Below are 57,671 nucleotides of genomic sequence, written 5' to 3'. Positions count from 1 at the left end.
AATGAAGAGAACTTATCTGCTCTAGCGCAGTCTGTCCCACATATTCACCATAAACAGCATAATACCAGCCGCGAGCAACACCCACCCTGTGACGACCCAAACTCCAGCCTCTGCAACCTCGTAATTTTTACCTATAATCGCCAATACCAACACGGGCAGACCGATATTATGCATCCAAAAATGGATACGTGCCAGAATAGTAACTGAAAGTGCAGGAAAGGCCACATAGATCAGACCTATGATTCCAAGAGTCGTCCAACCCAGCAAATGGATATGAGACTGAACATTGGACAGGCTGTAATCACCCGACACGCCAATGATTACATTAAGCAGCGCACCGAGGGCAAAATATACAGCAGCTATTTTTAGAAATTGCTTTCCCATATATGAAATCCTCCTTCTGTTGCGCATGGGTATTTTGTAACATATTCTCCATCATATCGAGTATGGAGGTCAGGGGTGTGGGTGTTGTGACTGGTCCATTTGACAAAAGCTTCAAATACACATAAAATCTTATTGCATCAATACTTACCGTATTACTGTGCTTTCTCGGAGATGATAGCGAACTTCTCCGACAATGGGCGTTAATTTTTGACCATTGGTTTATTTTGGATTCGCCATTAAAAGGAGCTTGAAATTATGAATGTATATCACAATACCCTTGAACTCATCGGACGCACGCCATTAGTAGAGCTGAACAGCTATTCTCTACCAAGAGGAATTCGTCTGTTTGCCAAGCTGGAGTTTATGAATCCCGGCGGCAGCGTGAAGGACCGGGTGGGTAAGGCTCTAATTGAAAAAGCATTAAAAACAGGTCAGCTGAAGCCAGGCGGGACTTTAATTGAAGCAACAGCAGGCAACGCAGGTATTGGTCTTGCAATGGCAGCGCTTCATTATAATATCTCGGTTATTTTTGCTGTGCCTGAGAAGTTCAGCCAAGAGAAACAGGACCTGATGAAGGCATTGGGAGCACACATCGTTCATACCCCGACAAGTGAGGGGATGAAGGGAGCCATCGAAAAAACAAAGCAATTGGCTGCTGAAATAAAAGATGCATACTTGCCACGGCAATTCAGCAATCCGGATAATCCAGAGGCATATTACACAACAATGGGGCCTGAAATATGGAACGATCTAGACGGCAAAGTGGACGTATTTGTGGCAGGAGCAGGTTCGGGGGGAACGTTTATGGGAACCTCGCGTTATCTTAAGGAACAAAATGCAGCCCTTAAAACGGTAATCGTGGAGCCGGAAGGGTCCATTTTGAATGGCGGCGAGTCAGGTCCACATAAAACGGAAGGAATTGGCATGGAATTAATCCCTGAGTTTGTGGATAAAGAATATTTTAATGCCATTCACACCATTAGCGATGTCGATGCATTTGACCGTGTCAAGGAACTGGCTGCACGTGAAGGTCTTCTCGTTGGCAGTTCTTCAGGCTCTGCTTTACATGCCGCTTTACTGGAAGCAGAGAACGCACCGGATGGCGCACACATTGTTACCATTTTCCCGGATAGCAGCGAACGTTATCTGAGCAAAAAAATATATGAAGGCGGGATATAAAATGAAACGCAAAACAAAACTGATTCACGGTGGGCTTCCTACCGATCCCCATACAGGTGCGGTTAACGTCCCTATCTACCAGGTAAGTACTTATGAGCAAGAGGAAATTGGCGTTCATAAGGGTTATGAGTATTCGCGCACAGGCAATCCGACCCGGTTTGCACTGGAGGAGCTGATTAAGGAGCTGGAGGAAGGAAAGCGTGGTTTTGCGTTCGGTTCGGGTATGGCAGCGATTCATGCGGTATTTTCACTGTTTAACGCAGGGGATCATATTTTGCTGACTGATGATGTATACGGAGGCACTTATCGCATTGTAAGCAAAGTGCTCAGTCGGATCGGAATTGAGTCCACATTCGTGGATACGACTGACCTGGAAGCTATCTCCAAAGCAATCCGTCCAAATACGAAGGCGTTGTATGTGGAAACGCCAACAAACCCGCTTTTGAAGGTTACTGATATCCGCGCAGTTTCGGAACTGGTAAAAAAACACGATCTTTTACTGATCGTCGACAATACATTTGCTACCCCTTATTGGCAGACGCCACTTACACTCGGGGCCGATATCGTCATTCACTCTGCTACCAAATATTTGGGCGGGCATAGCGATGTTGTTGCCGGTCTGGCTGTTGTGAACAGCGACGAGCTGGGAGAGCAACTTCATTTTCTGCAAAACGCCATTGGTGCTATTCTCGGCCCGCATGATTCCTGGTTACTGATCCGCGGTATTAAAACATTGGGTCTGCGTATGGAAGCGATTGAGCAAAATGCGAAGGAAATTTCAGCCTTTTTGGAAAAACATCCGAAGGTTAGCAAAGTGTACTATCCTGGACTGGAAAGCCATGCGCAGCACGAACTGTCCAAAACTCAGGCCGAAGGCTTTGGCGGCATAATTTCCTTTGATGTAGGTAGCGATGCCAACGCGGTTGCCCTCCTGAAAAAGGTGAAATATTTTACACTGGCTGAGAGCCTGGGAGCAGTTGAAAGTCTGATTAGCGTTCCGGCACGTATGACGCACGCCTCCATTCCAGTAGAACGTCGTGCAGAGCTAGGCATAACCGAAGGTTTGGTGCGGATTTCGGTTGGGATTGAAGATCTGGAAGATTTGATCGAAGACTTGCAGGCAGCATTGTAAGAAAATAAGCGTAATGATCAAGAGAGGTGGCTGAGGCTGCCTCTTTTTGTGTAATTTTAGAAGAAAGTATTGCTTTTCCTTAATAACCGAGTATAATGCTTGGTAATAGAGCGTGCCATAAGGAGAGAGGCCCTATGAAACAGATAAAAACATACAGTTACCTGCAGGTAGATGACTATCTGGATCTTCTTAATTATGCGAAACAATTGAACGATATAGAGTGGCAAGAGGAACTCAAAGAAGCCCTGCAGCATCAATTACTGGAGAATGGCAAGGAGACTATTCTGAAATTAATACGCTATGGCGGCATTTTGATCAGATTAACGATAAATTGCTGAGGTTGTTTGATCTTTTACGGAATAGTAATAACGCGGCGGATCGAAACTCGTGGAGTGAACAGATTTGGGAGCTGAAGTTGGAACGCATTAAGTTGGAAAAGCAAATCCAAGCGAGTTATACACATTTTTAAAACAACGGCATAGAAATGTAGTTAGCAATAATCAGGGCAGCTTTAAATAGATTTTTAAATATAGTAATTTTTAATAACGAAGTGAAGCACTCTGCTTTCTTCGTTTTTTGTTTTTATAATAGCTTCTTTTTTTGGAAGAACAGAGGAGTACGCAGAGGTGATACCGAATAGTTTTATATAGTTAAATTGAATGTTAAACGGAATATAACCGCGACTACGTCTCTGAGGAAACAAAAACCTGGAGGGGGAATGTTATGAGGTTCACACATCTGGAAAAAGCAACAACTGTGCTGTCGGATCATCCGGTACGTCTGAGATCTGCTTATGCAGTCGGTCCGGTCAATCTCCCGGAAAATTGCGGTGTGGGCAGGGAATGGTCAAGTTATTTTGCCCATGAGGATTGGAATTTGGAAAAGGCTTGTGGTGAAGAAGGAGTAGAGCTTTCAGCCGGAGGAAAGGCAGCGTGCCGATTATTGACCGAACTGGACCCTCGGACTGCGGAACTGAATCTAGGTGTTTTTCCGCCTTTGGCCGAACAAGAAAGGCTTTTGCTGGTTTCAAATCTTCGTTGTATGGCAGCACAAGAAGTGATTTTCAGACCGTTTGAAGGAACGGGACAAATTTGGATAGATGGCACACTGGTATATGCGGAATCCGGTCCTTTTCGCTTGTATCTGGAGGAAGGCGATCACACGGTAGTTATCATTGCTGCGTTTATTCCCGAGGAGGCCCGCTCTATTCGTATCAGTGGAAATCAGGTATGCGACGAACCAGATGTGACAGAACTGCATCGTGAATTTGTAGAGCGTAATATACGTTTTCAAATGGCATGGCTAGAGGTTGAGAAAAGTGCTGGCAGGGAGGGTGAAGACAGCCCGATCTTATTTTATTTACTGCGTAAGGATCGGATAGATCTTCCCTTAGATCAAACGTTATGGGTCGAGGTAACGAATGATGAGGGCATGAAGCTGGATCGCTTTCCAGCACATTGGGAGCAGGAGCAAAGCTATGACTGGGATGAGGAAAAGGCCGGGAATACGGGAATGCTGCACTTCACCGTTACATATCGGGATCATGAGGCTGTGGAGCATCATTTTGTGTATTCGGTACTTGTGCGGCCTTTGTCAGTCGTCGTGGAGGGCTTGCAGGAAGAGTATGACCGGTACATTCAAGCCCGCGCTATAGATATTCTTCATTCTGCACAGAAAATACAAATAGAGGGCCTGCTTGAGGAATTAAAAAGGTTAACGGATTTGCCGGAGGATCCTTTTGAAATCTGGGATTATCGGGTTGTGCGTGAATATATCAAGCTATTAAAACGGATTTTCACATATGGACATACCGAACAGTCACAGCACCCGTCCTTACTTCGGGAAGAACATATCTTTTTGTCTAATGACGGAATTGGAGAAGGATTTTTTGTCTCCCGTTTGGACAATAGTTTGCAACGCTATACAATCCAGCTTCCCAGAAACTACTCGGCTGAGCGACAGTATCCTCTGATCGTCCTGATGCCGGGCAAGCGCTATGAACTGGGCTTGCCGGATTTTCAGAATCGAGGTTTTGGACAAGGCTGGGAAGAGGAAGCTATATTCGTTACTTTTTCGTGCCGTGGTGTAACGTTGGGCAGTTATATTGGAGAAGCTGCTTTTTTGGAGGGGCTGGATGTCATACTGCAAGCGTATCGAGTGGACGAAGATCGGGTCTATCTGACGGGTTATTCGAACGGAGCATATGCGGCTTGGGCGATGGCACAGGCTTATCCTTCTCGTTTTGCGGCTATTGCGGTTATCTCTGGAGCGCCACATCCCAAGCATCTGATAAATCTGTTGAATATGCCAATATTGAATGTATGCGGAGATCAGGATTACTTATTTGCACAAGCATATACAGCCCCTGTAACAACGCTTCCATCTGATCATTTTAAAGGTGTCGTAGAACGTCATTCTAATCACTGGGACACGCATGAGCTGAGACTTCTGGACGGCGTACTGGGTTGGCTTTTGCAATGGAAAAGAGATATCGTACCTCAGCGTATTGCCTATCGGACGGAACGGGGCAGACATAACCGGGCTTACTGGCTGGAACTGACGCAAATAGATGAAAACGAGGAATATGCCGAGTTGTACGGTGAAATGAGTACCACAGGTGAACTCGATATCGAGGCTGTTCACGCCGAAGAATTTATCATTCATATTTCTCAAGAGGTCATGTCCTTGGAACTGGCCCAGGTTCGTATCGGAGCCCGTATTTTCGTGTTGGATTTACGGGAATACAGCCGCTTTCGCTTTGTTAAAACAGAGTCGCATAAACGCCCCTCACCTGAATACCGTTTGATTGCTGAACGAGAGGGAGGAAGCAGTGGAAGCTCTACAAAACAAGCGGATGCCGAAAAGAAAATTATGGGTTTGAAAAGCGTGGGAAGAAATGTTTTGAGCCATGGTATGGGTGTGCTTGATGTTTATATGGATCGTCTTCACATTGTCCTTCCATCCAGCTATGCTACACTGGAGGAAGAGCAGGCGGTGAAACGGACGGCGAACGCCTTGGCTAGCCCCCGGACAGCGACTTGGAATCCGTATATCGGTGTTCATTATCCCGTGGTGTCTTCTAATGACATTTCAGAGGAAGCACTGGCTGACAGTAACGTGATTTGTATCACTTCGGGCTTGACCAGACATGAGCTGCTTCAGAAGCACCAAGCTAATCTGCAAATTGCATGTACGCAGGAAGGGTATACATTGGGCGATGATTTTACGGCAGGCGAGTATTGTCTGTCATATATTCAACCTAGCCCGTGGTCTGCAACCCAGCAAATGCTTGTCGTAGCGACCAATTCACCCCGTATGCTGGGTAAAAACCTGTTTATGCGCAGACTGATTATGCCCGGATATTTTAATGGTCTACACCCGTATTTGAATAAAGAGGTTATTGTGTATGATAGCAAGGGAGTGCGTGCATTTAACTTTACTTCCATTAGACATGCACAGCAAAAACTGCAAGGCCAATAAAAAAGTCAACAATGTTATAATAAGCCATAATTAAAAAAACCGTCTGGAGGCACGTTGGCGATCCTGACGGTTTTTTGCTGGTTCATTGCAGTGATTTGTGATTGGGATGACGTCATATATAGAAGGGCGTTGTGGTAGCTCAGCTTTTATACTGCTCCATCAGGTACATGATCTTCACTTCATCGGCCAAATCTCCAAAAGGTTCTAACGGATTCTCATGAATGATATGATATAAACGCTGGACGCGTTCCTTTGGCAGTTTGCGTACATATCTGGAAATGAAAGCGGCATGGGTGACCACGTAGCGCTTTTTACGGACAGCGGCACTGGCTACGCGGACGAGAATATCTTCGCCCCCTGCCATTTCCAGAATACGGCGCTCATAGAAGACCACGTATCGGAATGTCCGGTCCTTGATCAGCTCGCGATTAAGTCTGGCAATCTCTCCAATATATCTGACCACAAGCGGCTCAAAGCTTTTGATCAGGAGAGGATCGAGTGTCAACTCCATGTCTTTGCGGAGAACAAAAGATTGCAGCAGGGCGACCTGCTGGAGCCTTATCCGATCATTGTGAATGAGTACAGCAATCTCACGCAGCATCTCATAGGACACACGCTCACTGAGCTGCCGCAGGGCAACCGCGTTTTTATGATTAACGTTTAGTCCTTCCTGGATCTGTGCTATACGGTCTCTGAACAGGCGTATAAGCTGCCTACGCTGTTCATAAGGATAAATACGCTGCTGTAGAAGCACCAAGGGTAGTAGGAGAAGCGCGCCGACGATACCGCACAGAAGCATTTGTTGCGGCGAGTGGCCGAAAAAGACAGCAGCGGCCAGCAGCACGATGCCGACGGCAAGGTCTTTACGAAAATAACGTTTGGCTCTGAGTCTGGCATATTGCTCTACAGGAACTAGTGTATCCCGACCACATGATGTACATTTTTCTTCCCAAAGGGCGGTGAATTGTCCGCAACGCTTGCAGACTCTCAGCTTTTGGAAGGCATGCTCTGTGCGGGTAAATGGGCGAAATTGTACGGCCTGTTTAGAACTATTCATTGCGCTCACTTCTCCGGTTCAGCAGTGCCAGAAGCTCGGTGTCGATTTGTGTAATCGACGGGGCGCGTTTTTTATGTATATAGTAAATCAGTGATTTGATGGCGACAAAAAGAAACATAATCGCCAGACATCCGTATGAGATCATAGTGTACTTCCTCTTTCTGCTTAGATTTTCACTTCAATATTTTACATGGGCGGGGTTTCGCTACTGTCATTTTTGTCGTATAAAAGAGAAGGCTGGTGCCCGAAAGCCCTTGTTGGGGTATAATTATATCATTACTGCAGGATATTGGTAAAATCTCGCGGTATAATAGGCTTTTGGGTTGCATTCAGACCATTCGGGTAGTGATTTTCAGCTGGCGCTCATGTAAAACTCATTATAATTTAATAGTAGGGGAGTACAACTGTAATTTAGAATGAGAATTAATCGGCAAAGGGGTACAAGCGATGTTTAGTAGAGACAGAAAATGGTTTTTGGTCATCGGAATCATATGTATAATGATCATGACCTCGATTTCGGCATGGCAGCCACAGACGGCGAATGCCGCTTCACCCTCTGCTTCCAAGGTGGATGCGGTGCTGGTCGTCGATGTAAGTAATTCAATGAACACCAGTGACCCTGGGAAAATTGGCAATGAAGCCATGAAAATGTTCGTTGATATGCTGTCGACGCAAAATGACAAGGTCGGGATTGTAGCGTATACGGATGTCGTACAGCGCGAGAAAGCCTTGCTTAATATTACATCCGATGCGGATAAGCAGGAACTGAAGACGTTTATTGACGGGCTGAACCGAGGGGCGTATACTGACTCCTCCGTAGGCGTCAAGGAAGCGATCCGCATTTTGCAGGATGGTAAAACAGCCGGACATGCGCCTATGATCGTCATGCTGGCCGATGGTAACAACGATTTTAATAAGACGACAGGTAGAACCGAAAGCCAATCCGCTCAGGATATGGCACAGGCTGTAGCCGAGGCTAAAAATAACGGCGTTCCGATCTACACTATCGGTTTGAATGCAGATGGGAAGCTGAATAAAAACAAGCTCGCCGACATAGCGCAGCAAACGGGCGGCAAGTCCTTTATTACAAGCTCGGCGGATGACCTGCCGAACATTTTGAGTGAAATTTTCGCCAGCAATTTGAAGTTGAAAGTTGTGCCCTTGCAGTCCATTACCGCAAACGGCGACTATCAGGACGTTACGGTAACCGTACCGAACGATAGTGTGCTGGAGGCTAACATTTCGATCATGTCCTCGAAACCGGTGGACGCGAGACTGATAGATCCGTCGGGCAACACCAAGCCGATTCCTTCGAGCGATGTACTGCTGTCCAAGTCGAAAAGCTACTCGCTGATTAAACTGCTCAAGCCTGTGGCTGGCGACTGGAAGCTCCAAGTCAAGGGAGTTCAGCAGGATCAGATTGATATTAATCTGGTGTTTAACTATGATCTGGAGCTGAAAATGGACGCACCGCCCGCCAAATCATACAAAAAAGGTGACGCGGTCCAAATTCGTTCCTACCTGACGAGCAATAGCCAGCAACTTCAGGATCAGGAATTGTATGCGAATATGAATGCTGTTCTGAAGGTCAAGGATCTTGATTCCGGTACAACCAATGAGGTGCCCTTAACCAATGCAGGGGATTCTTTTACCGGTTCCTATACGATTCCAGATGAGCATGACTACGAACTAACCGTCAGAGCAGAGGAGAAGAGCTTCTACCGTGAAACACAGCCTGTAACCATCAGTGCTAAAGCTGGGGCGACGAGTGGTACGAATACGGGCACGACTCAGCCAACAACACCTGCTGAAAAGTCCAAACTGCTACCACTTATTCTTTTAGGGCTGGGACTGCTCGTTCTGCTGGTTGCCGCATATTTCATCTGGAAGGCTGTCAAAAAGGCTAACCGCGGCTTTGTCGGTCAAATTGTACTGGAAATCCGGGATGAGAACACCGGCGAAAAAACGTATCCGCAATACAAGAAGCTGAACACCTTCCGGGGCAAATTTAATCTGCACCAGTTGCTGCAACTTGCACCGGAATTTGCTGGAACCGACAAGGTCGTGTTCACGCCAGCCAATCAGGATCGTATCATTGTCCGCAGCACCCCCGAGATTACGATTGAAAAATCCGGAAGGGCTGTAGACACAGGCAACGGTCTTGAACTCAAAAACGGTGATCGTCTGACCATCCCGTTAGCCAGTGTGGACAAAACCATTTTACTGGAATTTATTTCAGTAAACAGCTAAACGAACCCTTAGGAGGTCATATCTATGAAACCAGTAGTTAGAGAGCATATCCAACAATTAGACGTATCACTCGGCGGGGGGATCGTAAGCGATAAAATCAGAGTTGATACCATTGATAATCCTATTTTAATTATCGGACTCGGAGGAACGGGTATTGATGCCCTTCTCCGCTTGAAATATCAAATTAACCGCAGATTCAAGCTTCCAGCAGATCCGATTTCCAAGAAAAAGAGCGAGAAACCGGACAATGTGGAGTTTCTCGCTTTTGAAACGAATGAACAGGACCGCAACAAAAAATACAAGGGGATTGGTTTGGACCCAATCAATGAGTTTGTACTGCTGTCCAATGCGGAAATCGGCGGATTGCTGCAAAACCGCAGCATTTTAGAGCCGTACATTACTGATTGGTTGTCTCCCGAGCTGAGCATTACCGATGGTATGAACGGGGCCGCAGGGGTTCGTCAGGCAGGACGGTTGCTGCTGTTCACTAAAATCAATCAGGTCGTACAAAGCATTGACAAAAAAATCAAAACCCTGTCTGAAGGCACCAACAAAAAGCTCATGGTGTTCCTGCTGTCCGGTTTGTCCGGCGGTACAGGAAGCGGTACTTTCCTCGATATCTCATATATCGTCAGAGGAATTATTGAGCGCGACTATGGCTCTGCTGGTGTAGATCGTGTAAATACTCTGGGCTATCTGTTTACGCCGGATATTAATTTGGCGAACAAAAGCCTGAGCGAGCATACACGTGAATATATTAAAAAGAACGGCTATGCCGCACTGAAAGAGCTGGACTACTGGATGAATGTAGACAGCCGTGGTGAACGCTTTAAGCAGCAGTACGGCAATATTTTGACCGTGAACTCGCCGCTTCCGCCGTTTAATCTGTGCCATCTTATTTCCGCCACGAATACGGAAGGCAAGCTGTTGGAAAATGCTTATGATTACTGCATGAATGTCACCGCCGAGAATATCACTAACTTTATGGCGAGTGAGGAAAAACAGTCGGGTGAAGAGTTTGCCATTCATGACTATATCAGCAACATTCGTACCAACATCGCACAAATGAATAAGGCGTATCCGGCAAACTACGATTACAATATTATCGGGGCCTCCTCGGCAGTGTTGCCAATGGAGGAAATGACGACATATCTGGCCTACCGGATGTTTGGCAAAATGTCCAAAATGTTCGAGCAATCGCCAAATCAAGAGGATGTAGAGAAGTTTGCCCGCAAGCTGGGCGTGGATCTGGATAGCATGATCAAAAACTTTGAATCCCGCGTACCTGAGCCGCTTCCGGGCTTTGAAAACAGTGAACGGTTAAGTTATAGCAATGTCGTTAAAATGCAAGTTGTCAATATGGACACCGAGCTGGAACAAACGTTCCTGACGCGTGCCCGCGAAGAGTATATCAAAGCGAAGAAACAGCTTCCTGGCGAAATTACAGGACAGTTTACGGACCAAATCCGCCGGATGTTTCTGCATCCTGAGCAAGGGCCGTTTTATGTATCCCGCATGATTTATACTGAAAAAGGATTTAGCTTGCTGAAAATGCTGCTTTCATATGTTGAGACGTTGCGGGAATCACTGCACCGTATTCCAACGGACATTGAATGGGCGCGTGAGCAGGCGAACGAGAAGCTGGGCGATGCCAAGAGCGCGTTTGTATCCAAGGATAAAAAGAAAAATGCGTACATTGAAGCGAAAATTAACGAATATTGGCTCCGGGCAGATGTGGAACGCACAGAGCAGCTCATTGAATTTTATGAAGACCTGTATGATCTGTTGAATAAGGAAAACAGCCGCATTTATAATGTATTTACTGAAATTTTGAACGCACTGAGCGCAATTTTCGAGAAAAATGGCGATCTGCTGATTAACGGCGAGGAACAGTCCGATCACAAAGGTAACAAAACGTACTATTGGAATCTGGTAAGTGTACCGGATATTTCTGAAGTTGTGACCAAGCTTCTAGATAACCGCAACGGTGACGATTTGATTCGTGATTTTGCCCAAGAATTGCTGGAAAATTCAGATCAATGGGTGAAGGATCAGGATATGGACATCATTAGCTCAATCTCCAATTTCTTGACTGATAAGTTCGGTGATCTCATTACCCGTTCCATGGAGGATTTTCTCGTCATGAAATACGGGCAAGATGAAGCCATTGAAAAATTTGTGGAGCGCTACATTGCGAGCAAGCTGGATGAGGAAGCTGTACCTGTTTTCCATCTGAGTAATAGCTCTGGTAATTTGTACTTCCCGTCATGGGGATTCGTTTCGGTACCTGTGCAGTCGCCTAATATTCTGAAAGGCGTTCGCAATTATCAAAATAATGCAATTGGCAAATCACACTTTACCATCAAAGAGAGTGAAGTTCGTAACCGGATTTTCTGGCTCAATACGCGTAATGGCGTTCCTCTGTTTGTATACACGCCGCTCAAAGTGTATGAAGAAAGCTATGAAAAAACGATTCTTGACCGCGAAGGTATTGGCCGCCATCTGGTGCAGACAGGTCAGAACAACTGGACTAATCTGCCGTCGCCGATTCCTGAAAAGTCATGGGGAGAAACTTACGTCAATTCGCGTGTGCAAGCCTACAATGCCCGCATTCGTAATGATTTCGACCGTGCCAAGTCACTTGGTGTAATTCGGGAGAAGGATGTCGATCAGAATACGAGCAGCCGCTTTACTGTAATTCGTTCACATGCGCTAGATCTGAATGCGCTGCTGGCAGGCTACGATATGCGCTTGCAGGAATCCAAGCCGAATTTGGGTGAGGTGAAAAGAGCATGGTCTGAGCTGAAACGTCTGCTGGCTGAAGGGCTGGAGCAAGCCGGAAACAAGGACATCTTTGGCAGCATCAATGAAGAGATGGCGAAGGAAAACCTGATCCGTTCACCGGAGTTAACGCAGGTGGTTCGTGAAGAACTGGCGAAATATACACAAATCGAAGCGAAAGCCGCCGAACTGGAAGCTTTACTGGGCAAATATCAGGATGAAGAAAAATGGCTGGATCAGTTCATTCAGGCACTCTATACGGACACGATTACGAAAAAAGGCGCTTTGTACGTCTATGATCGTGACGAAGAGGAAGAGGCTTGGGAACCGTTTGCCAACGTCATGAAGAGCCGTAATTATGTGGAGTTTGAAGTGTTTACAAACTTCCGTGGTTTGGAAGAGAAAAAATTTGCAGTTCTGATGCGCAAGGCGGATCGTCGTGATGCTGTATTGACTTCATCCGAGGATATTACACCATTGCTGGCGAAACTGGATGAACTTGCTGCAACTTACACAGAGGCCCGTAATCAATTGGAATATGAAAAGGTGGAGCTGGCTAACGGAGCGGAACTTTATGCATTCTATGCTCAAATGGCTGGAAAATTAAACGACATCCGCAGAAAGTTGAAGTAAAGTATGAGAGAGCAGCTGTTACGTTATGCGGCTGACTATGCAGCCGCAGAGGACCAATTAATCGGAAGCGGGGATGGACGCAGCAGCATCCATTTCCCGTCCGTGTTTCTTTTTATCGGTGATCGCATGAGCCCGGTGATGAACACAATTGCAGATATCAACCGGACCAAGTGGGATAACAGCACGGGGGTAACGTATATTCAGATCCGCTCGCAGGAAGAGCATGCGGCTGTAGACCGTTCTGTGGATGCTATTGTTCATACAATAGCGGTACCGGAGGAAAGTGGCCACCAAACGATACGCCGTGATTTGCACCAGGCTTTTTATACACATGAATCGCAGCTAATTGAGCTTAACACCGCGTTGCGCCGGGCTAGTGGACATTTGGCAGATTACGGTCGGTTATATTCCTCGTTCGAGCGTGTCCATTTGTCGATCTTGACGACAGCGGATGATCCGATGAACGTATTAATTCCTGAAATTACGCTGTTGGCAGAGTATATTTTTGCACAGTCTTTTAAATCGGTACAAATGGATCTGTATGTGTTGGTGAATGAAAGCGATCAGGCTGCCCAATTTGGCTACAGTAGTGCAACGTCCGTTGCTTTTATGCGGGAGCTGGACTATATCCAGAGCCCACAGTATACGTTTACGGCACCGCTTCATATGACCGAGGACAAATTGACCATTCCGGTATCCCATGCTCCATCACCGTTGTTCGATCTTGTCTATGTGCTGTCCGACAAGAACGAGCGCGGCGTAACGGTGCCGAATAGCCTGCGCGAGAGCTGTGACATTATTTGTCACATTCAACTTCTTAAAAACCGTTATCAGGCAGGAGATTCCTATCGGTCACAAGATGGGGGCTACAACAATACATCGTTTAAGAACAACATCATGACGGAATCCGGGCGGCAGGGTTATGTGTCGGCTGGATTTTCCCGGGTCAACCGTCCTAACCAGTCAATCGCGCTTACGGTGCTGTATCACTTTTATGTAAAGCTGTTAGGGCGTATGAGAACAGAGCAGGAGTGGGACATACGAGATAAGCTGAATTATTTTGGCTTAGATGCTGCCGAGCGCGGCCGCACGCGAAATGATATTGTTCCTGGCAATGAAGCGATCACGGACATGAGCGCACTGATGACCAGCGGAGCCAGCTACGGCTCGTTGAAGCGAATGACATTACGTGAGGCAGAGGAAGCCTTGTTTGGGCAGGGCTGCGAAGCCTTTTTCCGCGATAACTGTGAACGGATCGCACACAAACATTTGGGGGATTTTCAGGCGGAATTACGTCTGCAGACGGCTGTGAACGCAGCTGCCAAGGAACATCCTGAAATCGGCTTATTCGAGCTGACAGATTGGACGGATGAAAATAAAACAGGGAATGTGCTTACGGCCATTCGGGGGCTGATTCGTGATACGTCCAATGACTTGCAGATCAGTGCCGCCGAACTGGATACCCTGTATACCGGGCGAGTGGAGGACCAGCCTTTTCAACGACTACCACTCATGGATAAGCATAATGTGCGTAGCTTGATCCGCTACCTGACCGAGACCGTCTATGGGCACAAGCTGCACATGCTAAGGATTCAGGCGGATTTGGAGCTACTTCGCCGCTATGAGCTGGCACTTGAAAAATGGCATGCACAGGCGAAGCATATTACAGTACAGCTTGCCAACCTGGAACGTGAACTGCATCAAGCTGCAACGGACAGTATTCGGCAGGCCGACAGTTACACAGGTCAAAACCTGTTCGAGTATTACGAGCGTGTGACGGAGGATGTCATGCGTGAGCTGGAAAGCAAGCGGGGGAAATCTGTATTCTTTGACACCCGGCATATGGGGCCTGTATCTGGATTGCTGGACGGAGGTATGTCCGCATTGGTGGAACGACTTACGGAGACCTGCCGCACCTTGATCCTCAGCTCACAGCCGTTCAATCAGACATTCGAAGAAGAATTATTGCGGCGTGCCAATGTAGCTGCTGCATATGAAAATCGGCTGGTTGTTCCGAAGGATGAGCTGTTTAAAAAACTGTATCAAACGTTAGAGGAGCATGGCGGAATTAACGTACGTTTGCTCGACTATACCCATGAGCATCGTTATGAAGAAAAGTACTTCTTTGGTGACTACGAAGGCGAATTTCTTCCTTATGCGATGGACGTGGATATTACTTCGCGTATTTACAAGCTGGGTTTTGTACATGAGCGTCGCAGTAGCGGGGTGGAAAAGCTGCATTTGATGGGCGGCTTCCATCTGGAGGATCTGATGGTTTACCGCAACGGCAAAACGTATTATGAGACATATACTGCGAATGGTTTCGTGTTTCACGGAATCGACGTGGACCGGTTGCCGGAATTGCGGTAGCCACATATTAATCCTACTTTAATGATGGAAGGAAGCAACGATTCTTATGAAGCAGCGTAAATTCAACGTTCTCCTATTGCTGTTCGGCTTACTGGGAGCTGTAGTAGGCTTCATCTTGGGAGAGCTTATTCTACACAAATTGATAGGGCACTGGCCGCATATCGTCGTGATCGGGCTGTATTTTGGCATCATGGCGCTGTGCATTGGCCTAGGCTGTCTTATTGGCGAATTGATTTCGCCACAGTTAAATGGACATTCATGGCGGCAGCGCTACTCCGGATTATCCTGGAAGTTACTGGTGCCTGCTACGCTGGTGATGTTGTTCGTGGCAGGCCTGCTATTGGAGTTGGGCTATCAGGTTAACCCAGAAGGGCGCAAGAGCGTACAGGACCTCGTGCTTGTCATTGATAATTCCGGGAGTATGCAGCAAACAGATCCCGATAATGAGCGCCTAACGGCTGCCAAGAGTCTGATTGGCCAAATGGATGGAGACAAGCGGGTAGCCATTGTTTCATTTGATTCTACTGCGCAGTTGGTTCAGCCGTTTACTCCAATTCGCACAGATGCAGAGAAGCAAGCGGTTTATTCCAAAATCGATAGTATGCAAACTATCATGTCAGGCGGTACGGAGATCGGACTTGCTTTGGACGAGACGATCAAGGAGATTGAAACCCAAGGCAATGCAGAAAAAGGTTCTCTCGTTATTATGCTCTCTGACGGCTTTAGCGAGCTGGATACCCAGACAGCATTGGCTCCTTACATCGCCCGCCAGATTCCGATTAATACGATCGGGCTGAAATTGGCAGAATCGGAAGGTATAGCCTTATTGCAAAATATCGCCCAACTGACGGGAGGAACTTATTCTAACGTAGCCAATGCCCAAGGACTTACTCAGGCGTTCGGTAAAATATATAACAAAATCGGTGATCGCACACTGGTAACGGAGCGGACAGGTGAGTATGCCGACAGTCTGTATTTTGCCATTTATCGCGTAACGGCTCTGGTCATTATCGGAGTTCTGTTGGGATTGGCTCTTGGACTGATGTTCGATAACCGTTTTCTGGCGCGGAATTTCGCGATTGGTGGAGTCCCGGCAGGATTGCTTGCTGGTTTTATTTTGGAAAAAGGACTATCCGGCTCGCCCATAGGTGACTTGATGATTCGTTTGGTGGCAGCGCTCGTACTGGCCGCCCTTATTGCTGTCTTTTCGCTTGTTCTGCCGATTGCGGAAAATACTCGCCGATCTTCCGGTGGAGGAAGTCAGGGTGCGCCGTCAGGACGCCGGAGAGGGGCACCGGAAGGCCCGACGCGCAATCGACGCAGCAGTGGATTTTAGAACAGGAGGCTGGAACTTATGCAGTATAAGGATGCACAGCCCGGTGATCCTGTTATTTCGGAGCTGAGCCACAAAATTGACGACAACCGGGTTGTGTTACGCTGGCAGTGGCCTGAAGGGGCAGCCGTGGTATATATTGCGAAACAATCAGCCGATGCAGAGGTGAATGGGCAGAACGAAGCCGAAGTTTTACCGCCTTTTTCAAGCCTGAAACTTTTTACACGCGAGGAATATAAGGCTGCTGGCAGCTATCGTGACCGAATTGAAGGCATTGGACGTGTGCGGTATACCGTGTATCCGGCTGTTCGGGAGGATGGGGATACTTTTGTAATCCGTCAGCAAGACGGAGCCAACCAACTGGAGCTGAGCACGGGTAGGGCTAAAATCAGATATGCGGTTCACCATAAAAAAAGCTGGTTTCGCAGCCGCAAAACAGTCCAGATTCAGGTGACAGCTGAAGTTCCTGTCCCGCAGGAGGCGCTTTGTTACGTGAAGAAGCGCGGGGGCTATCCGGCAGACCGGGACGATGGAACTTTGTATCCGTTCACGGCACCTTTTGCCGCGGGACGGAACGTTTTACCCGCTGTAGAAGTGGGGGGAGATGAATATGTGCGGCTGTTTTTTACGGACGGCCAGAAATATGGCACGGTATATGAATTAGTCCCTGAATGAAAGGAGGCCGCAACCGATGAGTTTTCTTAGCAATTTATTCAGAAGAAAGCCACAGGCAGCGCCAAGGCCGTTATTTTATGATATTGTGTGCCCTTATTGCTTTAGCAAGTTTTCCCCGGAGGAAGTGGTATTCCGTGCTTCTCATCACCGTGAAGATGACGAGGATTACGCTTTGGGTGAAGATGAGCTGTTGAACAAATATCGGGAGCGTTTTGGCTTGGACAGTGTGCATGATATGGAGGCGATTTTGCATCCCCATGATGTTCCTGAGGAACATCGATTGTATTCTGATCATGTACTGACAGGTCTGACGGACCGTTATGGCGAGCTGACGCGTCACCGACTGTGCCCGCACTGTCATAACGAGTTGCCCGTGACCGCGGGTAAGGTACCGAGTAATATCATTTCGATTATTGGAGCTTCGCAGGCGGGAAAATCTGTTTATATGACCTCCCTGATTCACACGCTGCAGCATGTGACGGCCGATCATTTTGACGCGGCTTGCATGCCGCTCAATGCGGAGATCAGCCGCAAGTTCCGCACCATGTATGAGGAACCGCTGTTTGAACGAGGTGATCTGCTTACATCGACACAAAAAGAAAAGATGCAGGAGCCTTTTATTTTCCAGTTTGTATTTAAGGATGAGGAAAAGCCGCCACTGACGCTCGTATTTTTTGATGTCGCCGGTGAGGGAATGGTCGATCAGGACTATCTGGGACTGCATGGACAGCATATTAAGAATTCTGCAGGTATTCTCTTTATGGTCGATCCACTGCAAATCCGCTCGATTCGGGAACGTATTAAAATTAACCTTGGCGATAAGCCAGGTGAATGGGTCTCGCAATATGATGAACCGCGTGATGTCGTACTTACGATGTTCGGTGATTTTATCGCATATCAGGAAAAAGGGAAAACGGACATTCCGACCGCTGTCGTCCTGACCAAAAGTGATATGCTTTCTGCGTTGGCAGATGAAGAAGGCACGTACATCAAGACGAACAGCAATATTTTTAATCCGATGGAGCATCGCAAATATATGGATTTGGATGAGTTCGCAAACATTGATGGCGAAGTTCGACGCTTCATCGAAAAGGTGGATAAGCCGTTCAAGGGCACGATGGATGTATATTTTACAGATACGGCCTATTTCGCGGTTTCCGCCCTGGGTAGCAATCCGGTAGAGCAAAAGCTGCAAGGGTTGGTTAGTCCGATCCGTGTGGATGAGCCATTCATTTGGCTGCTCTACAAGTTGAAGTACATTGAGGGGAGAGAATCACAGTGAGTTATTCTACCTCTCATTTGATACAGCAGCAGATGTACACACGGGAACGGCGTGGTATTTTCCGTTCTACGGAAGGCTTCGATACAGTGGCTAATTCCAAAGGACTGGATGCTTCTTTTATTAAAAAGGTGCTCCATCCCTTGTGTGTGTATGATGCGCCTGCTGCTTTGACGGCGCGTGGCGAGAAACAGGAGAGCGTCTATCCGGAAGCCATACATCTGGTGCGGACGGAGTCCGGGGATGTAGTGCTCGGACGCAGTATTTATAAGACAGCGGATTTTACTGGGCTGCGGAGCGCCTTTTTTACGCACAACTATGTGATTCCAGCCGGACATGGTGAATCTCCGTCTGACTATAAGCAGTGGCTAAACACATCGTTTGTTGATACCTATGATATTGAGCAGGGAACGGAATTACCGGAATTGGAGCGTCTACCGGGTGGAAGTGTATTTCCCGCTGTTGACCCGTCTGCAGTGCTGGCTCAATTACAGCTGAGCGAAGAAGTGTTTAAGCAGCTTTTGTACGCAGTCATGATGTCGGCCGCGGGTCGCAAAAAGGTATATGTAGCGCTGAATGTTCCTGCAGAAGCAGTGGCATCTTCAGCCAAGCAGCTGCTTGGTGTGTTGTATGCGGCACTGCCTTATGTATTTCGCAACAGACTCGGATTTCTTACATATGCGCAGGAACCGAACAGCAGAAAAGGCATTCACTTGATGTTCGTTGAGCCTTTCAGTTTGCGTCCCGGTGATCGGAATGTGGAAAAGGACTTTGTATTTGACCTGTCTAACAATAGTCGAATACTTAATGTGGATGCAGAGCAGGTGAGACAGCCTTATTTTGACTGGATTGTCCGTACGTTGCTGAATGGCGGGACGCCGGACGATTTTTTCAAATTTGCCGAGCAAATGCTGACAGGCATGGAGGCAGGACGTGATCTGACGCTATCCAGCTATCATGAGCTAATTACGTTGTACAGAATTGAACAGGGAGAGCGGGCATTATACAACGAACAACGAATCGCTGTGTTACGAAGCTTGACTGATTATTTATCGCCACCCGATGCGCTGCCACGCAAAATGCGGCTGAATGATCTGTTTCTGTCGTTTTTTGATCATGAATTTGATCGGGTGAAGGATGGATATATTCCAGATGTAGGTTTGGTCGATAGTTTCAAGGACTATTATAAAGTTCATGCACGCAGCAGCGAAAATCGGCTGGTGGAATATTTAATCCGTTCGCTAAACAACGCTTATACTGCCAGAAATACGGAAGCGGTCACGTATATTTATCATACGATTGAAGAGAATCCGTCATTAGGCAAGGCATATTTTACGAAAGTGCTGGGTAATCCGGCACTTACAAAAATGCTGTTCATTCCCTACATGGACAGTCAGATGAAAAGAACACCGGATGTAAAGGGACTGCTGGCTGTCGTGCATGAATGGGGCAGTCGGTATATCGAAGTGTCAGCGAATGCTGATTTTCAGCTTTTGGCCGAATCTGCATTGATGGGCAGACTGCGTGCCGAAAGAAAACCGGTAGAGGCTGTGGCTGCCATTCATCAACGCTTGCGTCAATGGGACAGCAGTTCTGCCGTAGGCAAACTGTCCCCGCTGGAGCAATCCGGATTGACAGAACGCTTGCAGGAAGCGGCGGATCGGTATTTGCTTACCGAAGTAGAGCTAAAAGAAATATCACCCGATCAGGTCGTACAGATTCCGTTTTTCACACGGCCCGATTTGGTGCAGTGGGTTGGAAAGCTGCCTGCTCCTCTCAAAGGACAAGCAGTGCGATTGATTGCAGCTTACGATTGGTTTAATACGGAGGACCCGGAACCGTCGGTGCTGGACGGTCTGGAGCCCGGCGAAGTAGAAAAGGTGCAGGATTGGGCTTACGGCTGGCTGCCCCAGCAGCTTGCGGAGGGTCATTTTGCCCGTCTGTTGCCTGCTTTCTATCGTTCTGACGGTACGGGAGAAGGAATATTGGATTTTGCTCGCCTAGTCAGTTCGATCCGCAAATGGGCGAAGGATAACGACACGATGTACAGCTTTATCCGATGGTCGGAGGAACACCCTGAGTTTGCTACTCCACGTGGCGGTTTCGAACCGTCCTATCGACGTGCGCTACTTCTATTCTTCCAAAAGGAAGGACGAGAAGGACTGCATAAAAAAACGCTGTGGCGTCAATATTTTGAACCTGCAAAGCCTGTCTTTAAAAATTTCTATTTGGCAGCAAAGCGTGAAACAGACACGTCTTTGGTCAAAACACTTCGTCGTTTCCGCAAAGGCGGGGTGATCTCCGGGATTGTGCTGATTGTCATTGCAGGTACGCTAGGCGGCCTGAAAGCTGCCGGGGTGATCGGATCTGGTGACACACCTGCGCCTGTTGCTGCTCCGAAGCCTGTACAACAGCCTGTAGAGCCAACAGTGCCCGTAAAAGAGGAGCCTACGGCGATAGTGACACATGTACCTAACACCAAGTCCACTACGAAAATGGTCAAGCTGTTGTTTGCGTTTCAAACATCGGCAGAGCAGGCAGAATTTAAGCCCAAAAAACTCGTCATTGTCGGCGCGGATCAACAGGAGCACTCATACGAAAATTTTACGCTTGCTGAACAAAACGACAAGGAAGCAGCCAGTAAAGCTAACAATGGTCCATCCGGTGACGTAAACACTGGGAGCACCATTACAAAAAGCACGACAGCAGATGGAGAAACCACAGGCAGTGGTTCCACAGCTCGTGGTGGTACATCTGGCGGAAAAAGCGCTGATCAGGCTGGAGCAGTGACAGACAACACGGACGGAGGCTCGACTTCGGAGATTTCTACTGAGGGTAGCGGTATAGCAACCGATAAAACCACAGGCAGCACATCAGGTGATGGTACAGGGACAACGGCCGATCAAGGTACAGGTTCAGCCAATGGAACAAACACAGACACTGACGCGCCAACGGAGTATGATCTGGAGAAGTATCCTTATCGTACGCTGTTGACCATTTGGCAACGGCTGGAGCTGAACGATGCTAGCACGGTTACCGTTGATGGAGAAGAATACCCGATGGTTCAAGTGAAGAGTGCAGACTAAGCAACTATAAAACAGAAATAAAGTAAAAGACGGGCTTCCTTCAAGGGCTCGTCTTTTGCTATACATAAATTTTCATATAGGATGAATTCGTAATTCGAAATTCACTGTATTTAGTAGACGATCATTTTACGAAAGTATTGACACCAGATAGGCGACTGATTAAAATTGGTTGGAATTCAAACTATTAAAATTCGATAGATAGGAGGTTTGTATTGAGATGGGAAGTGAGGTGTATCCCGTTTGTCTTCCTTGGGAGGAAGAGAGCACGATGTATTTAATTAAATGGATTTTCACCACCGTCCGGCGCGAGATTGAAACGGCACTGCGCCCTTTGGGACTCACCTCCCCACAATCGCAGACGCTCTATATACTGGCGATGTCGCCTGGAGTCACCAATACGGATTTGGAAAAGCTATTGCTTATTGATAAATCAAGCGTTACCAGCCTTGTTAACGGGATCGTTAAGAAAAACTGGGCAGTACGCCAAAGTCACCCGGAAGATGCACGAATGAAGCAAATCTATTTGACCGAGGAAGGCTTGGAGATTCACATGGTAGCTGAACGTACCATTGAGCAAATTAAAAGCTCTGTAGGCGAAACGTTATCTGTCGGAGAATCGGAGACGCTGCGCGGCCTGCTTAAAAAAATTCTCCACGATTATCGTCCTGCGAACACCCGCGTTTAAGTGGATATATAGAGAAATTTGCCCGGATAGGGGTATTCAAAAGCTGTGAAATGCCATCATAGATAAAATGTTTACAGGAGAGGGAGTAACCAAATGATAAAAGAACAAACTTATCCCAATGCGGATAAGCTAATGCGTGTGTTAGCTTTCACACTTGTTTTTTCAGTGATGAACGCTTTTATGTTTAATGTAGTTATGCCTGTGATTCGGGAGGAGTTTCATATTAGTTCTTCCGATGTAAGTTGGCTGCTAACCGGTTATATGATCGTGTATGCGGTTGGCTCGGTGACCTACGGCAAATTGGCTGATAAATATCGTCTTAAGGATTTGCTGACGTTTGGGATTATCTTTTTTGCACTAGGTTCGCTTATTGGGCTGTTGGCCAATCAATTTTGGATGCTAATTGTAGCTCGTTTGCTTCAGGCCGCAGGAGCTGCTGTTATTCCGGCAACTGCCATGATCGTTCCTGTTCGCTATTTCTCGGCTGAAAAAAGAGGACGCGCTCTGGGCGTCACAGCAATCGGCTTAGCGTTAGGTACGGCACTGGCTCCGATTATTTCCGGTTTGATTACAGGCTTTGCGAGCTGGCGCTTTTTGTTCGTCATTTCCATGCTGCCACTGATCGCTTTGCCGTTCTTTCGCAAATATTTGGATGATCAGCGTGGAGAGGATCAGAAGTTCGATTTTCTTGGCGGATTATTGCTGGGTGGAACAGTAGCCTTCTTATTGCTTTCCATTTCACAAGCCAATATGATATTTTTTCTGGTCGGTATGGTGCTATTTGCACTGTTTATATGGCGAATTAACACTGCACATGATCCATTTATCCAGCCGAAGCTGTTCCGTAACAAGCAATATTCATACGGGCTCCTTATCGCTTTTTTAGGGACGGGGATCAGCTTTGGATTGCCATACTTGGCACCCCAGTTTCTGAACAGTCTCAATCAGCTTACGCCGGCAACGATTGGACTAATTATGTTTCCAGCTGCTATTGCGTCGGCTCTATTGGGGAAAAGAGGGGGACGTTTGGCGGATAGTAAAGGAAATTCGTTTCTCGTCTATACGGCCGTTTCGCTTTTGTTTATCTGTTTTATTAGCTTGTCTACGTTTGTGGGTGCGTCTCCGTATCTGATTTTATTTTTGCTTGTTTTCGGAAACGTAGGTCAGACCTTCATGCAGATTGCCATGTCCAACACGATTTCTCGTACCTTGTCAAAAGACCAGATTGGTGTTGGAATGGGGCTGTTATCTCTGCTGAATTTCATTGCCGGGGCGATCACGACAAGTATTTTGGGCAAAACGCTGGATAGTTCGTCGTCCTTTCATTTGAATCCTGTCGTATCTAATGTGCAGGTGTTCAATTTTAGCAATATATTTACGGTGCTTGCACTGATTGCGCTTGTGACGATGGGACTTTACGCGTTGCAGTTCCGGCGAGGTTCACGCCGTAATACGCCTGCTGTTGAACAAGGATAAACATTTTATGCAAACTCATGCCAAAACAAGGGTATAATATAGAAGGAAAAGTTCATCTATGGAAGGACGGAGTGTCCGGCATGACAAGAAACCTTCAATATGTACCCTATGGTTATGAGCCTCCGATCGAGACGCATAAAGGGACCCTGGTCTACTATGATACGTTCGAGCAGATTACAGCCAGAGAGCTGGAGCTTTTTGCCGAAACGGGGGCTGCACTATCTTTTACAAAGCTGGTGCTGTATCCGCTACATGAAGAAACAGTCAGAAGAATGTGGAAGCAGCCGGTACGCTCGTATTACAAGCGGGTGGACGAGCTGGGAGAGTGGCAGCGGGAACAGGCTTTGAGTGCTGTTGTGATTGAGAGCTGGGAAGGTAAGCGTAAAAAATATACGCCGATTGAAGCAGCCATCCGTTTTTTGGCGGAAAAGTATACGACCCCGCTTTTTTTGTACATGAGTCCTGAAACTGCAAATTTGTGCGCTTCCTATGCATCGTTTGGAGAATGGATTAGAAACGTCAGATTGGTGCTTTCGAGTGAACCATTGGAACTTCATCCGAAGCTTGCACAGTACCGTAATCGCTGGAACACGGTAGAAGAAGCGACAAACCGTGACTCTAAGGTTGACAAAGCGGAGCATGAATTATAAAATAGAACTAATCGTAAAAATTACTATTGTAATTGTATACCATGTATTCCAATTAAGGAGGAAGAGAAATGCGCGTAATTGTTACCTTGGCATGCACCGAATCCGGTGATCGCAACTATACAACAACCAAGAACAAAAGAAATCATCCGGAGCGTCTTGAAATGAAAAAATACTCTCCGCGTCTGAAAAAGTACACGATCCATCGTGAAACTAGATAATTTGAGGTTTGCTGCATAGCAATCTGAATTACCTGCATCCTGAACGGAGCTGCGGTATGATCTCTCCGTTAACGATGAAGAAATCGTGTTAAGTTTGCAAAAGCCTGCGTTATGGAACCGGCGAAAACTTGAATTAGTCCAGTGGACAGAGCGTCCAAAGTTAAAGCTTGCACCTAAGAGAACGGCTTTTTTTTATGGCTGTATGATAGATGCCGAGCTACATGGCACGCTTTGCCTTTTGAATCGAAAGCACGTGGCTACCGAGTTCTCCTGTGCTGGTGTCAGCATTTGGGACGAGCCGGAGGACCATTCACTATATGCTTATATAACGATGAAGGCTGACGAAAGATCCGGAGCGTTCGTGCAATGGGCGATGCGATATATGCGGCATCGTTTGCTTGTCGTTTACGAGCTTGAGCGCAACCGTTATGATCTATCGTCTTTTTTTCTGGGACATAACCGTTCCTTTTGCCAACTGATGGAGTATTGCGCCAGTACGTTTGAATTTGAAACTAAAACTATATGAAAGATTAGGTGAAACTAATGAAAAAAGATATTCATCCAACATTGAACAAAGTTATCTTTTTGGACCCTAGCTGTGGATTCACTTTCCTGAGTGCTTCCACTAAATATTCGCAAGAAACGATGGAATGGGAAGATGGCAACACATACCCAGTTATCCGTGTAGATACTAGCTCTGCTTCCCACCCGTTCTTCACTGGTAAACAAAGAAACGTGGATATCGGTGGTCGTGTGGATCGCTTTAACAAAAAATATAACCTTAAGTAAGAAAAGTCGAGCGTTATGTTCACAGATTATGCCAATAATTCGTGAACATCGCTTTTTAAAAAACCTCCTGCATCTGCAGGAGGTTTTTTTGTCTTAATCCAGATCTGTCATTTAAAGCGAAATGAAGCACTGTTCCCATTGGTCGGCAATGGATACTTTGTCGAGCTGCTCTCCAATGAGCGTGACATACCCCTGACTCACAGGAAGTGCGGTGGGCTGCCACTCCAAGTGATTTCCCGAAAATTGCAAAAGCATCGTACCTTCCTGAGGAAGCACGCAATAACCTTTCGCTCGAAGCAGCGAGGAACCGAGCCCGGTCAGGAAGCTTTCCAATCGTTGCTTTTCCAGTGGCTGAGGAGAATATTGATGCAGCGTTAAGCTCTCCAGACGGGAAAACGAATGGGACTGGTTTGGATCGTGGCTGTGGTTATGACTGTGTGCAGAAATAACTTTGAATGCCGTACTTCTGGAGACACTGCCGGATCTTACAATACTTTTGGCGGGAATTGGGACGGACGATGCGCCTACATCGGTGGGTTGCGCCTGTGCTGGTGCAGGTTGAGATACCGGTACAGGTTTCGCGGCAACGAATACGGAGGCCAGAACAGGTTCCAGCAGTGGTTCAAGGTCAACCCGGCTATATTCAGTAGTCTGTAGTTTGGCCGTATCGTTGAGCTTGCGGATGCTCTTGACGACCTTCGTCACTTCACGGCTACTTACGACATCCATCTTATTCACCACAATGAAGTCTGCGGTGCGCAGCTGTCCGTGCAGGGTCCGAACCAGTTCTTTATCAGCCGTAAAGCGGCTGTTGTATTCATGGAACAGCTCAGCATCCACAACACTGATGCTGTGAACCAGATAAAGCCGATCCGCCAGCAGTGGGGAGCGAAGCTCTTCCAGCACTTGCTCGGGGTTGGCTACCCCGGTGGTTTCCATGAAGATCAGATCCGGCTCCTGGCTCAGCAGGGTGTGCAGAGCCCCTGCCAGCTCATTTCTTTTGCTGCAACAAATGCAGCCCTCTAGCAATCCTTCCACTGTTACGTCAGGCATTTCCTCTGAAATAATAGCGCTGTCTACATCATATTCACCCATTTCATTCATTAAAACAGCAGCACGAAGGGGAATTTGGCGGGTATGGGCTAACAGGCGCAAAAGCAGTGTTGTTTTGCCGCTTCCAAGAAAACCACTGATTAAAATAACAGGAACTTTGTTCATCATTCTTCCTCCTTGGTGGGTTTAGTGTGTTGCGTTCAAGCGATCAAAGGTAGCTACCGAGTCTGCTTGGGTATAGACGTACGGGGATTCCGGCTGCCCGACAGCGGTTATTTTTTCGGATCGAATTTCAAGTACGGGAGCGTTGCCCTTTTGTGTGGCATGCAGTGTTCCTTCAATGGTCACCCAGGTATCCTTGTCAAAGGACGGGACCTTCTGGGATTGGACGATGATCCCGAATGGCATGGCATCGGCAGTACAGCACATGACGAGGAATCTTCCTACTGCAAATAGACCTTTACCCGGCAGGTTATCATCTTTATAAACAAAGCCAGTCACCTGTACTTTTTTTCCTTCAAAAGCGTGTTTATATAATTCAATGGCTCCGATAGTTTCGGAGAATATTTCAGGCTTGATCTGTATGATGGGTTGCTGATACAGGCGTTTCGCCAGCTCGGCGAATTCTACATTGTACTTATCAGGCGGAACGAATAGCTTATCCAGTGCTTCCTGACTCCATTTTCCCCCTGGAGGGGGCGAAGTTGGGGCAGAAGATGCGGTTGATAAAATGGAGGAAGCCGGTGTTTTCGTGGTCTGTGTATCTGTTTTTCGTCGGATATCCGGGTTGGGATACGTGAAGGACATGCCTTTTTTGGCGGCCATATCACTACCTAGTGCCTGATTGGGTAGCAGAGAACCGAACAGGAGCGGAATGAGCAGCATTCCATATACGAGTGTTTTTTTGAACCAGCTTTGCGGCAACGGATGCTCGCAATCACACATATCCTCACCGTCCCGCTCCCCGACGATTCCGTGCCATGCCATCGCCAAAGCGATGAACAAGAGGGGCACAGGGCAGAGCAGAAGCAGCTTTTGCATTTGTGGGGCCAAGTAGTAATGAAGTGCATTTGTACGGCTTAATGTGATGATGTACACAGCTAATCCGATCAAGAGCAAGGAGCGTATGCCATATTGCCAGCGGATGCTAAAGGTTGAATTCACGTTTGTATTCACCTCCCAAATAACCATTCAGCAGATATAGAGCCCACCAGGACGAGCGAAACAATGAGCAAGCCCAAGATGGCGACAAATTTGGTGCGGAAGGTGCTTAGCAGCATGAGCGTGCCTTTAAAATCCAACATCGGGCCGAGTACAAGAAAGGATGCCAGCGGACCTAGTGTGAAGGTATGCGAAAAAGCAGTAGCTACAAAGGCATCGGAGGTGGAACACAGCGACAGCACGTAGGCAAAACCCATCATAAAGGCGTACGAGCCGGCCGTGCCGTCGCTTAACGAAAGCATTTCATCACGTGGAATGAAGGTTTGGATGCAGGCTGTCAATAATGCCCCGATAATGAGATATTTACTCATGTCCAAAAACTCGTCGCCAGCATGTACAAAAAAGCCCCGCCATGTGCGATTATGCCGATGATTCTGATTGTTCTGTTTTTGCTGGTTAAAAGAGAGCAACGAACGTTTGAGCGGATGCACTCGAACAAAGGCATACACGATCAGCCCGATGATCGCAGAAACGCCAAAGGCCAGACCCATTCGAACGGCAGTGACCTCGGGATGGGAAGGGAAAGCCATCATCGTCGCAGCCAGTACCACGGGATTGATAATGGGCCCGCTTAAGATAAAAGTGATACCCATATAGGCAGGCATTCCCTTAAGCATTAATTGGCGAACGACAGGGATCATGCCGCATTCACAGATGGGAAACAGCAGACCTAGCAGGGAGGCCAGCAGGACACCCGGTACAGGATGTGCAGGTGCTATTTTGCGAATCCATGTTTCCGGTACAAGCCACTGCAAAAGGGATGAGACGAGCACACCGATAAGTAGAAACGGGACAGCTTCCAGAAAAATACCCATAAATACTGTTTTTAACGGCTGCAGCTGCCCCATATCTAACAAACGAAGCCACTGGGGAGATAGCGTAATAAGCACAGGGATGAGAAAGGCAAACGGAATCATAAAAGGCAGCATCTTCAACAGCGTACTGTTTTTCATTCCACGTCTCCTTGGAAATAAGGGTTCTTATCTACATCCTATGCCTGTGATGGGACAATCATGCCCGCCGGATTGTGTTTGAATCACCCCCTATGTTGACAATTCAAAGAGGGGTCATATATATTTATGTTTACTAATGGTAATTATTACGATTAAAATTCGATAAATGATTGCAAGAAGGAAAATTTTACGGTACGATCCATATTAAATGTTGTAAAGACAAGGAGGATTATATGATACCGATTGTTGTTTTATCCGGATTTTTGGGCAGCGGTAAAACAACTCTTCTTCAGCATGCGCTGGCTTACTACAAGGAGCAGGACCTCAAGCCAGCTATTTTGATGAATGAGTTGGGCGATGTTAATCTGGATGGCAGTTTGGTGAACGGCCAAGCACCCATGAAAGAAATGCTCAGTGGCTGTATATGCTGTACCATTCGCGGGGATTTGGGCGTCGAGCTAATGAATCTTGCCGAGGAATATAAGCCGGACGTGATTATTGTAGAATGTACCGGAGTGGCTAATCCGATGGAGATTGTAGATGCAGTGACAGATGCTTCCATATATTCTTCTATGATTTTACAATCTGTTATCACGGTCATGGACGCGCGTCAATTTCTGGATTTTTCTTCAGGTAGCGAGAGAAGCAAGTCGCTTCGTTTGATGCAGGATCAGCTTCGGTGCGCTTCCAAACTGATTATTAACAAGACCGATTTATTGGCTGCGGGAGAGTTGCAGGAAGTACAGGCCCTCGTAAAAGAATTAAATCCATATGCTCTGACTGTGAGCACGCAACGGAGTGACGTGAACGCGGGTACTTTTTTCTCCCTTCAAGGAGAGGACCGCATGGACGAGGAAAATCATCTACACACTTATGATCATGATGAACATACAGACCATCACCATCATGACCACCCTGATCCCGAGCACCATGATCACGACCATGACCATGACCATGACCACGAACATGGGGAGCATTATCATTCCTACGACCATGTAGTTGTTCACACGCATTTCTTTGGACAACCTGTACCACGCTCCGAGTTTGAACAGTTGTTCCGCAGTTTGCCTGCTGAAATTTACCGGGCCAAAGGAATTGTGCGGTTTCTGGAATCAGAGGGTCAGATGATGTTCCAGTTTGCCTATCGGGAGCTGGAAATCATTCCGATCCGCCCGCAAAAGCCAGTGAACGATGTTGCGATTATCATGGGCGAGAATTTCTCTGCTTCCGAGATTGAGGAACGATTGAGAAAGCTGGAAGCGGCCGAAAAGCCATTGACTAGTTCATGACTTCGGGACCGAGCAGCGTTTATCCATCAAGACCTAATCCATCAAAACATAATTCTCACGCTCACCTAGCTGGGAAGCCTGCTTGGGGATTTACAACAATTCTGCTGCTGCTGACTGCCGGGCTGGTGCTGTCGGTTACACTCGCGGTCATGCTGGGTCCTGTGGCTGTCGCACCGGGGACGGTATGGCGAATTGCACTGTCCCATCTTCCCTGGCTGGATCAATGGATACCCGTGACATGGACCAAGCCGGAGCAATATATCGTCTGGGAAATCCGTTTTCCGCGCGTGTTGCTTGGTGTTGTCGTAGGAGCAGGACTTGCTGTTACTGGGGCCGCTATACAGGCATTAATTCGTAATTCGTTAGCGGATCCCTATATTTTAGGAGTCTCGTCCGGGGCTTCGGTGACAGCTACGTTGGTGATTGTGTTTGGAGCTTTCGGATTTTTGGGACGACTTGCGCTGCCTTTATCTGCTTTTATAGGCTCGTTAGCTGCGATGCTCATGGTGTTCGCGTTGGCCCGTGTGGCCGGGCGCATATCGACGACCCGTTTACTGCTGGCAGGGGTTGCAGTGTCCATGATGCTGTCGGCTGTGACTAGCTTTATCGTTACGATGGCCCCGAATGAAAAAGGCATCCGTGACGCGATGTATTGGATGATGGGAAGTCTGGCAGGCGCTCAATGGGACACGCTTTTCATTCCAAGCCTCATTGTAGTAGCTGGAACGGCTGTTCTCCTGACCCGATACCGGTCGCTGAATGCTGTGCTAACGGGTGAAGAGGCCGCAGTAACGCTCGGTGTGAACGTACAGGCGTTCCGCGTATTACTGGTTGTCGTGTTTTCCCTTCTAACCGGGGCAGTTGTATCGGTCAGTGGCTCGATTGGCTTTGTCGGGCTTATGATTCCGCACATTGTTAGGCTGATGGTAGGATCGGATCATCGACGTGTCCTGCCTGTCAGCCTGTTGGCGGGAGCTATTTTTGTCGTGTGGGCAGACGTATGTGCCCGGCTCGTGCTAGCTCCACAGGAGTTGCCGATTGGTATTGTGACGGCTGTGTGCGGAGGACCCTTCTTTGTATGGCTGCTGCGGCGCAGTTCCTACTCGTTTGGAGGCGAAAAATGAATATAGAAGTCGAATATGTGACCTTCAGTATTCACGATAAACGGCTGATCGACGGCATCTGTCTCCAGGTAAAAGCAGGGGAGCTGGTTGGACTGATCGGTCCGAATGGCAGCGGCAAATCGACGTTGCTTAAAAACATGTATCGTGTGCTAAAGCCTGACAGTGGTTTGGTTACGCTGGATGGCCGGGATATACTGCGGATGAAGTACAAAGAGACGGCCCGACAAATGGCAGTGGTGAGTCAGGATGCGCCTCAAACGTTTGATTTTTCAGTACGGGACATCGTCTTGATGGGCCGCCATCCGCATAAGAAACTGCTGGAATCAGACACCGTCGTCGATCATGAGCTGGTTGAGCAGGCGCTGGAGCGGGTAGGGATGAAAGCTCAGGCGGATCAGGGCTTTGCTACCTTGTCCGGCGGTGAAAAGCAACGGGTATTGATTGCTAGAGCCTTGGCCGGACAGGCGAAATTTCTCATTTTGGATGAGCCGACGAATCATCTGGATATCCGGTATCAGCTGCAAATTCTGGATTTGGTCAAAACACTTCAGATAACTACACTAGCTGCGCTTCATGATTTGAATTTGGCGGCATTTTATTGTGATCGAATATATGTATTAAAAGAAGGCAAAGTGGTAGCTTCCGGCATAACGGAGGATGTGTTTCAGCCAGACCTGCTGCGCAGTGTATTCGGGGTGGAGACAGAAATCTGTATTCATCCAAAAACCAGGAAGCCGAATATTACCTTTTTACCGGATTCTCTCAGGAGAGGAGACCATCTATGACGTTAACAGAAAAAAAAGCGATACAATGAGGTAAGATAAACTGCGAATGAAAGAGGAGACGGTACATATGAAAAAATATAGCAAACCCGCGTTACCGTTGGTTATGCTTGCTTTGGTGATGGTGCTGTTGTTGTCAGCCTGCGCAGCAGGAAACACGGCTCAAACAAGCGATCCATCCGCAAACGGGCAGCAACCTGCCGCATCGCAATCGGCGACCAAGGAGACGTCGGTAGAGCTTGAGAATATGGGTGTTAAAATGGTATTTCCCGAGGCGCCCAAACGCGCGGTTACACTGAACCAGCACGCGACAGAGGTTATGCTGGCTCTTGGGCTGGAATCCTCTATGGTAGGAACTGCGTATATGGATGATCAGATTTTGCCGGAATATAAGGCTCAATATGATAAAATACCCGTGCTAGCCAAACAATATCCATCCAAAGAGGTGTTTATGGCTGCTGCGCCGGATTTTGCCTATGCGGGCTGGAAGAGTGCTTTTAATGATAAAAATCTGGGTTCCCGTGAGGAGCTTGCCAAACAGAACGTGCAGACCTATGTACAGGAATCCTCAAATAAGCCGGGTCCCACGTTAGAAGACGTATATCAGGATATACTAAATATTGGACGTATTTTCCGGGTTGAGGAGCGTGCAGAAAAGCTGGTAAATGATATTCGTGAGCAAGTGCAATCCATTCAGACTCAAATTGGTACTGTTGAACAGGCACCCAAGGTGTTTGTCTATGACAGCGGCGAAGACAAGCCTTTTACGGCTGCCAACAATTATCTGACGTCTTTGATTAAAAGTGTGAAGGCGAAAAATATTTTTGATGATATCGACAAAAGTTTTACCGAGGTAAGCTGGGAAGAGGTTGTGAACCGTAATCCTGACGTCATTGTCATTCTCGACTATGGAGATACTTCACTGGCGGATAAAGAGAAGCTACTCCTGAGCAAACCTGCGCTGGCTGGTGTGGAAGCGATCAAAAACAAACGGTTTATAGTGCTGCCATTGTCCGCGGCGGCTGAAGGCGTGCGTGCACCAATTGCACTGAAAACCTTGGCTGCAGGCTTGTACCCGGACAAAATGAAGTAAACAAACAAAAGAGTTGCCAAAACATTGACGAACCTTGCCTAAACTGTTAAACTTGCTAATGCGTAAAGGTTACGTTTATCAAACGCTTATTTTTTTATTACCAAATCGTAATAATTACGGTAGATGGTTTAATGATCATAAACGACCTGGAGAATCTGCGCAAATGATGATCGCTCAGATGGCTCCAGGCTTTTTAAAGGAAAAGGAGATTTGCGTCATGTTATTGGCCTCATTGGAACAGGTCACATTTGGCTACGGAGACGTTCCTAACTTGGTGGATGCCAATGTTGAAATTTTTTCTGGAGAATTTGTGGCTATCACTGGACCGAATGGTGCTTCCAAATCGACGATGCTCAAGTTGCTGCTCGGTTTACTTCAGCCTTGGAAGGGCAAAGTGTTTATGTCCGACCGTACAGGTGAAGGCAAAAAGCTCGTCGTCGGATTTGTTTCACAACAAATTGCTGCCTTCAATGGCGGATTTCCAAGTACGATTTTGGAATTTGTCCGTTCAGGAAGATATACTCATGGCTCTTGGCTGCGCCGTATGCGGTCTGAGGATCATGATCTGACTGAGCAGGCGCTTCGTCAGGTAGGCATGTGGGATTTGCGTCACCGTAAAATCGGCGAATTGTCCGGTGGACAGAAGCAGCGTATTTGTGTGGCAAGAGCGCTCGCTCAGGAATCGGATTTGCTCATTTTGGATGAGCCCACGACCGGAATGGATCAGGAAAGCCGCCATCATTTCTACGATCTGATGAATCAGCAGGTTAAGGAATATGGAAGAACCGTGGTCATGGTGACCCATGGACTATCGGAAGTGCAACATTATCTGGATCGTATTATTGAGCTTGAAAGGAAGGAAGATGGCGGATGGAAATGCTGCACTACGACTTCATGCAGCGGGCATTTTGTGCCGGTGGGGTAATTGCACTGCTGGCCTCGGTGCTTGGAGTATACCTGATGCTGCGGCGTCAGGCTCTCATGGCGGACATGCTATCGCATGTATCGCTGGCAGGAGTGGCAGCGGGTGCCTATTTAGGCATTAACCCGACGATAACCGGATTTATTGTTGCCGTGATCGGCGCGATTATCGTTGAATACGTCCGCAGGTCTTACAAAACATATAGTGAGATTTCTGTGGCTATTATTATGGTAGGCGGCCTCTCGACGGCTGTTATTTTAATGAATCTGAATCAGAGCATCAACAAAGGGTTCTCTGCTTATTTGTTTGGTTCGGTGGTAGCGGTCAATCAGACAGAGCTGATGTTGATGATCGCAGTGGCTGTGATCGGAGGTATTTTCTTTTTCGTATTCCGGCGTCCTTTGTATCAGATTACCTTTGATGAAGAAACAGCGAAGACCAATGGTCTTCCTGTCAAGGCTATCTCATTTGCGTTTAGTATTTTAACAGGAATGATTGTAGCCGCTGCAATGCCGATTGTCGGTGTGCTGCTTGTCTCCTCACTAATCGTGCTACCTGCTGCACTGGCGATTCGAATTGCACCGAGCTTCGCGGCAGCCATCTGGATATCTATGGTCACCGCATTGATCGGTGTATTTATGGGTTTAACCGCATCGTATGAACTAAGTACGCCCCCAGGGGGGACGATTGCCATGGTGCTGTTATTATTGCTGATCGTAGGAGTTGGCATTCAAAAGCTGGTCCGTAAGCTGGGCAAGCAGCAGGCTTCCCGACGTAAGAACGCGACAGGTCAGTGATTGTAACTATAGTGAGAGTAAACTAAAAACTAACACATAAGGAGTTATGATAAATATGAATACATGGTTCAAAAAATCATTTGTATTGTCTGCGGGACTAGCACTTATTTTGTCTGGCTGCGGAGCCAAATCTGATAATGCAGCTACAAATGCTTCTCAAACCGAGCCAAATTCGGCACAAACAGCGGACAGTGGTAAAAAGCTGAATGTGGTCACCACTTTTTATCCGATGTATGAATTTACCAAGCAAGTTGCTGGAGACCATGCTAACGTAATCGCGTTGATTCCTGCCGGTGCCGAGCCGCATGACTGGGAACCGAGCGCCAAAGATATGGCACAGGTTAAGGATGCTGACGTATTTGTTTATAACGGTATCGTTGAAGATTGGGCAGAACAGGCTTTGAGTAGCGCGTCTAACGATAAGCGTGTTGTAGTTGAAGCGAGCAAAGGGTTGAACCTGATGGAAGGTACGGCTGAGGAGGAAGAAGGAGAAGAAGCGCACGCAGAGGAAGGCCATAATCACGATCATGTGCTGGACCCTCATGTATGGCTTGATCCAGTCTTGGCTCAAAAAGAAGTAGAGTCTATTGAAGCGGGGCTTGCGGCAGCCGACCCCACGAACAAAGCAGATTATGAGAAAAACGCTGATGCTTATATCGCCAAGCTGAAAGAGCTGGATACTGAGTTCAAAACAGGTCTGAAAGATGTAAAACGTAAAGACTTTATTACGCAGCATGCTGCTTTTAGCTATTTGGCTAAGCAATACGGTTTGACCCAAGTACCCATTGCCGGATTATCTCCGGAGCAGGAGCCTACACCGGACAAGTTGGCGGGTATTATCAAATTTGCTAAAGAAAATAATGTTAAAACGATTTTCTTTGAAACTCTTGTTGATCCGAAGGTCGCTGAGACCGTAGCTACTGAAATCGGTTCAAAAACCGATGTACTGAATCCGCTTGAAGGGCTGACGGATGAAGAGAAGCAGAAGAACCTGGATTACATCGGTGTTATGAAAAACAATCTGGAGGCTTTGAAAAAAGCCTTGAACGAATAAGTTTATAAACTGACGTCGGAAGGATACCGGCGTCAGTTTTTTTATAACTATCTAATGAAATTTCATTTTATTGGCTAGTGCTCTAGATACAGTAGATATATAGTGCTTTGTAATTTGCTTTACAGGAATGACTTACGTCATTATGAAACGTTTTTTTGAAAACTAATTCTGTAGTAGTTAGTTTCAAATTCCTTTTATAATTCAATGGTAGCGTTTTTGTTTTTACAGATTATTTCTATTAATATTACTAGTTTTTTCACCGATATTGAAATTTGGGTGTGCATATCATTTTACAACGGATTGGAGAGATCAATTTGGCAACAGTTATAGTAGTGGATGATTCTTTATTTATGCGTTCTGTGCTTAAGGATATTCTTTTGGATTTAGGTCACGCTGTTATTGCGGAAGCAGAAAATGGGTATGATGCTGTTTTGAAATACGCACACTTTCGTCCTGATTTAATCACCATGGATATCAATATGCCCAAGATGGATGGACTTGAGGCCGTTAAAAAGATTGTAGAGCTTGATCCCCAAGCCAACATTTTAATGTGTTCTGCTTTGGGGCAGCAGGAAGCGATTATAAAAGCATTTCAGGCAGGTGCAAAAGACTTTATTGTTAAGCCATTTGAGATGGAAAGGGTTGTGAATGCAGTCACAAAAATGCTGGGTAGTTAACGAATCAAGATTTTGATACATAAATATTGAACATGTTGATACGAGAATTCCATGCTTATTTTCACGAATATGGAGATGAATAGGATGAGCAATCGAGTGTTGTCTCAAAAAGTATTTATAGATGAACTGATCGCTACGATCAAGAATGGAGGGCTTGTCCCTGTAAATTATGAACACCTCATCAGCGAACAAAGAGAAAGAATGGATGCCCTTAACAATGAACTCACCCTTCGTATTGAGGGATTAGAGACAGATTTGATCTCTGCTTCGACACATTCCATTCCTTTTGCCAATGGCGAAATTATGTTTCTTGCTCGTTATATTGTACTCATTGGGGATCATACTGAGGGCTACTTTGTGTTTTATCGAGCAGAAGACTGTGAAAGTCCGGAGGAATATCAGTTTTTAACAAGCTCTTATCAACTTCCACATTTGTTGCTTGAATTATCTCTTACTTTAAAAGAACATGGCACTAATGAGCCGCTTGATATTCTGACTTATTGGAATGGGCCTGTCTATCCGTTGAAAGATTTGAATAAAGAAGATATTAAGCTGTCCACTTATGAGTTTTAATTCCCTTGAGAGAGTCAAATCCCTCAGGGGATTTTTTTACATTGATAATCAAACGCATGTTCGCATATAATACAAACAAACGTTCTGATAAGGAGTGAAGGATCATGTTTGAAAAATACGTGGGGCAGATCGTGGAAATCGTGTATATGGATCGGAAGGGCAAACTGTCTCATCGGCGCATCGAGGTGCATCGTGTGCAGAATGGCTTGATACGGGCCACCTGTTTACAGACAGGCCAGCCACGTGTTTTTCGATTAGATCATGTATTGGCATGGCATCCGGTAACCAGAACAGCATAGGAGGGGCTTACGATGGGGAAAAAGCTTGAAGGAAATGGCATATGGGAAAGCTCGCGCATGATTTTGCCTGAGCATCGGGAGGCACACTTAAGACTGATGAAGGAGCAGAGAAGACGCGGCAAGCCGACACTGGACGATCAGGAAATGCAGCAGATTGAACAGGCCATCATCGTATCCTATAACGAACGGAAGCCTATTACGCTAAGAGTGTTCAATCCTTTTGATGATGAGGAGCTGTGTGGACTGGTCACGGTGATTAACACAAGTCGGCGAGAAGTGAAGCTGTCCCGTGGGGAAGAGGATTTTAGCTGGATTAAGTTGGAGGAAATCATCGAGGCGGATATATAAAAAAAGTCTGACTAAGTCGGACTTTTTTACATTTGTCCTGCCGTTTTATAATTAAGATTGTAGCTCTATGAATTCATATTTAAAATAAAACTGTAATTGCAAAAGGAGGAGTTCAATATGAAAATAAGTAAAAATAATGCTGAACATTATATATGGGGAGATCAATGTGATGGTTGGCGCTTGGTGAAAAATAATGATTTGAGCATTATTCATGAGCGGATGCCCGGAAATACACATGAGGTCAGACATTATCATCATCATGCGCGCCAATTTTTCTTTATTTTATCAGGTACAGCGGTACTTGAAGTGGATGGCGAACGAATCCAATTAGGATCTCAGGAAGGGTGTGAGGTTCCTCCTATGGTGCCTCATCAAATGTTTAATGAAACGAATCAGGATGTTGAATTTTTGGTTATTTCTCAGCCTGCGAGCAGAGGTGACCGGGTTCTGGCCGAAAAATAATATTTTGGAGCAGACATGTTCCAGCGAAGGTTGACAAGTCTTTTTTAGTACCGTATAGTGCTAAATATGATGAAAAAAAATAAAATCACGAATCGGGATGTTGTTCTGCGCATCGCCACCTCATTGTTTCTTACCCAAGGATATCATGCAACAAGTATGGATGAAATTGTGGCTGTGAGCAATGTGTCCAAAACGAACATTTACTATTATTTTAAAAGTAAAGAAGAGCTACTTTCAGCCATTCTGGATCAACTGATTCAAACGTATAATGAGATGATTTATGAAGTTGTTTCGCGTAAGGATCAGTCTGTTCAGGAACGTTTTGAAATCCTTCTTCAATTGCTGACAGAGCAAGAGACAGATTGTTTGGGAGGCTGTCCCTTTATTACTCTTTATACGCAAATGCCTCAAAATAGCGCCTTGTTTCGGAATAAAATAAGCCAGTTCTTCCAAAGCCAAATCACTACCGTAGAAATATTGTTGAACGAGGGAAGGGAAAGATTAGAGATTCAGGCTGAACTTCCTGCGAGGTCGACGGCCCAATTCATCGTCTCGGCCATTGAAGGTGCGCTCTTTCTGCAGCATGCAAGCCAGGACCCGAGCATACTCGAAAATTTAAAATTTACTTTAGCACTTCTGCTAAAGTGATTTTTTTAATCTTTATTAGTACTATGAAGTACTAAAAATTAAAAAAGGCAGGTTTCGTATATGGCACATATCTTTATCACGGGCGGCACAGGATTTATCGGCATGCATACGTTACGGCAACTTTCCAAGGAGGAACACACTATTACCGTCCTGGTTCGTTCGCAGCAAAAGTGGGAACAAATATGCAGGCAAATGGATTTGGAGACAGCATGGCATATCGGGAAATTAACACCGGTTATTGGCGATTTGAGTATACCTGCTCTAGGATTAAATCCTGTTGACAGGCAACTTGTGGAGACAGCAGATGTGGTAATTCACGCAGGAGGTCCGATGGATATTCTGCTGGGAGAGGAGGATGCGAGAGCAGCTTTTCTACAAGCGGCAGAAGAAATGATAACGTTGGCTACACATATTCATACGAGCAAAGGGTTACGACATTTTATCCATTTGGTTGGGTACAAAAGCCCTTTTAATGATCATAATTGGATTACTCCCGAGCCGGTCATCGATCATTTGGAACAGGCACCTCCATATGAACGGATGAAATTTTTGGCTGATTTGCGTATCCGTCAAGGAGCACACAAGGAAGGATTTCCGCTTTCGGTTGTCCATTTGAGCGTTGTCATTGGTGACTCAGAGTCTGGGGATACGCCCCAAACTGGTGGGCTAGGCATTCTCGTAGGTTCTACAGCGCGCAAGCTTATGGGACTTGTCCCCGGCGGAAAATCTCATTGGCTCCCCTTGGTCCATGTAGATCATGCAGCCGAATTGATCAGTGCTCTTACGAAGGAATCACATCCTGCCAGCGAAACATACTACTTGATGGATGACAGACAGCAGAGTCCAACGATGATAGAGCTGGGAACGAATATGGCGAAGGAGCTTCGTGTACGTAAACCGCTCGGTTCGATTTCGCCAGCTTGGCTAACCAGTATACTGGGTACTCCTCTGGGCCAAAAGTTAGGTATTCCGAAGGAATCACTCGATTTTATCGTGGATGTGGACTACCCACTGGATGCAGCACGAGAGATTCAACGTAAATACGGGTTGTCACAGGCGATGAACAAAAGCGTGTTCCCATTTGTCATTACTGATCTTGATTTCAGGATTGCTCATTCCACCATAGATACAGATGGATATGTCCGCAACAGACGTGGGCCATTAGCTACACTGGAGCGAAGGGTGAAGAATGGAAATCCAACGATCGTATTAGTTCACGGTACTTTCAGCGGGGCAGATTGTTTGATACCGCTGGCAAATCAATTTCCGGAATCCTCTGTTTGCTTGGTGGATCTTCCCGGTTTTGGCCGTTCCCCATACCATCATAAGGAGGATGTACTAGAAGGCCACATTGAATCGTTAGTGCAGGCTATTCAGGCTTTGGAAACGCCAATCTGCCTTGTAGGTCATTCGTTCGGCGGACTACTAGCTGCTAAGGCATGGGAACGCGTACCTGAGCGTATCAGTAGCTTACACCTATTGCAGCCTGTATTGCATACTGCTCCGCGCAGATATCGGAGCGCACGAATTACGGAGAGTATGCTAGGCAGATTCAGCGATTCAGGCTTACGCAAGCAATTGCTTGCGCAGACTTGTTTTGAAAGTATCGACGATATCCCGCCAGCATACATCACGTATGTTCTTGAAGAAATACGTTCCCCACGCGTAAGAAAGACGACTGCGCAAGCCCTAGCCATGCTAACGAAGTCCGATAGCTTCCGGTCGGTCCCTGAGATATCCGAAAGAATGTATAAAGAGGAGGTTTCGATTCTATGGGGTGTGAAGGATCAGATCTATAAGTTGCCCGAGCCATTTCATGCCCTGCATACGCTGAATATTCCGGCAGCTCATCATTTTCCGATCTCGCAACCGGAACGAACAGCGCAATATCTAAAGCAGCACATAGGACAGAATAACGTTAGTGTATAAAAATAAAACCAGCCTAGCACATATAAATCAAGTGCCGACTGGTTTTTTATCAATAAATGTCCTTAGCATCTGCTGGGAGAGCTTTTACGTGATGGAGATAGTTCATAACACGTTGATCGTCCGGAGTCGGATATTCGTAACCATAATGGTTCGCCACCTCCAGGGCCACTTCTCTAAATAAATTACCCATGATAAAAAGAGACTGCCACATATGTTCATAATCTGCATCCGCAAACGTTTGGACGTAGGCTGTCCAATGTTCAGGCTCAAGATGGTTCTCGAAATATTTCCCCTGTTTACCCGGATCTGCAGCGAAGTCTGTTCGTATACCAATATGCCATTCCAGCATGAAGTGAAGCGCATCCCTTACAGGTCGATCCAGCATAAATTTGGCATAAGGGAGTTCCTGGCGCCATAATCCTTTAGCCACATAGGTACTGACCCACCAGAACTCGTTGCAGGAATCTGCAAAGGCTTGGGCGGTTGGAGGTACCGTCTTATAATCTTGAAGACTTGGCGGTGGGAAAGGCTCCACAAGTCCGTCTTTGTCCAGCAGCAGTACACTTAAGCTGTCTCGGGCCCAATTGGCGATGTTATTCGTAGGGCAGAGTGTAAGATCTATGCGATTGCCGTCCGTAAATAACATGAGAAAAGCAAAGCGATCACGAGACGTCGGAGAGGGTTTCATATGCTCATCGGGCGTTTGCATAATGATTAATTCTCCAAAGCTGTTAATCCAGCGACGATCCTGAATAAAGCTGTCCATACAGGATACGAGAAAGACAATATCATAATCTTGAAAAATATCCCGTGGAGCATGTGGATTCGCACGTGAACCATTCATAATCACGGCACGCACCCGTTCGTCCTCTTGAGCAAATTGGAGAATGGTATGAAGCATTTCATGTTCATTTCTCATTACAGTTGTCTCCATAATCGGTATTTAAGGAAAAGAACGTGGACAAGGCAGCAACCGAAATAAAGGCCACCAGCTCAAGGATCATCAAGGAAAGCGACCTCCTGTAGGTTCTTTTATCTGGGAAAAGTATCCTATCCTTACAATAGCCTATGAACGAACGCTATTCAACTGTGTTGCGGGCCTTCTCATCACTGAACGGACACTTGACTGAATTGTATATTTTATCCATAATGAAGCGAGGCATCAAGTACAGACCATCTTAGAGCTTAATCCTCTAATACGTTTAAAGGAGTGATGATGTTTGAATACGAACAAACAAATTAAAAAGCTTATGAGAGGTTTATGTATTTAGATGAATAAGAATCTCTCATAAGCTTATGGGAGGCAAATCGGACAATATGTGTGCTAATAACATGATTCAAGGAATGGAACTCGCGAAACTTTATTTTTATAAGGCATCCGGTCTTTTTGATGCAATGAAGCATCACATATCGATTCAAGGTGTCATTTGCGGCACTGTACCCGGCAGAATTTTTTTATCCAATGATGGGGCGACCGCTGTATTGAGCAACCCCCAAGGCATTTTTCTGGGAGGAAGTCCGGACAATAAAGCCTTCTTCAAAGAAATCAACGTGCTGCTTCAAGAGATTCTGTTGCCTCAACTTGCATCTAAAGGAAAATTAGACTACGTGCTATATTACCCGACAGATGAGAAGTGGGAAGCTGCCCTTGAAACTGTAATGAAGGATGTACGGCCTATGAAGAGTGGACGAATGACGTTTACTCAGCATTTGAACGGCATAGCTAGCCCGCTCGGTGAGGATATAGTAGCAATAGATCGTCAACTATTAAAGCAGCGGCATCTGACAGGACTAGATGATATCATTCATGAGATCCTGGAGGGCTGGCCTTCTCAGGAGGCTTACGAAAACAATGGATTTGGGTGCGCTGCCATTCAACATACGGAGGAAGGCCCGGCCATTGTCAGCTGGTGCTTGACCGATTGGGTCGTGGGTCAAGAGTGTGAATTGGGCATTCAAACCGATGCGAGCTACCGGAAAAAAGGATGGGCCCGAAAGGTAGCCCTCGGCGCGCTTTCCCTAGCCAAACAACGGGGGATCGTTAGAGTCGGCTGGCAGTGCTGGTCCGATAATATAGGATCACAAAGAACAGCCTTATCTGTAGGCTTTGCATTGCTTGTGGATTTTCCGGTTTTGTTTGGATGGAATCTTCCCTTAAACAACCTTTTGGTAAACGGGAATTATTATATGCATGGTAATATAAAATATGGCGTAGCACCAGACTACGCCCGCTCAGCCTGGAGTTACGCACAGGCACTTGAGCAAGACTGGGATTGGAATGGAGATGCGGGGCTATATTGGAATGCAGCCTGCATGTTTTATTTGACTGGTGAACAAGAACGTGCACGACATTATTATCAAAAGGCAATCCAGAAGGGATGGATCGACATCCATCAGCCACACCAGCATGGATTCGTATATCAGGAAGCAGACAGCGAGCAGATTGCTCGTATTCTTGATGAATCGACTGAATAAAATCATAGAGTGCAATAGAGAAAGGTCGCCTTATGGCGGCTTTTTTCGTTGGAGAAAGGTTGCGGGAGCTATTACGTTTACCTTGCGCTTCTTTTATAGTAATATAAATTAATCGTAATAATTACAATTAAAGGAGGTGACGTAATGCTAGAACAGCTTTATCGGCAAACCATTATGGATCATTACAAGCAACCGCGCAACTATGGAAAGCTTAGAGATGATGACGCTATCGTACTTCCGTATAAAAATCCGACGTGTGGAGATGTCATGATTTTATATATACTGCTACAAGACGACTGTGTTCAGGATATCAAATTTGAAGGTTCAGGCTGCTCAATCAGTATGGCCTCCTGTTCCATGATGACTGAACTGGTCAAGCGAAAATCTATAGCGGAGGTGGATGAACTGCTACAACAGTTCACTTCCATGATCAAGGAAGGGGCAGTGCCGGATGAAGATGTGCTGGAGGATACCATCTCATTGTCGGGTGTGCACAAGCTCAGAGGACGTCACAACTGTGCCCTGATGGGCTGGCAGGCTTTGCAAAAATCGCTGGAACAGCATGCAATAACCATGGGAAATCATAATTAAGGAGTCATCAACATGAAGGAAAACAGAATAACCTCGGAACTACCTTCCAAGGCAGAGCGTCATCGACTGTTCGGCTCGGTAGACCCTATTCCGGGAGATAAACCTACAAACAAGGAATACATGTCCGATTTACAAAATGAGCAGCGTAACTATTTGTTCGACATTGAACAGGTGGGCATCGCTAGTGTAAAACACCCCATTACCGTGGTGGCGGGATTGGCCCCTACATCACAGGTAAGCATTGGAACCTTTAAGCTGACAACTTCGCTAAACTGTGAGGCCAAAGGAATCAATATGAGCCGCCTGACAGAGCATTTGGAGGAGTATCGGCAGCAGGGGGGAACGACGGATGTGGCGCAGCTGGCCCTTTTTGCGGAGGGTTTGGCTGCACGGATGCATCAGGAACGCGCCGAGCTGGAGCTTTCGTTTCCCTGGTTCTACGAACGACCTTCCCCTATCCTGAAGAAGATGGGACTAAACCATGCTGAGGCCCTGATCCGAATCAGCTATGAGGAAGGACGGGGAAGCCGTGCTATGGTTGGCTTGACCGTGGCGGTAACCACTTTATGTCCATGCTCCAAGGAAATCAGCGAGTACAGCGCACATAATCAGCGTGGCGTGGTGACCATAGAAGCACACATAGATGAGCCGGACAAGCTGGAACGGGATTGGAAGACCATGCTACTGGATGCAGCAGAATCCAATGCCAGCGCTCCGCTGCATCCGGTTCTCAAGCGCCCGGACGAAAAGGCGGTGACTGAAAAAGCGTATGAAAATCCGCGTTTTGTCGAGGATATGGTGAGGCTAATTGCTGCCGATTTGGTCGAATTGGAGGCTATTCGTGCTTTCACGGTGGAGTGCAGGAACGAAGAATCCATTCATCTACATGATGCCATAGCAAAAATCTCATATGAAAAACCGCGCTCCTGATTCTGTCAGGAAGAAATACAGCATAATTCCATTTTGCAAAATTCAACCCACTCTATATATAATGAATGGAGTTCTCATGAATGAGAATAATTCTCGATATATAGAAAGGCTGCGAGCCATGAATACTCCAGACCATTCCTTTGCTTCATTTCTTTATAAACTGCAAGATATTCAGCATGTGTACTCAGGTAGCTTTTCTTCTCGGCGAGAAACGACTTTTCATACCTTATTATTGTTCAATGAAGGGGAAGGGGAGATGACCATTGACGGACTAACGTATCCTCTTTATCGTCAAAAGGGCTTTATGCTCGCCCCCGGCGTAACCATGAAACTGAATATGTTGTCCGGCGCTCCAGCAGATTATTACATCATCCGGTTTCTGGCTTTGCAGCCATCTGGAGAGCCGGATCGTTACATACCCGCTCAGGCGTTCGGACCGCCCGAATGGATCATTTCCCACTTTCGTTTTGTGATGGACATGGTTGATGAGATCAAGAAGAAGCATCATTGTGATAACGTATGGGATCAAATGAAGGCTAATATTCTATTTCAGGAAATGCTGATGTCATTGTTTCAGCATACGAGCCGTGATCAAAAGCCTGATGTGCAGCAGGCGATGACTGTGACGCTTCATTACATGGAGCAGCACTATGCTTCCGATATTACACGGGACAAGCTAGCAGAACTGGCGGGGATGAGTGCTGATTATTATTCGCGTATGTTCAAAAAGTTGATCGGCAAAAGCCCGATGGAATATTTGACGGACATTCGTATAAATCATGCGAAGCAAGCGCTGGTGCTCACCCGTGATTCCTTCCGTTCCATTGCTCATGGTGCCGGGTTTAGCGATGAGTTCTACTTCAGCCGTAAATTCAAAGCGGCGACAGGACGCTCCCCCTCAGCATACGTAAATACGATCCGATATACCCATAAAATAGCTTCGCTCAAGCATCTGTTAACCGGGCATCTGGTTGCGTTAGGCATAGAGCCGTATGCGGCAGTCATCAACAAGGCTTACCCTGTCAGCGAAGACCTTCGTAATACGATATCGGTAGGAGATGCTCAGCCCGACTTGGAAAAACTGATGTCAGCTCAGCCGGATCTGATTTTAACCTGTGAATTCAGGGATATTGAAAAGTCTAAAAAGGAGAAAATGTACGAGCAAATTGCACCCACCGTCACCGTCCCCTTTTTTCAAAACTGGCGTACTCATTTTCAGTCGATTGCCCGTATTGTCGGCAAGGATGCGGAAGCGATGGAATGGCTGGAACGATATGAAACGAAGGCCGAAACGATTTCTCGAAAGGTCAGGCAAAAGCTTGGTGGGGAGAGCGTGCTGGTCGTCGGTCTAGGAAATCAGAAAATGTGTGTGTATGGACAGCGGAATGTGGGGACGGTTTTGTACGGAGACTTAAAGCTGACGATGCCTGCGGGGGTGGAGGATATTGCCCATTATCGTGAAATAACGGTGGATGAGCTGGCTGAATTTGATGCAGACCGTATCATACTGACATGTTACCGTCATTATGGAAACACCTATAAAGAACAAGCGATTCAGCAGGAGTGTCGAGATCTGTGGCGCTCACCCCAATGGCGACAACTGAAGGCGGTGAGGAATGGAGCTGTTCACTACATGTGTGATAGCCGACACCTGTATACATGTTATACTTCATTGTCCCACGACCTATTATTAGACAAATCGCTAGAGCTGTTGTTGTCTGATTCGTCCAAATAAAGGACGCTAACGTCCATGTTCATCATGGGGTCCCTCCTTATAATTAATAATGAGAATCAATATCATCATTGGCGAACTAATTAGGGGGAACAGAGACAATGTTTCGAGCATCATCAAGCAAGGGGAGTATATGGTTTGCACTCATAGCAGTATTGCTGCTTTTATCAGGCTGTGGCGCTAGCGGCGCGGGTACGAATTCAGGTGAAGCGGTCGGAACAAGTCAACCAACGACGGACAAGCAGGGAACGGCTTCAACCGACGAGGTACGTACCATAGAGCATGTCTTGGGAAAAACCGAGATTAAAGGCACGCCCAGACGGGTCGTTACCCTGTATAACGGAGCCAACGATGTTATGATCGCCTATGGTATCAAGCCTATAGGGATTGTAGAGTCACATGGAACCGAGCCGGTGTATGACTATTTAAAAAAGGATCTCACAGGGATTCCCACGGTCGGATTGGAAACACAGCCAAACCTGGAGGAGATTTATAAGCTGAAACCGGATGTCATCATTGCGACCCGATTCCGTAACAAGGCAACGTATCAGCAATTATCGGAAATTGCGCCTACTGTGGCCGTTAATGAAGTGTATGAGTGGAAGGAAACGGTGCAACTGATCGGACAAGTGTTGAATCAGGAGGATAAAGGAGCCAAATTACTGACGGATTGGGATCAACGTGTAGCGGATTTCAAGACGAAAATGGGTGACCGCCTGCCCATTAAGGCTTCCATTGTCAACTTCCGCGCAGACCATGCACGTATTTATTATATGGGTTATGCCGGGAAAATTCTGAAGGAGTTGGGCTTTACCCGTCCCCCTGCACAAGAAGGGGAAAAATGGGGGATCAAAGTGAACAGCAAGGAGAGCATACCGGATATGAATGCGGATACGCTGTTTGTATTTAACTCCGGGAAAGATCCGGCTGCCATTGAAAAAAATTATGAAGTATGGACAAGACATCCTTTATGGAAGAACCTTGATGCATACAAGAAAAATAGTATTTTCAAGGTCGATGAAGTGAACTGGAATTTGGCCGGAGGCTATCTGAGCGCGAATCGGATGCTGGATGATCTCTATAAAATTTATGATCTGAAATCATAAAGGTTAAATCGCAAGTGAAAGACGGAAATACAGCAGAGGGGTGAGGGGGTCATATCTCTCATCCTTCTTTTGTATTGTACAATGCTGTTGAAAGAGTGAGGCTATGCAACGATGCTAACGACAAACCGAACCAAAACAATCGGACTCAGTGTATGTCTAATCCTTCTCTTAGGCGCTTTGTTCATGGGCCTATTGCTGGGAAGAACGCTGATTCCTCCGGAATTTATAATATCTTCCCTCTTTCAGTATGATACTCAAAATGTGGAGCATGTGCTGATACATACCGAACGTCTGCCGCGCACAGTCATTGCTGCCGTTGTGGGCGCAAGCTTGGCGATGGCTGGGGCCTTCATGCAGGCGCTTACTCGCAACCCGTTGGCTTCACCCAGCACGTTTGGCATCAATGCGGGCGCTTTGTTTTTTGTTTCCATAGCTGCGGTGGTGTTCTCGGTGGAGTCTATGATGTCTCTGATGGGATTTGCTTTGATTGGTGCAGGACTAGCGGCTGTTCTGGTGTACGTCATCGGCTCAGTAGGCAGGGATGGTTTGACACCCATCAAAATCGTATTGTCCGGCTCTGCCATTCATGCCTTATTTATGTCGATGATCCAGATTATTTTGGTGATGAATGAAACGGGTATGCAAAATGTGTTGTTCTGGATGGCCGGCTCTGTCAGCGGACGCTCGCTGGAGATGCTACAGCCTTTATTTCCTTTTATGTTGGTGGCGGGGATATCGGCTATGTTTATGGGCAGAGCTGTGAACCTGCTTGTGACCGGGGAAGATGTAGCGAAGGGGCTGGGGCAAAATACCATATGGGTCAAATGTGCAATGGGCCTGATTGTTGTGGTGTTGGCTGGTTGCTCTGTTGCCATTGCGGGAGCGATTGGCTTTGTCGGTCTGATCATTCCGCATGTGGCGCGTGGATTGGTTGGCGCGGATTACCGCTGGATTATTCCTTTTTCGGCGGTGCTGGGTGCTTTGCTGCTGGTGTCGGCTGATATTGCCGCCAGAGTGCTAATTTCGCCGCAGGAGATTCCGATTGGCGTGATTACGGCCTTGATCGGAGTTCCCTTTTTCATCTACATTGCCCGTAAAGGGAGGACGTGGAAATGAAGCGTATGAATGTAAAGCATGGGGCCAGCACTAGTACAGGCGGTAAGAACGTAAATCGTTATATCACGCTGCGGAGCAGAGACGGCAGATTTCATATCCAGTTGGAAAAGAAAGCGTTATGGATGATAGGTGGATTAGCCTTGGCGCTTCTGCTCATTGGTATAATCAGTGTGGGCTGGGGTGACACGTATGTGCACCCATGGGAAGTGCTTCGAGCGATGTGGGGACGCGGCTCCGGCGATTATGATTTTATTTTGTACAGGCTGCGGTTCCCGCGAGCACTTACGGGAGTGCTGGTCGGCGCGGCTTTGGGTATAGCGGGAGCAGTGCTTCAGGGCATCATACGTAATCCGCTGGCATCCCCGGATATCCTCGGGATTACAGGTGGAGCATCTGTAGCAGCAGTGACGTTCATTGCTTACGGCGGGGCTATTTTGAGTGTCCAATGGCTGCCTGTGGCGGCTGTCGCTGGAGCGCTGGTCGTATCGCTACTTGTATATATATTGGCCTGGAAGCAAGGTGTAACGCCAATCCGATTGGTGTTGGTCGGGATTGGTTTGGCTTCAGCCATGAGTTCGATCACGACACTTATGCTGGTTATGAGCTCGTCCTTTACAGCAGGCAAGGCTTATATTTGGCTGACGGGTAGCGTGTATGGAGCGTCGTGGGACAACGTATATACGATGCTGATTGCTTTGGGGGTCTGTACACCACTGGTTCTCTTTTTTGCCCGTAGTCTCAATACGCAGGAGCTGGGGGATGACGTAGCTACCAGCTTGGGCGTGAAGGTGCAGCGACATCGTGTAATGTTACTGCTACTCAGTGTGATTCTCGCCGGAACTGCAGTAGCAGTCGCGGGAGCCATTGGTTTTGTAGGATTAATCGCGCCGCATATTGCACGTCGTTTGGTAGGCCGCTCTATGGGTAGCCTGACACTGGTATCGGCATTGGCAGGGGGATTACTGGTTTATATCGCCGATTTGCTGGCCCGTACGGCTTTCTATCCCATTGATATTCCCGCAGGCATTTTCACAGCAGGGGTAGGAGCACCATTTTTCCTGTATCTGCTGCTTCAGCGCCGGGATCGACGTTAAATAGATGACATCACAATATGGGAGGGAAGCTACATGGGTTTAGAAATGAAGAACCTGATGATTAACTACGGGACAGACCCTGTCATTCAAGAGCTGGACCTGCAAATTCCGGAGGGAAAGATTACGGTGCTCGTAGGCAGCAATGGCTGTGGAAAATCGACGATTTTACGTGCTATGGCGCGTCTACTGAAGCCTGTGGCGGGAGCAGTGCTGCTGGACGGGCAGGCTATTGCCCAGCTCCCCTCCAAGCAGATTGCCAAGAGGCTGTCTATCTTGCCGCAGGGTTCGTCGGCTCCGGAAGGGCTGACGGTGTATCAATTGGTTAAGCAGGGCAGATATCCGCATCAGAGCTGGCTCAAGCAGTGGTCGGCAGAGGATGAAGCACAGGTACAAAACGCGCTGCAAGCGACGCAATTGGAAGCTTTTGCAGACCGTCCGGTAGATTCTTTATCTGGTGGACAGCGTCAACGTGCGTGGATTTCCATGACTTTGGCGCAGGGGACAGATATTATTTTACTGGATGAGCCGACCACCTATTTGGACATGACACATCAAATTGAGATACTAGACCTGCTGTTTGATCTGAATGAACGCGAAGGACGGACGATTGTGATGGTGCTGCATGATCTGAATTTGGCCTGTCGCTATGCGCACCACATAATAGCAGTATACGATAAGCGTATTTACGCACAGGGAAAGCCGGAAGAAATCATGACCGCCAAGACAGTGGACACGGTATTCCAGCTGCGCTGCCAAGTCATTCCTGATCCTTTGTACGGAACACCGATGTTTATTCCTCACGGCAAGGGTCGAAAATTAGATACCGTACAACAGAAGGTCTTCGTTTAAGCCTGTGGTAGAAACGCATAAGCGCCACGTCCCGCTTTTTTACCCGTTCGGTCGATTTGGACATCCTGATCCTGAGACGTACGATCCGCACGAGCTCCTTTTTAGGAGCTTTTTTTTACATACAACACATTGACGCAGGGGGACTTTTTTTGTTTTCATATGAGTAACCTCTATTCATCGAAAACAGGTTAGAGCCATACAAGCTTGAATTTTAATTGTAATCATTACCGATAAAGCATAAGACTGATTTGGAAATACTGTCAATATTGCTGTTTGACATCTGAGGGAAAACAGGAGGTACGCGATGAACCATCAGCAGTTGGATGAATTTCTGAGAAGCCTGGATGCTGTAGAACAAATACAGATTCACACTGGGAAAAATGTGAACGATTTAGAACCGCTGGGGTTCCAGATTAACGGGATAGAGCATGAGATTCTCCGTATGGAAGGCAAATATTTTTTTGAGAGCGGTTCCATTTATATGAGTAAGCATCATCGGTTTGCGGATATGCCTCTGCACAACCATGATTTTATTGAAATGAATTATATGTATTCCGGGGAATGCAGACAGGTCATTGATGGCAGAGAGATTCGGCTGGAGCAGGGACAGATATGTATTTTGGATACGAATGTTCCGCACAGCATTTATGCGCTTGGTGAAAATGATATATTGGTCAATTTGATTATGAAAATGGAAACGTTCTCAACCACTTTTTTTGGACGCTTCAGCAACACGGGCATTGTGGCCGACTTTCTAGCTAACGCAGTATCCCGGGACAGAAGGCATGATCGTTATATTCTATTTCATTCCGAGCATCATGAGAATGTACAGTATATTTTTAAGAACATGCTGTGTGAATTTTGGTCTCCGCAGGATTATGCTCAGCAGATGCTCAGTCATTATGTGCCTTTGCTGCTTACAGAGCTAATGCGGGTATATCAGCTGGATATGAACTTTGAGCTGGATCATAGGCCGGGTAAAGCGAGCATTATTGATATTTTGCAGTACATTGAGCAGCATTATCGGGACTGTACACTCCCCCAATTGGGGGCAACGTTTAATTTTAACCCTAATTATCTGGGGAATTTACTAAAAGAACAGACAGGCAAAACATTTCGGGAGCTTGTCCAAACTCAGCGTATGCTGCATGCAGAGACGCTACTTCGTCATACCCATCAGAGCATTAGCGAAATAGCGTATGAGGTGGGGTACGAAAGCCTGGGATTTTTTTATCGGAAGTTTAAGGCGTACACAGGCTATACGCCAAGTCAATATCGTGAACGTGAGGGGCGAGCGAATGAAATTTGACACCGACGATAAGCTGTCTATTTGAATAGTTTATGAATGGGCTCTATATCATCCTTGTCTTTTACCAATTGGTCTGTATAGTCTGGTGATTTGCTAATGAGAATAGGGTTTTAAGACTTGGTACCTACCGCAAGCATATGCGGGCTCATACCGATCACGGATTCCTGCTCTTCAACCTGCCGTGCTATATCCAGCAAACGGATGCGATGGGAAGGGATGGCCCACTTCTCTTCAAATCCGGGTGCAATCCAGACGGGTCCTTCTATGCCCAACACACGAGGCTCCGGCAATCCAGCCATCTGCCAGTCTGCACGCAAGGCATCCGGTGTATGAAAGTAGGAGCGCGCGATAAAAGAGGGATAAGCCGCAGGGCGCACATGCTGACCATCTGTCAGCTCCTGTCTGACCATATCCATGAACACGTCTTCTTCCACAATGGTATTGCGCTCGCCGTACACAGATAGTCCCCAAAGTAGCGAGCCAAACCTGGAAATAGCTGAAGTAATCAGCGTTCCACCCTTCTTTAAGACACGCGCTGCTTCTTGCAGCGCTTTTACTCGTTCCTTCTGCTCCGTTAAATGATATAAAGGACCCATTAATAGCACGATGTCCGCGCTTTCATCTTTACGATCAAGATTCCTGGCATCTGCGGTTTCCAGCTTGCTGATGATGGGGTTGTTCAGTTGCTGCTGACGAGCGAATTCAATGGCTTGGGGAGACAAATCAAACAGATGAACTTCATGCCCCAGCTCCGCCAGCCAGAAGGAGTAGGCCCCTACACCGCCGCCAATATCATAAATGACTTGAGACGAACGGCTGACATAACGCGAAATGATTTCCTTCGATCGCTCCAGCTCTATTTTTCCGATTCCCCGCTCTAATCTGCCTATTTCTGCACCGCCATCATAATAAGTCAGAATTTCATGCTCATCTTTTTCAAACATAGTACACCTCGCTCAGATGAATGGAATAATATAACAATAGCACTAACATCATGAGCAAGTCTACTGTACCTTTGAAGAGGGATCCGCTTTTACCAACTATGAATTTAGGATAAGAACTAGCTATTAAAAGCCAATTTGGGGTCCGGATTGGCTTTTGCTAAGCAGTAAAGCTCATCATTCACGATTTGAACCCCACAAATATAAATTGCATATATTATCAAGCAAGTCGATCCATAATCTATGAGTTTGAAAGGGGAAGAATATGTGATCATACATGTATATGCTTTATGTTGGAACGAAGAAAAGATGCTCCCATTTTTTTTTAAGCACTATGATAATATAGCGGATCAATACTATATTTTCGATAATGACTCAACTGATAATTCTATATCCATGTTAAAGGCACATCCCAAAGTTAATATGAATAGATTTGAAATCGAAGATAATTCTGTCGTGAGATCAGCACAAGATCTATTCAACCAATGTTGGAAAGAAAGCAGGGAAAAGGCAGACTGGATTATTATCTGTGACATGGATGAACATTTTTATCACCCTGACCTTAGAACATATTTGCAAGAATGTACTTCGAAAGGGATAACATTGATTGTCCCTAATGGTTATGAAATGGTTTCTGATTTTTTTCCTAATAGCCAGCAACCATTATATGAAACGGTAAGGAATGGTGTAAGAAGTCATACGTACGATAAACCTCAAATATTTAATCCAAGTGCGATTCAAGAAATAAATTTTGGGCCTGGTAGGCATACTGCTTTACCTGCTGGGAATGTAATAAAGCCATCTAATAATGAAGTACTATTGTTACATTATAAATACTTGGGATTTGACTATCTGAATTCACGTTTCTCAGCTTTGAAACAAGGGCTGCGAGAAGGAGATACCACTAATCGATGGGGATTTCATTATTTATGGGATGAAAAACAAAAATTGGAACAATTTAAGGATTTAAAAAATAGATCTGTAAGAGTGCTGTAGCATGAACTGTTGGCACAAGCTGTGTGTTAATCCTCCTATACTCAGACTTACCCGTTTGTCACCCCCTAAACCTGAATTCGGAGAATTTACTTTGCTGACCCCATATGTGTTTAATAAATAAGTATTTTTCCCTTTTCCGTGCCCAGAGCTTTTTTTCTGATGACATGTTTTTTCTAGGAAAAGCTCGTAAGCGGGCTTAAAAAAAAACTTGTGAAACGTATGGGTAAGGGCAAACCTTTGATTCCCTTCCTCTGAGAGAAAATAAGGAGATTTGTGATACTTGAATAACCGAGTAGGTCGAGGTTTGATCGGACGGATTGACTGAGTAGATATCCTATCTTAATTTTAATGGGCAAACAAACAATCATATCTAACAAATTATTAATATGATATACGGAACTTCCGGTATTCCTATCTTTAGTTCTATATAGATTGAATTTGAAAACAACATAGTGGATAAAAAGTTACGGAGAAAAAGTTTGAAGTAGAGGAGCGATAGCACAAAATCGGCCGGAAGTTCAAGCTTTTTCCATATTTACGACCGATTCCACTATAAAAATTTCAAATTCAATATATATAGTATTTTTATTTGATTATATAGATTTATAGTGAATAACCAGCAAAGGAGGCATCAACTAAATGGCGGTACTATCAACTGGGCCTATTGAGAATAGTCCTGTTAGTGGGATCAGGCCGATCCAACAGGTCACTGTTAAAATAGTTAACCAAGATGTAGTCGATTTTTCAACTATTTTAATACAAGGATACTTTTTAAACGATGTAAGAACATTGTATGTACTTGAAGAATTATCTTTAGCCCCTAATGTGGTTATTACGAAAAATTATACAGCAAACTTCGATGCATATGAGTTCGTTTTTACTACAAATGGTCCTGCAGAAGAAAGTACTAATATTTCGGTGTGGGGAAGAAATGGGAGTGGTGCAATCATTGATGTTCAGCGCATTGTTGCGGATGAGCAACTAGAGTCTTAAAACTCAACAAATGTACAGAGATAAAACCACAATCATATCAAATGGTGGAGACATAAAATGGAGGGAACAGGATATTGAGAAAGATCTCACTGTTCACAAAAGCTTACTTTTACTAGGAAGGAGGGAGTATCTTTATGGCAGTATTATCAACTGGACCCATTGCAAATGATCCTGTTAATGGAGTCAGACCCACCCAACAGGTCACGGTAAAAATCGATAACCGAGATTCAGTAAATTCTTCTACTGTTTTGATTGAGGGTTACGTTTTAAACGGCAGTAGAACATTATATGTACAAGAACTAGTAGTAGTGGGGCCAAATGCGGTTATAACTAGGAACTACTTTGCAGATTTCAATGCATTTGAATTCGTCTTTACCACAAGCGGAGCAGCAGAGGATGAAACTCAAATTTCTGTTTGGGGTAAAGATGCATTTGGGCAATTGGTGCCTGCCCACCGATTAGTTTCTGATGAACTTTTAGGAACCGATCAAGGCGTCCAAGGACCACAGGGTGTTCAAGGAGACCAAGGACCACAAGGTGACCAAGGACCTCAAGGAGACCAAGGACCTCAAGGAGACCAAGGACCTCAAGGAGACCAAGGACCTCAGGGAGACCAAGGACCTCAAGGCGTTCAAGGTGACCAAGGACCTCAAGGAGACCAAGGACCTCAGGGAGACCAAGGACCACAAGGTGACCAAGGACCTCAAGGTGACCAAGGACCTCAGGGTGATCAAGGACCTCAAGGGGATCAAGGACCTCAGGGAGTTCAAGGACCTCAAGGAGACCAAGGACCACAAGGCGTTCAAGGTGACCAAGGACCGCAAGGTGACCAAGGACCGCAAGGAGACCAAGGACCTCAAGGGGATCAAGGACCTCAGGGAGTTCAAGGACCTCAAGGAGACCAGGGACCTCAAGGTGATCAAGGACCGCAGGGAGACCAAGGACCTCAGGGAGTTCAAGGAGTTCAAGGGGACCAAGGACCACAAGGCGACCAAGGACCTCAGGGAGTTCAAGGACCACAAGGCGACCAGGGACCTCAAGGCGATCAAGGACCGCAAGGTGACCAAGGACCGCAAGGTGATCAAGGACCACAAGGCGTTCAAGGTGATCAGGGAGTTCAAGGACCTCAAGGAGACCAGGGACCTCAAGGTGATCAAGGACCGCAGGGAGACCAAGGACCTCAGGGAGTTCAAGGAGTTCAAGGCGACCAAGGACCTCAAGGGGATCAAGGACCTCAAGGGGATCAAGGACCTCAGGGAGTTCAAGGACCTCAAGGTGACCAAGGACCTCAAGGCGTTCAAGGTGATCAGGGAGTTCAAGGACCTCAAGGCGACCAAGGACCTCAAGGCGTTCAAGGTGATCAGGGAGTTCAAGGACCTCAAGGCGACCAAGGACCTCAGGGAGTTCAAGGACCTCAAGGCGACCAGGGACCTCAAGGCGATCAAGGACCACAAGGCGTTCAAGGTGACCAAGGACCGCAAGGTGATCAAGGACCACAAGGCGTTCAAGGTGATCAGGGAGTTCAAGGACCTCAAGGAGACCAGGGACCTCAAGGTGATCAAGGACCGCAGGGAGACCAAGGACCTCAGGGAGTTCAAGGAGTTCAAGGGGACCAAGGACCACAAGGCGACCAAGGACCTCAGGGAGTTCAAGGACCTCAAGGAGACCAGGGACCTCAAGGGGATCAAGGACCTCAGGGAGTTCAAGGACCTCAAGGTGACCAAGGACCTCAAGGTGACCAAGGACCTCAAGGTGACCAAGGACCTCAAGGTGACCAAGGACCGCAAGGTGACCAAGGACCTCAAGGTGATCAAGGACCTCAAGGCGACCAAGGACCTCAAGGTGATCAAGGACCTCAAGGTGATCAAGGACCACAAGGTGTTCAAGGTGACCAAGGACCTCAAGGCGATCAAGGACCTCAAGGTGATCAAGGACCGCAGGGAGACCAAGGACCTCAGGGAGTTCAAGGAGTTCAAGGGGACCAAGGACCTCAAGGCGTTCAAGGTGATCAGGGAGACCAAGGACCTCAAGGCGACCAAGGACCTCAAGGCGATCAAGGACCTCAAGGGGATCAAGGACCTCAAGGTGACCAAGGATCTCAGGGTGATCAAGGACCTCAGGGAGTTCAAGGACCGCAAGGAGACCAAGGACCTCAGGGTGATCAAGGACCTCAGGGAGTTCAAGGAGTTCAAGGCGACCAGGGACCTCAGGGTGATCAAGGACCTCAAGGCGACCAGGGACCTCAAGGTGCTCAAGGACCTCAAGGCGACCAGGGACCTCAAGGAGACCAAGGACCTCAGGGAGTTCAAGGACCGCAAGGAGACCAAGGGCCACAAGGTGCTCAAGGCCCTCTAGGACCACAAGGTGTTCAAGGCCCTCTAGGTGCTCAAGGCCCTCTAGGTCCACAAGGTGCTCAAGGCCCTCTAGGTGCTCAAGGCCCTCTAGGTCCACAAGGTACTCAAGGCCCTCAAGGTGATCAAGGACCACAGGGAGACCAAGGACCACAGGGAGACCAAGGACCACAGGGAGACCAAGGACCACAAGGCGTTCAAGGCGACCAAGGACCGCAAGGCGACCAAGGACCGCAAGGTGACCAAGGCGTTCAAGGAGACCAAGGACCACAAGGCGATCAAGGGCCACAAGGAGACCAAGGACCTCAGGGTGATCAAGGACCTCAGGGTGATCAAGGACCTCAGGGAGTTCAAGGACCTCAAGGTGACCAAGGGCCACAAGGAGACCAAGGACCTCAGGGTGATCAAGGACCTCAGGGAGTTCAAGGACCTCAAGGTGACCAAGGGCCACAAGGAGACCAAGGACCTCAGGGTGATCAAGGACCTCAGGGAGTTCAAGGACCTCAA

52 protein-coding genes are annotated in these 57,671 nt (G+C 46.8%); 44 read left to right on the top strand and 8 right to left on the bottom strand.

The window, feature by feature from the left end:
* Window positions 1-21: 21 nt before the first annotated feature.
* Entirely contained in the window at window positions 22-384 is a 363-nt protein-coding gene (locus tag AC6EJC_RS17290) for a hypothetical protein (protein ID WP_444955033.1), read from the bottom strand.
* A gap of 255 nt (window positions 385-639) precedes the next feature.
* Here AC6EJC_RS17290 and AC6EJC_RS17285 point away from each other — a divergent pair, with 255 nt between their 5' ends.
* The 4 genes from AC6EJC_RS17285 to AC6EJC_RS17270 all read left to right on the top strand — a co-directional run bounded on the left by AC6EJC_RS17285 (window position 640) and on the right by AC6EJC_RS17270 (window position 6,175).
* The gene (locus AC6EJC_RS17285) at window positions 640-1,563 is read left to right on the top strand and encodes a PLP-dependent cysteine synthase family protein (RefSeq protein WP_444955032.1); all 924 of its coding nucleotides are present in this window, start codon (window positions 640-642) and stop codon (window positions 1,561-1,563) included.
* 1 nt (window position 1,564) lies between these two features.
* Window positions 1,565-2,695 carry a bifunctional cystathionine gamma-lyase/homocysteine desulfhydrase gene (locus tag AC6EJC_RS17280; RefSeq protein WP_444955031.1) on the top strand — a complete coding sequence of 377 codons (1,131 nt, stop codon included), beginning with the start codon at window positions 1,565-1,567 and terminating at the stop codon, window positions 2,693-2,695.
* 134 nt (window positions 2,696-2,829) lie between these two features.
* Window positions 2,830-3,033 carry a hypothetical protein gene (locus tag AC6EJC_RS17275; RefSeq protein WP_444955030.1) on the top strand — a complete coding sequence of 68 codons (204 nt, stop codon included), beginning with the start codon at window positions 2,830-2,832 and terminating at the stop codon, window positions 3,031-3,033.
* Between the two features lie 385 nt (window positions 3,034-3,418).
* On the top strand, window positions 3,419-6,175 hold the full coding sequence (locus tag AC6EJC_RS17270; RefSeq protein ID WP_444955029.1) for a PHB depolymerase family esterase: 2,757 nt from the start codon (window positions 3,419-3,421) through the stop codon (window positions 6,173-6,175).
* Window positions 6,176-6,314: 139 nt separating this feature from the next.
* On the opposite strand, the gene AC6EJC_RS17265 is transcribed toward AC6EJC_RS17270, so the two are convergent.
* Both AC6EJC_RS17265 and AC6EJC_RS17260 read right to left on the bottom strand, forming a co-directional pair.
* Window positions 6,315-7,232, bottom strand: coding sequence for a hypothetical protein (locus AC6EJC_RS17265; protein WP_444955028.1), 918 nt, complete (start codon window positions 7,230-7,232; stop codon window positions 6,315-6,317).
* Entirely contained in the window at window positions 7,225-7,377 is a 153-nt protein-coding gene (locus AC6EJC_RS17260) for a hypothetical protein (RefSeq protein WP_023988385.1), read from the bottom strand. Before AC6EJC_RS17260 ends, AC6EJC_RS17265 begins: the two co-directional genes overlap by 8 nt.
* A 302-nt stretch (window positions 7,378-7,679) precedes the next feature.
* Between AC6EJC_RS17260 and AC6EJC_RS17255 the strand changes: the two genes are divergently transcribed.
* From AC6EJC_RS17255 to AC6EJC_RS17195, 13 genes are all read left to right on the top strand, one after another.
* Complete coding sequence (locus AC6EJC_RS17255; protein WP_444955027.1) at window positions 7,680-9,482, top strand: vWA domain-containing protein; 1,803 nt, start codon at window positions 7,680-7,682, stop codon at window positions 9,480-9,482.
* Between the two features lie 24 nt (window positions 9,483-9,506).
* Window positions 9,507-12,896, top strand: a complete 3,390-nt coding sequence (locus AC6EJC_RS17250; protein WP_444955026.1) for a tubulin-like doman-containing protein — start codon at window positions 9,507-9,509, stop codon at window positions 12,894-12,896.
* Window positions 12,897-12,899: 3 nt separating this feature from the next.
* The gene (locus AC6EJC_RS17245; protein ID WP_444955025.1) at window positions 12,900-15,266 is read left to right on the top strand and encodes a transcription initiation factor TFIID; all 2,367 of its coding nucleotides are present in this window, start codon (window positions 12,900-12,902) and stop codon (window positions 15,264-15,266) included.
* 46 nt (window positions 15,267-15,312) lie between these two features.
* A complete protein-coding gene (locus tag AC6EJC_RS17240; protein ID WP_444955024.1) occupies window positions 15,313-16,602 on the top strand; it encodes a vWA domain-containing protein in 1,290 nt (429 codons plus the stop codon).
* An 18-nt stretch (window positions 16,603-16,620) separates the two neighbouring features.
* Window positions 16,621-17,274: a beta-mannanase gene (locus tag AC6EJC_RS17235; protein WP_444955023.1), complete on the top strand. Its 654-nt coding sequence runs from the start codon at window positions 16,621-16,623 to the stop codon at window positions 17,272-17,274.
* Between the two features lie 16 nt (window positions 17,275-17,290).
* Window positions 17,291-18,556, top strand: a complete 1,266-nt coding sequence (locus tag AC6EJC_RS17230; RefSeq protein ID WP_444955022.1) for a TRAFAC clade GTPase domain-containing protein — start codon at window positions 17,291-17,293, stop codon at window positions 18,554-18,556.
* Window positions 18,553-21,639, top strand: a complete 3,087-nt coding sequence (locus AC6EJC_RS17225; protein ID WP_444955021.1) for a GAP1-N2 domain-containing protein — start codon at window positions 18,553-18,555, stop codon at window positions 21,637-21,639. Before AC6EJC_RS17230 ends, AC6EJC_RS17225 begins: the two co-directional genes overlap by 4 nt.
* 217 nt (window positions 21,640-21,856) lie before the next feature.
* Complete coding sequence (locus AC6EJC_RS17220) at window positions 21,857-22,324, top strand: MarR family winged helix-turn-helix transcriptional regulator (RefSeq protein ID WP_444955020.1); 468 nt, start codon at window positions 21,857-21,859, stop codon at window positions 22,322-22,324.
* A gap of 93 nt (window positions 22,325-22,417) precedes the next feature.
* The gene (locus AC6EJC_RS17215) at window positions 22,418-23,800 is read left to right on the top strand and encodes an MFS transporter (RefSeq protein WP_444955019.1); all 1,383 of its coding nucleotides are present in this window, start codon (window positions 22,418-22,420) and stop codon (window positions 23,798-23,800) included.
* A gap of 80 nt (window positions 23,801-23,880) precedes the next feature.
* Entirely contained in the window at window positions 23,881-24,450 is a 570-nt protein-coding gene (locus AC6EJC_RS17210; protein ID WP_444955018.1) for a hypothetical protein, read from the top strand.
* 68 nt (window positions 24,451-24,518) lie between these two features.
* Window positions 24,519-24,668 (top strand): 50S ribosomal protein L33, encoded by a 150-nt coding sequence (gene rpmG, locus AC6EJC_RS17205; protein WP_007430271.1) that lies wholly within the window; start codon window positions 24,519-24,521, stop codon window positions 24,666-24,668.
* 85 nt (window positions 24,669-24,753) lie between these two features.
* Window positions 24,754-25,194 (top strand): hypothetical protein, encoded by a 441-nt coding sequence (locus AC6EJC_RS17200; protein ID WP_444955017.1) that lies wholly within the window; start codon window positions 24,754-24,756, stop codon window positions 25,192-25,194.
* A gap of 17 nt (window positions 25,195-25,211) precedes the next feature.
* Entirely contained in the window at window positions 25,212-25,457 is a 246-nt protein-coding gene (locus AC6EJC_RS17195) for a type B 50S ribosomal protein L31 (RefSeq protein ID WP_013310118.1), read from the top strand.
* 111 nt (window positions 25,458-25,568) lie between these two features.
* Here AC6EJC_RS17195 and AC6EJC_RS17190 read toward each other — a convergent pair whose 3' ends face one another.
* The 3 genes from AC6EJC_RS17190 to AC6EJC_RS17180 are packed head-to-tail and all read right to left on the bottom strand — an operon-like array spanning window position 25,569 to window position 28,684.
* Window positions 25,569-26,678 carry a CobW family GTP-binding protein gene (locus AC6EJC_RS17190; protein ID WP_444955016.1) on the bottom strand — a complete coding sequence of 370 codons (1,110 nt, stop codon included), beginning with the start codon at window positions 26,676-26,678 and terminating at the stop codon, window positions 25,569-25,571.
* 18 nt (window positions 26,679-26,696) lie between these two features.
* Complete coding sequence (locus tag AC6EJC_RS17185; RefSeq protein ID WP_444955015.1) at window positions 26,697-27,674, bottom strand: TIGR03943 family putative permease subunit; 978 nt, start codon at window positions 27,672-27,674, stop codon at window positions 26,697-26,699.
* A gap of 8 nt (window positions 27,675-27,682) precedes the next feature.
* Window positions 27,683-28,684, bottom strand: coding sequence for a permease (locus tag AC6EJC_RS17180; RefSeq protein ID WP_444955014.1), 1,002 nt, complete (start codon window positions 28,682-28,684; stop codon window positions 27,683-27,685).
* A 233-nt stretch (window positions 28,685-28,917) separates the two neighbouring features.
* On the opposite strand from AC6EJC_RS17180, the gene AC6EJC_RS17175 reads away from it, so the two are divergent.
* From AC6EJC_RS17175 to AC6EJC_RS17110, 14 genes are all read left to right on the top strand, one after another.
* Window positions 28,918-29,973: a CobW family GTP-binding protein gene (locus AC6EJC_RS17175; RefSeq protein ID WP_444955013.1), complete on the top strand. Its 1,056-nt coding sequence runs from the start codon at window positions 28,918-28,920 to the stop codon at window positions 29,971-29,973.
* A complete protein-coding gene (locus tag AC6EJC_RS17170; RefSeq protein ID WP_444955012.1) occupies window positions 29,970-31,097 on the top strand; it encodes a FecCD family ABC transporter permease in 1,128 nt (375 codons plus the stop codon). The genes AC6EJC_RS17175 and AC6EJC_RS17170 overlap by 4 nt, the downstream gene beginning before the upstream one ends.
* A complete protein-coding gene (locus AC6EJC_RS17165) occupies window positions 31,094-31,882 on the top strand; it encodes an ABC transporter ATP-binding protein (protein ID WP_413986051.1) in 789 nt (262 codons plus the stop codon). The genes AC6EJC_RS17170 and AC6EJC_RS17165 overlap by 4 nt, the downstream gene beginning before the upstream one ends.
* Before the next feature lie 67 nt (window positions 31,883-31,949).
* Window positions 31,950-32,972, top strand: coding sequence for an ABC transporter substrate-binding protein (locus AC6EJC_RS17160; RefSeq protein ID WP_444955011.1), 1,023 nt, complete (start codon window positions 31,950-31,952; stop codon window positions 32,970-32,972).
* A gap of 217 nt (window positions 32,973-33,189) precedes the next feature.
* The gene (locus AC6EJC_RS17155) at window positions 33,190-33,897 is read left to right on the top strand and encodes a metal ABC transporter ATP-binding protein (RefSeq protein WP_013310125.1); all 708 of its coding nucleotides are present in this window, start codon (window positions 33,190-33,192) and stop codon (window positions 33,895-33,897) included.
* Window positions 33,843-34,691 (top strand): metal ABC transporter permease, encoded by an 849-nt coding sequence (locus AC6EJC_RS17150; RefSeq protein WP_444955010.1) that lies wholly within the window; start codon window positions 33,843-33,845, stop codon window positions 34,689-34,691. The genes AC6EJC_RS17155 and AC6EJC_RS17150 overlap by 55 nt, the downstream gene beginning before the upstream one ends.
* Before the next feature lie 55 nt (window positions 34,692-34,746).
* The gene (locus AC6EJC_RS17145; RefSeq protein ID WP_444955009.1) at window positions 34,747-35,745 is read left to right on the top strand and encodes a metal ABC transporter substrate-binding protein; all 999 of its coding nucleotides are present in this window, start codon (window positions 34,747-34,749) and stop codon (window positions 35,743-35,745) included.
* A gap of 314 nt (window positions 35,746-36,059) precedes the next feature.
* On the top strand, window positions 36,060-36,422 hold the full coding sequence (locus AC6EJC_RS17140) for a response regulator (RefSeq protein ID WP_023988407.1): 363 nt from the start codon (window positions 36,060-36,062) through the stop codon (window positions 36,420-36,422).
* An 84-nt stretch (window positions 36,423-36,506) separates the two neighbouring features.
* Complete coding sequence (locus AC6EJC_RS17135) at window positions 36,507-36,995, top strand: hypothetical protein (RefSeq protein ID WP_444955008.1); 489 nt, start codon at window positions 36,507-36,509, stop codon at window positions 36,993-36,995.
* A 104-nt stretch (window positions 36,996-37,099) separates the two neighbouring features.
* A complete protein-coding gene (locus AC6EJC_RS17130; RefSeq protein ID WP_444955007.1) occupies window positions 37,100-37,294 on the top strand; it encodes a hypothetical protein in 195 nt (64 codons plus the stop codon).
* Window positions 37,295-37,306: 12 nt separating this feature from the next.
* A complete protein-coding gene (locus tag AC6EJC_RS17125) occupies window positions 37,307-37,642 on the top strand; it encodes a YolD-like family protein (RefSeq protein ID WP_444955006.1) in 336 nt (111 codons plus the stop codon).
* 117 nt (window positions 37,643-37,759) lie between these two features.
* Window positions 37,760-38,104, top strand: coding sequence for a cupin domain-containing protein (locus AC6EJC_RS17120; protein ID WP_028542344.1), 345 nt, complete (start codon window positions 37,760-37,762; stop codon window positions 38,102-38,104).
* A gap of 66 nt (window positions 38,105-38,170) precedes the next feature.
* A complete protein-coding gene (locus AC6EJC_RS17115; RefSeq protein ID WP_444955005.1) occupies window positions 38,171-38,752 on the top strand; it encodes a TetR/AcrR family transcriptional regulator in 582 nt (193 codons plus the stop codon).
* A gap of 60 nt (window positions 38,753-38,812) precedes the next feature.
* On the top strand, window positions 38,813-40,681 hold the full coding sequence (locus tag AC6EJC_RS17110) for an alpha/beta fold hydrolase (protein ID WP_444955004.1): 1,869 nt from the start codon (window positions 38,813-38,815) through the stop codon (window positions 40,679-40,681).
* 49 nt (window positions 40,682-40,730) lie between these two features.
* Here AC6EJC_RS17110 and AC6EJC_RS17105 read toward each other — a convergent pair whose 3' ends face one another.
* The gene (locus AC6EJC_RS17105) at window positions 40,731-41,600 is read right to left on the bottom strand and encodes an aminoglycoside 6-adenylyltransferase (RefSeq protein WP_444955003.1); all 870 of its coding nucleotides are present in this window, start codon (window positions 41,598-41,600) and stop codon (window positions 40,731-40,733) included.
* Window positions 41,601-41,998: 398 nt separating this feature from the next.
* Here AC6EJC_RS17105 and AC6EJC_RS17100 point away from each other — a divergent pair, with 398 nt between their 5' ends.
* The 9 genes from AC6EJC_RS17100 to AC6EJC_RS17060 all read left to right on the top strand — a co-directional run bounded on the left by AC6EJC_RS17100 (window position 41,999) and on the right by AC6EJC_RS17060 (window position 51,883).
* Window positions 41,999-43,156: a GNAT family N-acetyltransferase gene (locus tag AC6EJC_RS17100; protein ID WP_444955002.1), complete on the top strand. Its 1,158-nt coding sequence runs from the start codon at window positions 41,999-42,001 to the stop codon at window positions 43,154-43,156.
* Window positions 43,157-43,300: 144 nt separating this feature from the next.
* A complete protein-coding gene (gene sufU, locus AC6EJC_RS17095) occupies window positions 43,301-43,747 on the top strand; it encodes a Fe-S cluster assembly sulfur transfer protein SufU (RefSeq protein ID WP_444955001.1) in 447 nt (148 codons plus the stop codon).
* A gap of 12 nt (window positions 43,748-43,759) precedes the next feature.
* Window positions 43,760-44,677 carry a GTP cyclohydrolase FolE2 gene (gene folE2, locus AC6EJC_RS17090; protein ID WP_444955000.1) on the top strand — a complete coding sequence of 306 codons (918 nt, stop codon included), beginning with the start codon at window positions 43,760-43,762 and terminating at the stop codon, window positions 44,675-44,677.
* 256 nt (window positions 44,678-44,933) lie between these two features.
* Complete coding sequence (locus AC6EJC_RS17085) at window positions 44,934-46,412, top strand: ABC transporter substrate-binding protein (protein ID WP_444954999.1); 1,479 nt, start codon at window positions 44,934-44,936, stop codon at window positions 46,410-46,412.
* 98 nt (window positions 46,413-46,510) lie between these two features.
* Window positions 46,511-47,515: an ABC transporter substrate-binding protein gene (locus AC6EJC_RS17080; RefSeq protein ID WP_444954998.1), complete on the top strand. Its 1,005-nt coding sequence runs from the start codon at window positions 46,511-46,513 to the stop codon at window positions 47,513-47,515.
* A 111-nt stretch (window positions 47,516-47,626) separates the two neighbouring features.
* Entirely contained in the window at window positions 47,627-48,631 is a 1,005-nt protein-coding gene (locus AC6EJC_RS17075) for a FecCD family ABC transporter permease (RefSeq protein ID WP_444954997.1), read from the top strand.
* Window positions 48,628-49,725: a FecCD family ABC transporter permease gene (locus AC6EJC_RS17070; RefSeq protein ID WP_444954996.1), complete on the top strand. Its 1,098-nt coding sequence runs from the start codon at window positions 48,628-48,630 to the stop codon at window positions 49,723-49,725. The genes AC6EJC_RS17075 and AC6EJC_RS17070 overlap by 4 nt, the downstream gene beginning before the upstream one ends.
* A gap of 33 nt (window positions 49,726-49,758) precedes the next feature.
* On the top strand, window positions 49,759-50,574 hold the full coding sequence (locus tag AC6EJC_RS17065; RefSeq protein WP_444954995.1) for an ABC transporter ATP-binding protein: 816 nt from the start codon (window positions 49,759-49,761) through the stop codon (window positions 50,572-50,574).
* A 304-nt stretch (window positions 50,575-50,878) separates the two neighbouring features.
* Window positions 50,879-51,883 (top strand): AraC family transcriptional regulator, encoded by a 1,005-nt coding sequence (locus AC6EJC_RS17060; protein ID WP_444954994.1) that lies wholly within the window; start codon window positions 50,879-50,881, stop codon window positions 51,881-51,883.
* A gap of 110 nt (window positions 51,884-51,993) precedes the next feature.
* Here AC6EJC_RS17060 and AC6EJC_RS17055 read toward each other — a convergent pair whose 3' ends face one another.
* Window positions 51,994-52,827: a class I SAM-dependent methyltransferase gene (locus tag AC6EJC_RS17055; RefSeq protein ID WP_444954993.1), complete on the bottom strand. Its 834-nt coding sequence runs from the start codon at window positions 52,825-52,827 to the stop codon at window positions 51,994-51,996.
* A gap of 264 nt (window positions 52,828-53,091) precedes the next feature.
* On the opposite strand from AC6EJC_RS17055, the gene AC6EJC_RS17050 reads away from it, so the two are divergent.
* The 4 genes from AC6EJC_RS17050 to AC6EJC_RS17035 all read left to right on the top strand — a co-directional run.
* Window positions 53,092-53,820 carry a glycosyltransferase family 92 protein gene (locus AC6EJC_RS17050; RefSeq protein ID WP_444954992.1) on the top strand — a complete coding sequence of 243 codons (729 nt, stop codon included), beginning with the start codon at window positions 53,092-53,094 and terminating at the stop codon, window positions 53,818-53,820.
* A gap of 639 nt (window positions 53,821-54,459) precedes the next feature.
* Window positions 54,460-54,813, top strand: a complete 354-nt coding sequence (locus tag AC6EJC_RS17045) for a hypothetical protein (RefSeq protein WP_444954991.1) — start codon at window positions 54,460-54,462, stop codon at window positions 54,811-54,813.
* 510 nt (window positions 54,814-55,323) lie between these two features.
* Window positions 55,324-57,168: a hypothetical protein gene (locus AC6EJC_RS17040; RefSeq protein ID WP_444954990.1), complete on the top strand. Its 1,845-nt coding sequence runs from the start codon at window positions 55,324-55,326 to the stop codon at window positions 57,166-57,168.
* Between the two features lie 117 nt (window positions 57,169-57,285).
* A partial coding sequence (locus AC6EJC_RS17035) for a hypothetical protein (RefSeq protein WP_444954989.1) occupies window positions 57,286-57,671 on the top strand: 386 nt, incomplete at its 3' end.

This window comes from Paenibacillus sp. TY11 (genome assembly GCF_059772165.1).
This window is presented reverse-complemented; position numbering and strand designations above follow the sequence as displayed.

What these genes read in the sequence shown, in the direction of transcription:
- AC6EJC_RS17290 (WP_444955033.1), bottom strand. Translation starts at nt 384, where the DNA reads ATGGGAAAGCAATTTCTAAAAATAGCTGCTGTATATTTTGCCCTCGGT.
- AC6EJC_RS17285 (WP_444955032.1), top strand. Translation starts at nt 640, where the DNA reads ATGAATGTATATCACAATACCCTTGAACTCATCGGACGCACGCCATTA.
- AC6EJC_RS17280 (WP_444955031.1), top strand. Translation starts at nt 1,565, where the DNA reads ATGAAACGCAAAACAAAACTGATTCACGGTGGGCTTCCTACCGATCCC.
- AC6EJC_RS17275 (WP_444955030.1), top strand. Translation starts at nt 2,830, where the DNA reads ATGAAACAGATAAAAACATACAGTTACCTGCAGGTAGATGACTATCTG.
- AC6EJC_RS17270 (WP_444955029.1), top strand. Translation starts at nt 3,419, where the DNA reads ATGAGGTTCACACATCTGGAAAAAGCAACAACTGTGCTGTCGGATCAT.
- AC6EJC_RS17265 (WP_444955028.1), bottom strand. Translation starts at nt 7,232, where the DNA reads ATGAATAGTTCTAAACAGGCCGTACAATTTCGCCCATTTACCCGCACA.
- AC6EJC_RS17260 (WP_023988385.1), bottom strand. Translation starts at nt 7,377, where the DNA reads ATGATCTCATACGGATGTCTGGCGATTATGTTTCTTTTTGTCGCCATC.
- AC6EJC_RS17255 (WP_444955027.1), top strand. Translation starts at nt 7,680, where the DNA reads ATGTTTAGTAGAGACAGAAAATGGTTTTTGGTCATCGGAATCATATGT.
- AC6EJC_RS17250 (WP_444955026.1), top strand. Translation starts at nt 9,507, where the DNA reads ATGAAACCAGTAGTTAGAGAGCATATCCAACAATTAGACGTATCACTC.
- AC6EJC_RS17245 (WP_444955025.1), top strand. Translation starts at nt 12,900, where the DNA reads ATGAGAGAGCAGCTGTTACGTTATGCGGCTGACTATGCAGCCGCAGAG.
- AC6EJC_RS17240 (WP_444955024.1), top strand. Translation starts at nt 15,313, where the DNA reads ATGAAGCAGCGTAAATTCAACGTTCTCCTATTGCTGTTCGGCTTACTG.
- AC6EJC_RS17235 (WP_444955023.1), top strand. Translation starts at nt 16,621, where the DNA reads ATGCAGTATAAGGATGCACAGCCCGGTGATCCTGTTATTTCGGAGCTG.
- AC6EJC_RS17230 (WP_444955022.1), top strand. Translation starts at nt 17,291, where the DNA reads ATGAGTTTTCTTAGCAATTTATTCAGAAGAAAGCCACAGGCAGCGCCA.
- AC6EJC_RS17220 (WP_444955020.1), top strand. Translation starts at nt 21,857, where the DNA reads ATGGGAAGTGAGGTGTATCCCGTTTGTCTTCCTTGGGAGGAAGAGAGC.
- AC6EJC_RS17215 (WP_444955019.1), top strand. Translation starts at nt 22,418, where the DNA reads ATGATAAAAGAACAAACTTATCCCAATGCGGATAAGCTAATGCGTGTG.
- AC6EJC_RS17210 (WP_444955018.1), top strand. Translation starts at nt 23,881, where the DNA reads ATGACAAGAAACCTTCAATATGTACCCTATGGTTATGAGCCTCCGATC.
- rpmG (WP_007430271.1), top strand. Translation starts at nt 24,519, where the DNA reads ATGCGCGTAATTGTTACCTTGGCATGCACCGAATCCGGTGATCGCAAC.
- AC6EJC_RS17195 (WP_013310118.1), top strand. Translation starts at nt 25,212, where the DNA reads ATGAAAAAAGATATTCATCCAACATTGAACAAAGTTATCTTTTTGGAC.
- AC6EJC_RS17190 (WP_444955016.1), bottom strand. Translation starts at nt 26,678, where the DNA reads ATGATGAACAAAGTTCCTGTTATTTTAATCAGTGGTTTTCTTGGAAGC.
- AC6EJC_RS17180 (WP_444955014.1), bottom strand. Translation starts at nt 28,684, where the DNA reads ATGAAAAACAGTACGCTGTTGAAGATGCTGCCTTTTATGATTCCGTTT.
- AC6EJC_RS17175 (WP_444955013.1), top strand. Translation starts at nt 28,918, where the DNA reads ATGATACCGATTGTTGTTTTATCCGGATTTTTGGGCAGCGGTAAAACA.
- AC6EJC_RS17170 (WP_444955012.1), top strand. Translation starts at nt 29,970, where the DNA reads ATGACTTCGGGACCGAGCAGCGTTTATCCATCAAGACCTAATCCATCA.
- AC6EJC_RS17165 (WP_413986051.1), top strand. Translation starts at nt 31,094, where the DNA reads ATGAATATAGAAGTCGAATATGTGACCTTCAGTATTCACGATAAACGG.
- AC6EJC_RS17160 (WP_444955011.1), top strand. Translation starts at nt 31,950, where the DNA reads ATGAAAAAATATAGCAAACCCGCGTTACCGTTGGTTATGCTTGCTTTG.
- AC6EJC_RS17155 (WP_013310125.1), top strand. Translation starts at nt 33,190, where the DNA reads ATGTTATTGGCCTCATTGGAACAGGTCACATTTGGCTACGGAGACGTT.
- AC6EJC_RS17150 (WP_444955010.1), top strand. Translation starts at nt 33,843, where the DNA reads ATGGAAATGCTGCACTACGACTTCATGCAGCGGGCATTTTGTGCCGGT.
- AC6EJC_RS17145 (WP_444955009.1), top strand. Translation starts at nt 34,747, where the DNA reads ATGAATACATGGTTCAAAAAATCATTTGTATTGTCTGCGGGACTAGCA.
- AC6EJC_RS17135 (WP_444955008.1), top strand. Translation starts at nt 36,507, where the DNA reads ATGAGCAATCGAGTGTTGTCTCAAAAAGTATTTATAGATGAACTGATC.
- AC6EJC_RS17130 (WP_444955007.1), top strand. Translation starts at nt 37,100, where the DNA reads ATGTTTGAAAAATACGTGGGGCAGATCGTGGAAATCGTGTATATGGAT.
- AC6EJC_RS17125 (WP_444955006.1), top strand. Translation starts at nt 37,307, where the DNA reads ATGGGGAAAAAGCTTGAAGGAAATGGCATATGGGAAAGCTCGCGCATG.
- AC6EJC_RS17120 (WP_028542344.1), top strand. Translation starts at nt 37,760, where the DNA reads ATGAAAATAAGTAAAAATAATGCTGAACATTATATATGGGGAGATCAA.
- AC6EJC_RS17115 (WP_444955005.1), top strand. Translation starts at nt 38,171, where the DNA reads ATGATGAAAAAAAATAAAATCACGAATCGGGATGTTGTTCTGCGCATC.
- AC6EJC_RS17110 (WP_444955004.1), top strand. Translation starts at nt 38,813, where the DNA reads ATGGCACATATCTTTATCACGGGCGGCACAGGATTTATCGGCATGCAT.
- AC6EJC_RS17105 (WP_444955003.1), bottom strand. Translation starts at nt 41,600, where the DNA reads ATGAGAAATGAACATGAAATGCTTCATACCATTCTCCAATTTGCTCAA.
- AC6EJC_RS17100 (WP_444955002.1), top strand. Translation starts at nt 41,999, where the DNA reads ATGTGTGCTAATAACATGATTCAAGGAATGGAACTCGCGAAACTTTAT.
- sufU (WP_444955001.1), top strand. Translation starts at nt 43,301, where the DNA reads ATGCTAGAACAGCTTTATCGGCAAACCATTATGGATCATTACAAGCAA.
- folE2 (WP_444955000.1), top strand. Translation starts at nt 43,760, where the DNA reads ATGAAGGAAAACAGAATAACCTCGGAACTACCTTCCAAGGCAGAGCGT.
- AC6EJC_RS17085 (WP_444954999.1), top strand. Translation starts at nt 44,934, where the DNA reads ATGACCATTGACGGACTAACGTATCCTCTTTATCGTCAAAAGGGCTTT.
- AC6EJC_RS17080 (WP_444954998.1), top strand. Translation starts at nt 46,511, where the DNA reads ATGTTTCGAGCATCATCAAGCAAGGGGAGTATATGGTTTGCACTCATA.
- AC6EJC_RS17075 (WP_444954997.1), top strand. Translation starts at nt 47,627, where the DNA reads ATGCTAACGACAAACCGAACCAAAACAATCGGACTCAGTGTATGTCTA.
- AC6EJC_RS17070 (WP_444954996.1), top strand. Translation starts at nt 48,628, where the DNA reads ATGAAGCGTATGAATGTAAAGCATGGGGCCAGCACTAGTACAGGCGGT.
- AC6EJC_RS17065 (WP_444954995.1), top strand. Translation starts at nt 49,759, where the DNA reads ATGGGTTTAGAAATGAAGAACCTGATGATTAACTACGGGACAGACCCT.
- AC6EJC_RS17060 (WP_444954994.1), top strand. Translation starts at nt 50,879, where the DNA reads ATGAACCATCAGCAGTTGGATGAATTTCTGAGAAGCCTGGATGCTGTA.
- AC6EJC_RS17055 (WP_444954993.1), bottom strand. Translation starts at nt 52,827, where the DNA reads ATGTTTGAAAAAGATGAGCATGAAATTCTGACTTATTATGATGGCGGT.
- AC6EJC_RS17045 (WP_444954991.1), top strand. Translation starts at nt 54,460, where the DNA reads ATGGCGGTACTATCAACTGGGCCTATTGAGAATAGTCCTGTTAGTGGG.